The sequence below is a fragment of the Paenibacillus lemnae genome (assembly GCF_012933385.1).
Taxonomy (GTDB): domain Bacteria; phylum Bacillota; class Bacilli; order Paenibacillales; family Paenibacillaceae; genus Paenibacillus_AQ; species Paenibacillus_AQ lemnae.
Genome location: NZ_JABBPN010000002.1, coordinates 115,344 through 173,014 on the forward strand (window position 1 = coordinate 115,344; position 57,671 = coordinate 173,014).

General features: G+C 49.3%; 56 protein-coding genes, 1 tRNA gene and 1 other annotated feature (2 of these 58 cut by a window edge). Of the genes, 16 read left to right on the top strand and 41 right to left on the bottom strand.

Annotated features, from left to right (window positions below; all coding sequences use genetic code 11):
* From coaBC to HII30_RS02525, 7 genes are all read right to left on the bottom strand, one after another.
* Positions 1-449, bottom strand: partial view of a bifunctional phosphopantothenoylcysteine decarboxylase/phosphopantothenate--cysteine ligase CoaBC gene (coaBC, locus tag HII30_RS02495; RefSeq protein ID WP_169503358.1) — the start only. It extends 799 nt beyond the left edge of the window; the window shows 449 of its 1,248 coding nt (coding positions 1-449); the start codon lies at positions 447-449; its stop codon lies off the left edge, out of view.
* 142 nt (positions 450-591) lie between these two features.
* Positions 592-792 (bottom strand): DNA-directed RNA polymerase subunit omega, encoded by a 201-nt coding sequence (rpoZ, locus tag HII30_RS02500; RefSeq protein ID WP_169503359.1) that lies wholly within the window; start codon positions 790-792, stop codon positions 592-594.
* A gap of 47 nt (positions 793-839) precedes the next feature.
* On the bottom strand, positions 840-1,421 hold the full coding sequence (gene gmk, locus HII30_RS02505) for a guanylate kinase (protein WP_169503360.1): 582 nt from the start codon (positions 1,419-1,421) through the stop codon (positions 840-842).
* A 14-nt stretch (positions 1,422-1,435) separates the two neighbouring features.
* Positions 1,436-1,696 carry an extracellular matrix/biofilm regulator RemA gene (gene remA / locus HII30_RS02510; protein WP_006209218.1) on the bottom strand — a complete coding sequence of 87 codons (261 nt, stop codon included), beginning with the start codon at positions 1,694-1,696 and terminating at the stop codon, positions 1,436-1,438.
* 105 nt (positions 1,697-1,801) lie between these two features.
* Positions 1,802-3,670, bottom strand: coding sequence for a bifunctional homocysteine S-methyltransferase/methylenetetrahydrofolate reductase (locus HII30_RS02515; protein ID WP_169503361.1), 1,869 nt, complete (start codon positions 3,668-3,670; stop codon positions 1,802-1,804).
* A 106-nt stretch (positions 3,671-3,776) separates the two neighbouring features.
* A complete protein-coding gene (gene dapF, locus HII30_RS02520) occupies positions 3,777-4,610 on the bottom strand; it encodes a diaminopimelate epimerase (protein WP_169503362.1) in 834 nt (277 codons plus the stop codon).
* Positions 4,611-4,684: 74 nt separating this feature from the next.
* Entirely contained in the window at positions 4,685-7,471 is a 2,787-nt protein-coding gene (locus tag HII30_RS02525; RefSeq protein WP_169503363.1) for a calcium-translocating P-type ATPase, SERCA-type, read from the bottom strand.
* Between the two features lie 182 nt (positions 7,472-7,653).
* Between HII30_RS02525 and HII30_RS02530 the strand changes: the two genes are divergently transcribed.
* Complete coding sequence (locus HII30_RS02530) at positions 7,654-9,426, top strand: Rqc2 family fibronectin-binding protein (protein WP_169503678.1); 1,773 nt, start codon at positions 7,654-7,656, stop codon at positions 9,424-9,426.
* 87 nt (positions 9,427-9,513) lie between these two features.
* Here the strand turns inward: HII30_RS02530 and HII30_RS02535 are convergent, their stop codons facing one another.
* The 7 genes from HII30_RS02535 to HII30_RS02565 all read right to left on the bottom strand — a co-directional run bounded on the left by HII30_RS02535 (position 9,514) and on the right by HII30_RS02565 (position 16,760).
* Complete coding sequence (locus tag HII30_RS02535) at positions 9,514-10,401, bottom strand: PHP domain-containing protein (RefSeq protein ID WP_246245972.1); 888 nt, start codon at positions 10,399-10,401, stop codon at positions 9,514-9,516.
* Between the two features lie 102 nt (positions 10,402-10,503).
* Complete coding sequence (locus HII30_RS02540) at positions 10,504-10,941, bottom strand: hypothetical protein (RefSeq protein ID WP_169503364.1); 438 nt, start codon at positions 10,939-10,941, stop codon at positions 10,504-10,506.
* 175 nt (positions 10,942-11,116) lie between these two features.
* The gene (locus HII30_RS02545) at positions 11,117-11,380 is read right to left on the bottom strand and encodes a YlbG family protein (protein ID WP_169503365.1); all 264 of its coding nucleotides are present in this window, start codon (positions 11,378-11,380) and stop codon (positions 11,117-11,119) included.
* A gap of 36 nt (positions 11,381-11,416) precedes the next feature.
* Positions 11,417-11,854: a YlbF/YmcA family competence regulator gene (locus HII30_RS02550; protein WP_169503366.1), complete on the bottom strand. Its 438-nt coding sequence runs from the start codon at positions 11,852-11,854 to the stop codon at positions 11,417-11,419.
* Positions 11,855-11,963: 109 nt separating this feature from the next.
* On the bottom strand, positions 11,964-13,718 hold the full coding sequence (locus HII30_RS02555) for a helicase-associated domain-containing protein (protein ID WP_169503367.1): 1,755 nt from the start codon (positions 13,716-13,718) through the stop codon (positions 11,964-11,966).
* On the bottom strand, positions 13,719-15,419 hold the full coding sequence (locus HII30_RS02560) for a DNA repair helicase XPB (RefSeq protein WP_169503368.1): 1,701 nt from the start codon (positions 15,417-15,419) through the stop codon (positions 13,719-13,721).
* Positions 15,420-15,563: 144 nt separating this feature from the next.
* Complete coding sequence (locus HII30_RS02565) at positions 15,564-16,760, bottom strand: M20 family metallopeptidase (protein WP_169503369.1); 1,197 nt, start codon at positions 16,758-16,760, stop codon at positions 15,564-15,566.
* Positions 16,761-17,011: 251 nt separating this feature from the next.
* On the opposite strand from HII30_RS02565, the gene HII30_RS02570 reads away from it, so the two are divergent.
* Positions 17,012-17,359 (top strand): YugN family protein, encoded by a 348-nt coding sequence (locus HII30_RS02570; protein WP_169503370.1) that lies wholly within the window; start codon positions 17,012-17,014, stop codon positions 17,357-17,359.
* A gap of 12 nt (positions 17,360-17,371) precedes the next feature.
* Positions 17,372-18,598, top strand: coding sequence for a putative lipid II flippase FtsW (gene ftsW, locus HII30_RS02575; RefSeq protein WP_169503371.1), 1,227 nt, complete (start codon positions 17,372-17,374; stop codon positions 18,596-18,598).
* Positions 18,599-18,649: 51 nt separating this feature from the next.
* Here the strand turns inward: ftsW and HII30_RS02580 are convergent, their stop codons facing one another.
* Entirely contained in the window at positions 18,650-19,036 is a 387-nt protein-coding gene (locus HII30_RS02580; RefSeq protein ID WP_169503372.1) for an Asp23/Gls24 family envelope stress response protein, read from the bottom strand.
* Between the two features lie 156 nt (positions 19,037-19,192).
* On the opposite strand from HII30_RS02580, the gene cax reads away from it, so the two are divergent.
* Positions 19,193-20,260: a calcium/proton exchanger gene (cax, locus tag HII30_RS02585; protein WP_169503373.1), complete on the top strand. Its 1,068-nt coding sequence runs from the start codon at positions 19,193-19,195 to the stop codon at positions 20,258-20,260.
* A gap of 93 nt (positions 20,261-20,353) precedes the next feature.
* On the opposite strand, the gene HII30_RS02590 is transcribed toward cax, so the two are convergent.
* From HII30_RS02590 to HII30_RS02610, 5 genes are all read right to left on the bottom strand, one after another.
* Positions 20,354-20,641 (bottom strand): Fpa/YlaN family protein, encoded by a 288-nt coding sequence (locus HII30_RS02590; protein ID WP_169503374.1) that lies wholly within the window; start codon positions 20,639-20,641, stop codon positions 20,354-20,356.
* A gap of 167 nt (positions 20,642-20,808) precedes the next feature.
* Entirely contained in the window at positions 20,809-21,057 is a 249-nt protein-coding gene (locus HII30_RS02595; RefSeq protein ID WP_169503375.1) for an HPr family phosphocarrier protein, read from the bottom strand.
* Positions 21,058-21,148: 91 nt separating this feature from the next.
* Complete coding sequence (locus tag HII30_RS02600) at positions 21,149-22,264, bottom strand: aminopeptidase (RefSeq protein WP_169503376.1); 1,116 nt, start codon at positions 22,262-22,264, stop codon at positions 21,149-21,151.
* A gap of 119 nt (positions 22,265-22,383) precedes the next feature.
* Positions 22,384-23,211, bottom strand: a complete 828-nt coding sequence (locus HII30_RS02605; RefSeq protein ID WP_169503377.1) for a hypothetical protein — start codon at positions 23,209-23,211, stop codon at positions 22,384-22,386.
* Between the two features lie 149 nt (positions 23,212-23,360).
* Positions 23,361-25,358 carry a sensor domain-containing diguanylate cyclase gene (locus HII30_RS02610; RefSeq protein WP_246245974.1) on the bottom strand — a complete coding sequence of 666 codons (1,998 nt, stop codon included), beginning with the start codon at positions 25,356-25,358 and terminating at the stop codon, positions 23,361-23,363.
* 469 nt (positions 25,359-25,827) lie between these two features.
* On the opposite strand from HII30_RS02610, the gene rpsD reads away from it, so the two are divergent.
* Positions 25,828-26,427 (top strand): 30S ribosomal protein S4, encoded by a 600-nt coding sequence (gene rpsD / locus HII30_RS02615; protein WP_169503378.1) that lies wholly within the window; start codon positions 25,828-25,830, stop codon positions 26,425-26,427.
* A gap of 129 nt (positions 26,428-26,556) precedes the next feature.
* Here the strand turns inward: rpsD and tyrS are convergent, their stop codons facing one another.
* Positions 26,557-27,810, bottom strand: coding sequence for a tyrosine--tRNA ligase (tyrS, locus tag HII30_RS02620; RefSeq protein ID WP_169503379.1), 1,254 nt, complete (start codon positions 27,808-27,810; stop codon positions 26,557-26,559).
* A 53-nt stretch (positions 27,811-27,863) separates the two neighbouring features.
* Positions 27,864-28,118: a binding site (T-box leader), on the bottom strand.
* A gap of 144 nt (positions 28,119-28,262) precedes the next feature.
* On the opposite strand from tyrS, the gene HII30_RS02625 reads away from it, so the two are divergent.
* Entirely contained in the window at positions 28,263-31,409 is a 3,147-nt protein-coding gene (locus HII30_RS02625; RefSeq protein ID WP_169503380.1) for a penicillin-binding protein 1A, read from the top strand.
* A gap of 85 nt (positions 31,410-31,494) precedes the next feature.
* Here the strand turns inward: HII30_RS02625 and acsA are convergent, their stop codons facing one another.
* Positions 31,495-33,219 (bottom strand): acetate--CoA ligase, encoded by a 1,725-nt coding sequence (acsA, locus tag HII30_RS02630; RefSeq protein WP_169503381.1) that lies wholly within the window; start codon positions 33,217-33,219, stop codon positions 31,495-31,497.
* 287 nt (positions 33,220-33,506) lie between these two features.
* Between acsA and HII30_RS02635 the strand changes: the two genes are divergently transcribed.
* A complete protein-coding gene (locus tag HII30_RS02635) occupies positions 33,507-34,139 on the top strand; it encodes a GNAT family N-acetyltransferase (RefSeq protein WP_169503382.1) in 633 nt (210 codons plus the stop codon).
* A 62-nt stretch (positions 34,140-34,201) separates the two neighbouring features.
* On the opposite strand, the gene HII30_RS02640 is transcribed toward HII30_RS02635, so the two are convergent.
* From HII30_RS02640 to HII30_RS02655, 4 genes are all read right to left on the bottom strand, one after another.
* Positions 34,202-34,906, bottom strand: coding sequence for a 5'-methylthioadenosine/adenosylhomocysteine nucleosidase (locus HII30_RS02640; protein ID WP_169503383.1), 705 nt, complete (start codon positions 34,904-34,906; stop codon positions 34,202-34,204).
* A 93-nt stretch (positions 34,907-34,999) separates the two neighbouring features.
* Positions 35,000-36,007, bottom strand: coding sequence for a catabolite control protein A (gene ccpA, locus HII30_RS02645; RefSeq protein WP_169503384.1), 1,008 nt, complete (start codon positions 36,005-36,007; stop codon positions 35,000-35,002).
* 97 nt (positions 36,008-36,104) lie between these two features.
* Positions 36,105-36,452, bottom strand: coding sequence for a bacillithiol system redox-active protein YtxJ (ytxJ, locus tag HII30_RS02650; RefSeq protein WP_169503385.1), 348 nt, complete (start codon positions 36,450-36,452; stop codon positions 36,105-36,107).
* A gap of 95 nt (positions 36,453-36,547) precedes the next feature.
* Positions 36,548-36,979, bottom strand: coding sequence for a hypothetical protein (locus tag HII30_RS02655; RefSeq protein WP_211184393.1), 432 nt, complete (start codon positions 36,977-36,979; stop codon positions 36,548-36,550).
* 295 nt (positions 36,980-37,274) lie between these two features.
* On the opposite strand from HII30_RS02655, the gene HII30_RS02660 reads away from it, so the two are divergent.
* Positions 37,275-37,802, top strand: coding sequence for a type 1 glutamine amidotransferase domain-containing protein (locus HII30_RS02660; protein WP_169503387.1), 528 nt, complete (start codon positions 37,275-37,277; stop codon positions 37,800-37,802).
* Positions 37,803-37,875: 73 nt separating this feature from the next.
* On the opposite strand, the gene ptsP is transcribed toward HII30_RS02660, so the two are convergent.
* The 4 genes from ptsP to aroA all read right to left on the bottom strand — a co-directional run bounded on the left by ptsP (position 37,876) and on the right by aroA (position 43,381).
* Entirely contained in the window at positions 37,876-39,603 is a 1,728-nt protein-coding gene (gene ptsP / locus HII30_RS02665; protein ID WP_169503388.1) for a phosphoenolpyruvate--protein phosphotransferase, read from the bottom strand.
* Positions 39,600-41,483: a glucose PTS transporter subunit IIA gene (locus HII30_RS02670; RefSeq protein WP_169503389.1), complete on the bottom strand. Its 1,884-nt coding sequence runs from the start codon at positions 41,481-41,483 to the stop codon at positions 39,600-39,602. The genes ptsP and HII30_RS02670 overlap by 4 nt, the downstream gene beginning before the upstream one ends.
* A 128-nt stretch (positions 41,484-41,611) precedes the next feature.
* Positions 41,612-42,034: a CoA-binding protein gene (locus tag HII30_RS02675; RefSeq protein WP_169503390.1), complete on the bottom strand. Its 423-nt coding sequence runs from the start codon at positions 42,032-42,034 to the stop codon at positions 41,612-41,614.
* 54 nt (positions 42,035-42,088) lie between these two features.
* Entirely contained in the window at positions 42,089-43,381 is a 1,293-nt protein-coding gene (gene aroA / locus HII30_RS02680; RefSeq protein WP_169503391.1) for a 3-phosphoshikimate 1-carboxyvinyltransferase, read from the bottom strand.
* Positions 43,382-43,496: 115 nt separating this feature from the next.
* Between aroA and HII30_RS02685 the strand changes: the two genes are divergently transcribed.
* Entirely contained in the window at positions 43,497-43,805 is a 309-nt protein-coding gene (locus tag HII30_RS02685; protein ID WP_169503392.1) for a rhodanese-like domain-containing protein, read from the top strand.
* Between the two features lie 86 nt (positions 43,806-43,891).
* On the opposite strand, the gene HII30_RS02690 is transcribed toward HII30_RS02685, so the two are convergent.
* A complete protein-coding gene (locus tag HII30_RS02690) occupies positions 43,892-44,407 on the bottom strand; it encodes a shikimate kinase (protein ID WP_169503393.1) in 516 nt (171 codons plus the stop codon).
* Between the two features lie 168 nt (positions 44,408-44,575).
* Here HII30_RS02690 and HII30_RS02695 point away from each other — a divergent pair, with 168 nt between their 5' ends.
* Positions 44,576-44,887 carry a hypothetical protein gene (locus HII30_RS02695; protein WP_169503394.1) on the top strand — a complete coding sequence of 104 codons (312 nt, stop codon included), beginning with the start codon at positions 44,576-44,578 and terminating at the stop codon, positions 44,885-44,887.
* On the opposite strand, the gene gndA is transcribed toward HII30_RS02695, so the two are convergent.
* Both gndA and HII30_RS02705 read right to left on the bottom strand, forming a co-directional pair.
* Positions 44,871-46,280, bottom strand: coding sequence for an NADP-dependent phosphogluconate dehydrogenase (gndA, locus tag HII30_RS02700; RefSeq protein ID WP_169503395.1), 1,410 nt, complete (start codon positions 46,278-46,280; stop codon positions 44,871-44,873). The genes HII30_RS02695 and gndA overlap by 17 nt on opposite strands.
* 204 nt (positions 46,281-46,484) lie before the next feature.
* Positions 46,485-47,081 carry a hypothetical protein gene (locus tag HII30_RS02705; RefSeq protein ID WP_169503396.1) on the bottom strand — a complete coding sequence of 199 codons (597 nt, stop codon included), beginning with the start codon at positions 47,079-47,081 and terminating at the stop codon, positions 46,485-46,487.
* Positions 47,082-47,253: 172 nt separating this feature from the next.
* On the opposite strand from HII30_RS02705, the gene HII30_RS02710 reads away from it, so the two are divergent.
* Complete coding sequence (locus HII30_RS02710) at positions 47,254-47,877, top strand: YktB family protein (protein ID WP_169503397.1); 624 nt, start codon at positions 47,254-47,256, stop codon at positions 47,875-47,877.
* A gap of 391 nt (positions 47,878-48,268) precedes the next feature.
* Here the strand turns inward: HII30_RS02710 and HII30_RS02715 are convergent, their stop codons facing one another.
* On the bottom strand, positions 48,269-49,549 hold the full coding sequence (locus tag HII30_RS02715) for an MFS transporter (protein WP_169503398.1): 1,281 nt from the start codon (positions 49,547-49,549) through the stop codon (positions 48,269-48,271).
* A gap of 191 nt (positions 49,550-49,740) precedes the next feature.
* On the opposite strand from HII30_RS02715, the gene HII30_RS02720 reads away from it, so the two are divergent.
* Complete coding sequence (locus HII30_RS02720; protein ID WP_169503399.1) at positions 49,741-51,216, top strand: aminotransferase class I/II-fold pyridoxal phosphate-dependent enzyme; 1,476 nt, start codon at positions 49,741-49,743, stop codon at positions 51,214-51,216.
* Positions 51,217-51,296: 80 nt separating this feature from the next.
* Here the strand turns inward: HII30_RS02720 and HII30_RS02725 are convergent, their stop codons facing one another.
* Entirely contained in the window at positions 51,297-51,584 is a 288-nt protein-coding gene (locus tag HII30_RS02725; RefSeq protein ID WP_169503400.1) for a DUF1292 domain-containing protein, read from the bottom strand.
* Positions 51,585-51,697: 113 nt separating this feature from the next.
* On the bottom strand, positions 51,698-52,270 hold the full coding sequence (locus tag HII30_RS02730) for a copper amine oxidase N-terminal domain-containing protein (protein WP_246245976.1): 573 nt from the start codon (positions 52,268-52,270) through the stop codon (positions 51,698-51,700).
* A 176-nt stretch (positions 52,271-52,446) separates the two neighbouring features.
* On the opposite strand from HII30_RS02730, the gene HII30_RS02735 reads away from it, so the two are divergent.
* Both HII30_RS02735 and HII30_RS02740 read left to right on the top strand, forming a co-directional pair.
* Positions 52,447-53,184, top strand: a complete 738-nt coding sequence (locus tag HII30_RS02735; RefSeq protein WP_169503401.1) for an MBL fold metallo-hydrolase — start codon at positions 52,447-52,449, stop codon at positions 53,182-53,184.
* Positions 53,185-53,240: 56 nt separating this feature from the next.
* A complete protein-coding gene (locus tag HII30_RS02740; protein WP_169503402.1) occupies positions 53,241-53,480 on the top strand; it encodes a DUF3892 domain-containing protein in 240 nt (79 codons plus the stop codon).
* A gap of 103 nt (positions 53,481-53,583) precedes the next feature.
* Here HII30_RS02740 and HII30_RS02745 read toward each other — a convergent pair whose 3' ends face one another.
* Positions 53,584-54,027, bottom strand: a complete 444-nt coding sequence (locus HII30_RS02745; RefSeq protein WP_169503403.1) for a GNAT family N-acetyltransferase — start codon at positions 54,025-54,027, stop codon at positions 53,584-53,586.
* 55 nt (positions 54,028-54,082) lie between these two features.
* On the opposite strand from HII30_RS02745, the gene HII30_RS02750 reads away from it, so the two are divergent.
* A complete protein-coding gene (locus tag HII30_RS02750) occupies positions 54,083-54,268 on the top strand; it encodes a hypothetical protein (protein ID WP_169503275.1) in 186 nt (61 codons plus the stop codon).
* Positions 54,269-54,350: 82 nt separating this feature from the next.
* Here HII30_RS02750 and HII30_RS02755 read toward each other — a convergent pair whose 3' ends face one another.
* The gene (locus tag HII30_RS02755; RefSeq protein WP_169503404.1) at positions 54,351-54,614 is read right to left on the bottom strand and encodes a hypothetical protein; all 264 of its coding nucleotides are present in this window, start codon (positions 54,612-54,614) and stop codon (positions 54,351-54,353) included.
* A 445-nt stretch (positions 54,615-55,059) separates the two neighbouring features.
* A tRNA-Val gene (locus HII30_RS02760) sits at positions 55,060-55,131 on the bottom strand.
* 115 nt (positions 55,132-55,246) lie between these two features.
* On the opposite strand from HII30_RS02760, the gene HII30_RS02765 reads away from it, so the two are divergent.
* A complete protein-coding gene (locus tag HII30_RS02765; protein ID WP_169503405.1) occupies positions 55,247-55,801 on the top strand; it encodes a YdhK family protein in 555 nt (184 codons plus the stop codon).
* 66 nt (positions 55,802-55,867) lie between these two features.
* Here HII30_RS02765 and HII30_RS02770 read toward each other — a convergent pair whose 3' ends face one another.
* Entirely contained in the window at positions 55,868-56,845 is a 978-nt protein-coding gene (locus tag HII30_RS02770; RefSeq protein WP_169503406.1) for a family 43 glycosylhydrolase, read from the bottom strand.
* Between the two features lie 33 nt (positions 56,846-56,878).
* Positions 56,879-57,671, bottom strand: partial view of a response regulator gene (locus tag HII30_RS02775; RefSeq protein WP_169503407.1) — the 3' end only. The gene runs 830 nt beyond the window's last position; only the last 793 of its 1,623 coding nucleotides appear in the window; its start codon lies beyond the right edge, outside the window — the gene reads right to left on this strand; it ends in the stop codon at positions 56,879-56,881.

The window sequence follows — 57,671 nt, forward strand, 5'->3', positions numbered from 1 at the left end:
GGCTCGATCATGGACACACCACGGGAAACGAGGGTCTGCATATTCTCAACCACTGCAGGATGCGTGTACATATGTACATTCATTGCAGGAGAGATCATGACGGGCGCCGTGGTAGCCAGCAGCGTTGTTGTCAGCATATCATCGGCCAGACCATGAGCCATCTTCGCTATTGCATTCGCTGTAGCGGGCGCTACCAGCACAAGATCCGCCAGATCCGCCAGATGGATATGGGACACGACAGAAGGGTCTCTTTCGTCAAAAGTGTCGCTGTACACCGGGTTTTTCGTCAGTGACTGCAGGGTCAGCTCTGTAATGAACTGCTTGGCCGAAGATGTCATAATCACGTACACGTCCGCGCCTTTTTGAACAAGCTTGCTGCATAAGGAAGCCGCCTTGTACGCCGCAATACCTCCCGTCACTCCAAGCACAATCACTTTTCCTTTCAACATGACTGGATCCCCCTGTTATTCGTATTGAAAACAGCAAAGAAGCAACCTCTGCCTTCAAAGCTGCTTCTCCTCAAAAAAATAACAACCTTTCGGTTGTCACATTTTTGGAACGGTTTCCTATGAATCTTTTGCAACGAAGAGGTTATTCCTCTCCTTTAATGATCTTGACGTGATCTCCGTAAATCTCTTCAAGTGCCACACCAACATACTTGTGTGACTTGGCATTTACGAGTTCCGTCTGCTTTCCTTCACGCAGCTGGCGGGCACGGCGGGAAGCCGCAACCACGAGCGAATACTTGCTGTCTACTTTGTGCATCATTTCATCAATTGAAGGATACAGCATTCTTCCAACACCCCTTTAATGTGATTATCAATCCTATGCTTGTTGCTCTATCGCTGTGCTCTCACTTTACAGTGTTCGGCAATAATGATAGATTCTATTCTTTTGCAAGCCTGGTTGATTTCATCATTAACAACTGCATAGTCATAATGCTTGATCAAATCCAGCTCGTCCACTGCAACCGACATCCGGTGATCGATGACAGCCTGAGTTTCCGTACCGCGTCCTACGATCCGGTCCTTCAGTTCATCCAGCGACGGCGGTGTCAGGAAAATGAAAATTCCTTCCGGAAATTTCTCTTTCACTTTCAGAGCACCCTGCACTTCAATTTCAAGAATGATATCCTTACCATTAGCAATCGTTTCCTCCACAAAATCGCGGGGAGTGCCGTAGTAGTTGCCTACATACTCGGCATATTCCAGCAGCTGGTCATTCTCAATCATGGAGAGAAATTGATCCCGGCCCTTGAAAAAATAGTTAATGCCATCCACCTCACCGAGACGCGGCTGGCGGGTTGTTGCAGAAACAGAATAAATCAGATCCGGAACACGGCTGCGCAGTGCACTGCATACCGTTCCTTTTCCTACGCCCGACGGACCGGACAATACAATCAATAATCCCTTTGTAGACATAATACTCCCCATCTTTATTCGTCGTTGTCATCATCTTTACTGGATAGCCTGTGGGCAACCGTCTCGGGCTGCACTGCCGACAAGATGACATGATCGCTGTCCGTAATAATGACAGCTCTTGTACGGCGGCCGTATGTAGCATCAATCAGCATGTGGCGGTCTCTGGCTTCCTGAATGATCCGTTTGATCGGAGCAGATTCCGGGCTCACAATAGAAATGATGCGGTTGGCCGAAACGATGTTTCCGAAGCCGATATTAATCAGTTTGATAGCCATATTGCGGTTGCTCCCCCTATACACTTGACTACCCTGGCCGGACAGGCCGGGTAGGTTCATTCTACGTTAGCGGTCAATCCATTGTACCATTGTAATTGATATTTATTAATGAAACAAGGGGGATTCCCTGCGTCCGGACAACTCCCAAACGTACTGCGTTAACTGTACGCTCATCTCATAAAACATAAACGGAGTCATTATATAGATTCCCTTAAAATGCTCTGCTGCCACGTCCAGCAGCTCTTTGCCGATTTGAACACCCATTTTTCGGCCTTCTTCACCTTCCAGGCCAGCCATGCGCTCCCGAACCTCATCCGACAGCTGGATGCCCGGCACCTCATTATGAAGATATTCCGCGTTCCGCCCACTGGCTAACGGCATAATCCCTACAAAAATCGGGATATCCAAATGTTTAGTCGCTTCTTTCATTCTTACTATTAATTCCGAATCATATACCGGCTGGGTCATAATATAATCCGCACCGCTGGCGATTTTTTTCTCCAGCCGCTGTACTGCTTTATCCAGATGCTTCACATTGGGGTTAAAGGCAGCGCCCACCACAAAGTTCGCTTTCTGCTTCAGCGGTTTCCCCGAAAATGCCACACCCTCATTCAGCTGCTTGATCATACGGATGATTTCAAATGAAGTCAGATCGTAAACAGAGCTTGCTCCGGGGAGGTCACCGAACTTCGCCGGATCCCCTGTTACGGCCAGAACATGGTCGATGCCCAAGGCATCGAAGCCCATCATATGCGACTGGGTGCCGATCATATTGCGGTCACGGCACGCAATATGAATCAGGGGACGCAGCCCCACGCGAGACTGAACAAGATGTCCCAGCGCCATATTGCTCATCCGGGTAACCGCAAGTGAATTATCAGCAAGTGTCAAGGCATCAGCACCTGCACGTTTCAGCGCTTCAGCGCCCTTCATAAACTTGGTAATATCCAGATCCCGCGGCGGGTCCAATTCTACGATGACGGTGTGGCGTTCTTTGGCCAGATCCGCCAAGGTCGGCTCGCCCTTCCGCTCTTCCTGCACCGCATCCAGGTGTTCATGAACCACAACCCGATCTGCCGTCATTTCCGGTGAAGGAAGCGGGGCCGGCTTGTAATCAGTCAGAGCAGCCGAGATTTCTGCGATATGCTCCGGCGTCGTTCCGCAGCAACCCCCGATCAATCTGGCTCCCATATCAGCAAACCGGACGGCCATCTGACCAAAATATTCCGGAGTAGCCCCATACCGGTATTCACCGTCCACGTAGTCTGCGATTCCTGCGTTTGGATATACAGATGCCGGAAGGCTCCGCATACCATCCAGCGTCTCCAGCGCTCTTGCCATTCCGTTAGGACCTGTGCGGCAGTTGAACCCGAACACATCGGCCCCGGCCTGGCTGACCATACGGAATGCATCGACCATCGTATACCCGTCGAGCGTGCGGGCAATATCCTCGACCGCAAATTGGGCAATAACCGGCAGATCACTGGCCTGCCTCACGATCGAGAGGGCCATCAGCATCTCTTCTACATCATAAAAGGTTTCCAGCAGCAGGCCGTCTACACCCTCCGTTAAAAGAGCATGAATCTGCTGTTCAAAATGCTGCTTGAGCTCTTCTGAGGAAATGTTGTTGCGTTTCCCGCCGCGGATAGATCCCACCGCACCGACGACATAGCCCTGCTGGCCAGCCGCTTCCCGGGCAATCCGCACCCCCGCCCGGTTAATCTCTTCCACCTTGGCTTCAAGGCCATATTTAGACAGCTTGTCATAATTCGCTGAAAATGTATTACTTTCCAGTACATGAGCGCCTGCCTGAATGTACTGGCGATGCACATCTCCGATAACTTCCGGAGCTGTCAGATTGAGTTCCTCGTAGGATATTCCCACCGGAAATCCTTTTTGATATAGAAAAGTACCCATCGCTCCATCGCCGACCAGTACCCTGCTCTCCCATGCTTTCCGAAGATCCGGTTTCATCATGCTCCCCCTGCCTGACAGTTATTTTCATCTAAATGTAACATACATAACACCAGAAGATAAAGAGACAAAGAGGAGGCCGGTACCCGGCCCCCTCTGCTTATGATTACTTTGTCTTTCCTTCGAATACGAACGCCGCAGGTCCCGTCATATACACGTGGTTGTCATTCTCATCCCACTCTATGAACAGGTCGCCTCCCTTCAGCGAGACAACAGCCGCCCGGTCGCTGAATCCGTTCAGCACGGAAGATACCAGTGTCGCACAGGCTCCTGTTCCGCAGGCGAGTGTCGGCCCTGCTCCCCGTTCCCAGACACGCATGTCGATATAATCCCGCTTCCGGACCGTGGCGAATTCCACATTGATTTTCTTCGGGAACAGCGGATGTTTCTCCAGCAGCGGCCCCCAGGTTCCCAGTTGGAAATTCACCGCGTCATCGACGTAGATCACACAATGGGGATTGCCCATCGATACAGCGGTGAAATGAAATTCCCGGCCTCCGGCTTCCACCGGATGATTCAGCACCGGATTTGCCTCTACAGTAGTTGGCACCTTCAAGCCTTCCAGAACAGGCTCACCCATATCCACTCGAACGCTTGTGACGGCTCCGCCCTCCACCTGAAGTGTCAGTGCCTGTACTCCGGCTCCAAGTGTTTCCACGGTGATCTGCTCACGGGAAATATGTCCTTTATCATACACATATTTAGCTACACAGCGAATGGCGTTTCCACACTGTTCCGCTTCACTGCCGTCTGAGTTCATAATGCGCATTTTGAAATCTGCCCTATCTGAAGGCAATATATATACAAGCCCGTCTGCTCCGATTCCGAAAAACCGATTGCATAATTGTACAGCTCGTTCCGAAGCATCCGCAGGCAGTTCCTGTTCTCCGTATACGACGATAAAATCATTACCTAGTCCATGCATTTTCGTAAATTCCATAACGTTATTCCTTCCCTTCCACGGCTGCTGATGAACCTCAGCATACCGCAGAAGGGCAGGATTTCAAATTTACTTTATGCCGAAAGGTTTGCACTTTTCACCATGCTGCGGCGGTTGCGATGACGACGTCCTCCCCAGACACTCCCTGCTCCCATAAGGAAGGTCGGGATCCCGGCAGCAACCAGGGTAATCGCCCACTCCCTGAGTCCCAGTGGAACGGTCTTAAAGATCGGCTGCAGTGCCTCGATATACATGACACCCAGCATCAGCAGCACAGAGGACAGCACGGCAAGCACGAGATACTTGTTCTGCAGCGGATTCCGGTGAAAGACCGAGCGTGAGCTCCGGCAGTCGAAGACGTGAATCAGCTGCGCCATCACCAAGGTTGCAAATGCGACGGATTGAGCCTTTGCAAGCTGTCCAGGTGCATCCGGAGCATGCTGCAGCGTGAGCCAGAATGCCCCCAGCGTACAGAGACCGATCAGTACGCCGCGGCTAATAATTTTCCAGCCGAGTCTCCGGGCAAAAATGTTCTCCTTCGCTCCGCGCGGCTTGTGCTCCATCAGATCTTTTTCAGGCTGGTCTACACCGAGCGCCATCGCCGGCAGTCCGTCCGTTACGAGGTTGACCCACAGGATCTGAATGGGAACGAGCGGCATCGGCAGTCCCATCATCATCGCGAAAAACATGGTCAGAATCTCACCGACATTGGATGCGAGCAGGTAGCGGATGAACTTCCGAATATTTTCATAAATGCTCCGCCCCTCTTCGATTGCCGCCACGATGGTCGAGAAGTTATCGTCGCTGAGCACAAGCGCCGAAGCCTCTTTCGTTACATCGGTTCCCGTGATGCCCATGGAGATGCCGATATCCGCTGCCTTGATAGCCGGTGCATCATTCACTCCGTCCCCCGTCATGGCCACGACATGCCCCTTGCGCTGCAGCGACTTTACGATCCGAAGCTTATGCTCCGGGGACACTCTTGCATAAACATAAGTCTGGTCCACTTTGGCATCCAGCTCTTTATCATCCAGTCGCGACAACTCTTGACCTGTCATCGACAATCCACCGCGAGGGATAATGCCCAGCTGGGAGGCGATCGCCTCCGCTGTCGTCCGGTGATCTCCCGTAATCATCACCGTCTTGATGCCCGCTCTGCGGCATGTTGCGATGGCATCACGAACCTCGCGGCGCGGAGGATCAATCATGCCGGCAAGCCCGGCAAACACCAGCTGACACTCCGCCTCTTTCTCACTGGCAGGCTTGTCATGCGGACGAAGATCACGATATGCAAGTCCAAGCACACGGAGTGCGCCTGACGCCATCTCTTCATTCGCTGCCAGCACTTTTTGTCTCAGTGTGCCCGTAAGCGGTACGACATTGCCTTCCCAGAGGATGTAAGAGCAGGCATCCAGCAATACATCCGGTGCACCTTTCGTACACAGCAGCCGTCCGCCCTGATGACTGACAATCACAGACATCAGTTTGCGCTCGGAGTCAAAAGGAAACTCTTTGTCCCGTTGATAGGTCGCGGATAATGCAGCAGATGACAAGCCCATCTTGCCCGCTAGCGTAAGCAGGGCACCTTCTGTGGGATCCCCCTTCAGCTCCCAGCTTGAAGCAGGGACTTCTTCCTTGCTCTTTTTCTTTGCTCTTGTCGCATCCGGTTTACTTTCATAAATCTCGGCGTTATTGCACAGACCGCTGATCTGCAGCAGGCGGCGGAGTGACTGGTCACTGCGCAGTTCAACCGGCTTCCCGTCCTTCAGAATATGGCCGGCTGGTTCATAGCCTTGTCCGGTTACTTCCATCATCCGTCCACCGGTCCATACCCGGGTCACCGTCATTTTGTTCTGTGTCAGTGTACCCGTCTTGTCAGAACAAATGACAGAAGCGCATCCCAGCGTTTCTACGGAAGGGAGCTTCCGGACAATCGCTTTGCGCTTGATCATGCGCTGAACTCCGAGTGCCAGGGCAATCGTTACAATGGCTGGCAGACCTTCCGGTATGGCCGCCACCGCCAGACTGACCCCGGCCAGAAACATGCCTGTCGCCGGCTGTCCGTGCAGAATACCGGCCACAACGACCATAATGGTCAAGGCGAGGGACACGCCGATCAAAATTTTCCCAAGCTGTTCCAGACGGTGCTGCAGTGGGGTTTCCTGTGTCTCCGTACTTTGGATCAGGTGCGCGATCTTGCCCATTTCCGTGTTCATGCCTGTATGAACGACAATGCCTTTCGCCGTGCCCCGGGTCACCATGGTGCCCATATACCCGATATTTTTACGGTCGCCAAGGGGCACATCCTTCTCCATGATGGATTCCGCATGCTTGTTCACCGGCAGGGATTCTCCGGTCAGCGCCGATTCCTCCACACTGCAGCTGCTCGTCTCCAGCCACCTGACATCGGCAGGTATACGATCCCCGCTTTCGACGACAATAATATCTCCGGGCACCAGACCTTTTGCCGTAATGTGCACCACTTTGCCGTCTCTCAGTACCTTCGCACCCGGGGCAGAGAGCTGCTTCAGTGCTCGCAGAGAACGTTCTGCACGAAATTCCTGTACGAATCCGAGTACACCGTTGATGAGTATGATCGCTACAATCGTGATCGCGTCCAGATACTCGCCAAGGAGACCTGAAACAAGTGTGGCTCCCAGAAGTACAAGGACCATAAAATCCTTAAACTGGTTCAGGAACAACGTGAACGGTGAGATTTTCACCCCTTCTGACAGCTCATTTAATCCGTTGGTTTTGCGCCTTTGTTCTGCTTCCTCTTCGGTAAGGCCCTGCTTCGGATGTACCTGCATGACCTGCTGCAGCTCAGCGACATCCATCTGGTGCCATTCCTTTTGTTCCATGCTTCCTTTCCCCTCCCGGTCGTTTCGCAAGTTCCGGCGGATGACAGCTTTTCCACCTCTCAACGTAAATGTATTCGGACAGGTTCATAATTATCACAGAGAGGCCCCTTAAGTTTTTATCAGAAGTTATGTATCATAGAGGAGAACGCTATTTAGAGACATAAAGAATGGAGAATATAATTATGGCATTGGACGGCATCGTAACCAGGGCGGTCGTGCATGAGCTTCAAGCTTGTGTGGGCGCCCGGATCAATAAAATATATCAGCCCAGTGACAGGGACATTGTGCTTCACCTGCGTACAAGGAACGGCAACGCAAAGCTTCTGCTTTCTGCAAACCCTACCTATCCCAGAGTCCACCTGACTCAAGAAACATTCGTGAATCCGACGGAAGCACCCATGTTCTGTATGCTCATGCGCAAGCACTGCGAGAATGGAGCTATAGAGGAGATCAGCCAGGTTGGAATGGAGCGTATTATACACATTACCATCCGGCAGCGGGATGAGCTGGGGGATATGTCCATCAAAAAAATCATTATCGAACTGATGGGACGCCACAGCAATATCATTCTGCAGGATCCTTCCAGTCAAACGATACTGGACGGCATTCACCATGTAACACCGGCTATCAGCAGCTTCCGTGTCATCATGCCTGGATTCGGATACACAGAACCGCCCCAGCAGCATAAACTCAATCCGATGGATACCGATTATACAGCGTTTAAGGAATCCTGGCTGTCACGTCCGGAAGACGATCAGACCGTATCCTGGCTGGTGAATACGTTCAGCGGGTTCAGCCCGCTGGCGGCGCAGGAGATCGTACATCGTGCGACGATATCCTCAAGCGGAAATATGCCAGATATACAAGGTCAGGATGAGTACAAAGCGCTATGGGATGCTTACCATGACGTCACGGATCCCATCAGGAAGCACCAATATTCCCCGGTCACCGGAGAGAACCAGAAAGGTAAACCGGTATTCTCCGTCATTCCGCTTACAATGCTGCCGGGAGAACTCCAGCACTATGAAACGATCAGCCTTTGCATGGAGGACTACTACGGCGAAAAAGCCCAGCGCGATACCGTAAAGCAGAAAGTGAGCGACTTACTGAGATTTCTTCAAAATGAGCGGGCCAAAAATGTAAAAAAACTCGATAACCTGCAGCAGGATTTGGAGGAAGCCGGCGATGCCGACCGGTACCGGATTTCCGGGGAGCTGCTGTTTGCCAATCTGCATCAGATCCAGAAAGGCGACAAGGCGGCAGAACTGACCAACTTCTATGACGAGGAACAGAGCACGGTGACCGTGCAGCTGGATCCGCTTCTTTCACCTTCAGACAATGCGCAGCGCTATTTCAAGAAATACAATAAATATAAAAATAGCCTGTCCGTCATTCATGAGCAGCTCGGTAAGACCCGTGAGGAAATCACGTATATGGATAACCTGCTGCAGCAGCTATCACATGCTTCACTCAATGATATTGACGAGATCCGGGACGAATTGGTGCAGCAGGGGTATTTGAGAGACAGGGGACGCAAGACCAAGAAGAAGAAAAAGAACGACAAGCCGACCCTCCATGTATACACTTCTTCAGAGGGAATTGAGCTGTATGTAGGCAAAAACAACCTCCAGAACGAATACGTCACCAATCGTCTGGCATCATCCAATGATACCTGGCTTCACACCAAGGATATTCCCGGCTCCCACGTCGTGATCCGAAGTGACCGGTATGGTGAAGAAACCCTTCAGGAAGCCGCCCAGCTTGCGGCCTATCACAGCCAGGCCAAAGAATCCAGCAGCGTGCCGGTCGATTATACGTTGATCCGGCATGTCCGCAAACCAAACGGTTCTAAACCGGGATTTGTCATCTATGACAATCAGAAAACACTGTTTGTCACGCCGGATGAACAGCTGATCCGCAGTCTCGCAGTTACAGTCAAAAACCAGCGAAACTAGGCTCTAAAAAAGCCGTCTTTCAAGATCTAGATCTTAGATCTTTGAGACGGCTTCTTTTTTTAATTCACATACACACAGCACCTCATATCAATGCAGTCCTGCTGCCTTTGAAAGTGCCCCCAGTACAGAAACCTCCACTGTCCTGGAGCCCAAATCGCCGTGAAAAACCACACCCTGACGCTCCCCATGATAATCCGAGCCGCCTGTCACGATCAGATTCAGCTCCTCTGCCATTGCCATGTACCGCTGCTCGTCAGACGGTCCGTGGTCCGAATGGTACACTTCAATGCCCGCCGGCTTGGCAGATATCAGGATATTCCGCACCAGCTCGTCATCCCCATACAGCCCTGGATGAGCCAGCACAGGTGCACCGCCCGCTTCGCGTATCCAGCTGCAGGCTTCTTCAGGCGAGATGCGAGGCTGGGGCGCGTATGCAGGCTTGCCTTGAGCCAAATAGCGGTCAAAGGCGTCACGCATATCACTCGCAAAGCCTCTGCGGACCAGGGCATCCGCAATATGCGGCCGTCCAATGCTCTCATCCGGAGCGAGCTCCCTGCCCAGTCCCTCGATGACCTCGTCCATCGTCACAGGCATACCCAGCCTGTTCAGATTGGCAATGATGTTGATGTTGCGCTTCTCTCTCGTATCGCGAAGCTGGCTAAGCCGTTGAAGAAATAATTCGTCTTCCGGCTGGATGAAATAACCGAGAATGTGGATGTCTATCCCGCCAGCCATCGTGCTGATTTCCACACCCGGAACGACAGTAATGCCGTACTGTTCGCCAGCCAGCTTTCCTTCTTCAAGGCCTGCAACTGTATCATGATCGGTAATCGCGACTGCGGCAAGGCCTTTTTCCTTCGCCAGACGCACGTTGCCTGCCGGTTTGTTCATTCCGTCCGAAGCTGTTGTATGTGAATGCAGATCACAGCCTGTCCGTTTATTCCCGGCTCCTCTTTTTTGCATATCGCTGTCCATTAGACACACTCCTTTTCCCAAACAAGTGACTGACTCTATTGTACCGAACTTCAAGTTCATCCACAAAAAAAGAGCAGGTGCGCTGATTCACACATCTGCTCTTTATTTGCGTTTACGGCTGTTCTTCATCAAGGTCATTCGCCGGGAATGACGCAGCCAGGAATAATAGGATTTCAGATCACGCAGCTCGATCGTCTCCGACATCCGGCCAAGAAAGGTAACAATGATCATACGGTGCAGCGGATTCCCAATCAGATCCCGCTCATGCTCCAGTTCCGAAAATTCGGCGACGACAACCAGATCATCATCAATCAGATACACATCCTGTTCATTGCGATAATAAGGCACCATCCGGTTCTGTTTCAGACATTCCCACATCCAGGCCCCAATTTCGTCATGAGGCGTGTTATCTCCGTTCAACCGTTCCTCGTATCGCTGACGGGCATGCTTGGTAATGACGATATCGGCAATCTTCTTATCGTTTAGTGTAATATAAAACGGCTCGTAGGTGCTCCAACGCTCTGTGCCTTTGTTGCGCATGGACAATCACTCTCCCACCAAATGGGTCTTTATATCTATGTTTATATCTATGTATATATACCCAACATATTACATCATTCCTCAATTCGGCACAAGTTCATATCTTTTCTAGATATGAATCATTCATGAACAAAAGAAAAAAGCGGCTGCTGAGCCGCTTTTCCACATCTTAATATTAAACTCCATAGAACTGTGTCTTATCCGGAATTTTGCTGCTGTATTCTTTCTTGATCTCGTTACGGTAGGAACGTTCAATCTTCCGTACATAGGACAATCTTCGAATATTCTTGGCTGTTTCCTCAGCGCGGTCTGCGTTGACGTACATGACGACATACTGCATGCGGCGGGAAATATAATGTACACTTCCGTACTTCTCCAAATTTCTTGCAGCCTTGATATCACTCACCCATATAATAAACCCTGTTCGTTCCGCCAACATTCCCGCTCGCCTCGCTCTCTTATCGTTACTGCTGATTCAACCGCACTGACAACCGCCGCCGCTGCCGCAGCCTTTCTTCGGAAGTGGATCATTGCTCGGCACCTTTATGCTCTCTGACACAGAGAAGGCGATCTTCTCGGACATTTGGTGCAGCAATTCATCCAGACTTCGCTCGGCCAGTTTAAAGCGTGTTACTTCCTCAATGGCCTCAAGCCGGGCTTCTACCTCCGCAACCTGCTCCTTCGCTTCATGGTAGTTCGGGTGCAAATGACCGAATCTCTCCGTTTCCTCGAACAGTTCCTTCTTCCCCTGAAGTTCCCTGACCAGTCCCTGGATATCCGGGTTGTTCTCTACAGCCTGCTTCCAATATAGGTAGTCCGCCACTTCGACAGACGCATTAATCATATCGCCTAAATCATAGGCATAGGTGAGCACCTCGGCCATATCGACCGTGTTTAATTCCGATACGCTCATGAACTCATCCCGTTTCTTTAATAGATTTATTGTCCCTTACCAAGGGGCAACTTCCCTTATCATATCATATCGGTATGAGCTTAAGAAGGGGGAAAAGAGGTGAGATCTTTCACAAGCTGCGCGAATTCGGCATGGCAGGCAGCAGGATCCGGAGCTCCTGCCAATCTCCATCCCCCAGTTCGACACGGACCGGAATCTTCTGTTCGAGTTCGTACAGCTCTCCCTCGATGATCCAGGGATCACGCTGAACTGTCAGCGGTATAAACTTTCGATTTTGACCATTCTTCCGGATTTCCAACGCTGCCCGCCAGCCTAACGCAGTTTCTACGATTTGTCTGGAGGTCGAAGCGTGATAACCTCGCAGTTCACTGGTCCAGGATCGCGGAATGAGCTGTATCCCTGGAAAAAGACTTTCCCCGTCAGGAACCTCATCATCCAGCTCCAAGAAACCATACTCTCTCATGCCGCCTATCAAACCGGCACGCGGTAAAAAAGAACCTTCCATACGCTGATGCCCCTTAAAACGCTGCAAGTCACCTTGCAAAACAGAGGGAGCATTAAGCTCTTCAGGTTTAACCACAGTTTTTGAAGGAGCCGACAGCGCCGCTTCCCGCCCCCATAACATGACCGCATCGACCACATGCTCCGGTATACCCGTTACCGCATGACGCCCAAGCAACGTAAGAATCTTTTCAACCCCGAAACCGGCATAAGTGGCAGAAGTGACAGATGTTTTGCTGAGGCGGTAAACCATCATTCGATCACCTGCCACGTAGTCAGCACAACGACACAGTTCCCACAGCACCTGATAAGGCGTTTCCGGAGGCACCAGAATTTCATAGTCCGGCTGAACATATAAACCGCCTTCAAGTGACGAGGGATATTCCTCTTGGAAAGGCATGTTCATCAGACAACAGCCCGACACTCTGAAGCGGACCAGAAGACTGCCATCTCCGGACTGGCCGCAATCTGCCCAGCCTGCACCCGCCAAAAACTGCACCCATGTAGCAGCGGCCTTGTTCACCATGCCCAGCCGTTCCTGCTTCACCATCCCGGCAGATGTCATCTCACGAAGCAGCGCATCCAGATCCAGCCAGGAATGGACCGGAACATCACAACGACACAGCAAAGCACGAAAATGCTGGTGATCGGATTCCTGGTTTCCGTATCGCTGCATCACATGCTGAAACAGCAGTGCATTCATATGGTCTTCCGAAAGATGAAGCCACTCGAGCACGCTGTCCATATTCAGTACAAGTCGGCCGGGAAGCTGAATGACAAGCCCTAAAGCCAGTGTAAGGTCAATCAGCACGGCGACGGCGGGCGTATACACCTCAGCATGTGTATGGTGAAGTCCCAACCCTTGGGCATCCTCGTTTCGGAGTCCCGTGTCCAGGGCTTCCAGCTTGGTGATCTGCCTTTTGTGTACCGTCCCTTTCGTCGTCAAGGTGAGTCCCTCTTGTTGGTGCATGTAGACCAGAACGTGAAAGAGATCCTTTGCAAGCCCAACCCCGGCCTCGCGTTTCAATATCGGAGCATCTATCTGATCCCAATGTGGCGGGAGCCGGAAAAACAGATCCTGCAGCTTTAAGAGAACTTCTTCCGAGATAAAAAACAGCCGCTCATCCCAGTTGTTTTTTACCGTGTGGATCATACACCATGCCCTTAATTCGATAAATGCCGCCATTACCTCCGCACCGCTGAGCGGTGGTATCTTTAACATCACCAGAGCATCCTCATCAAACGGCTGGCCTGCGAAAGCCTTCCAGATCGCCTGCAGCACTGCCCGAGCATTTCCTTCCGGGATATGGATGGTATTCTTATCCGGCATACCTGCATCATCACCGTGCTTCTTCATACTCATCTACGAATCCGCCTGTCCGTAAACATCGGCATGCATACGGTACTCATACCCTTGTTCAATTAAAAAGAGCCGGCGGCGGAGTGCAAAGTCCTCCTCCCGGCTGTCCCGGGTGACTAAAGCATAGAAGCAGGCACGTGTGCCGCCTGTTTTGGGACGCAGGATGCGCCCGAGGCGCTGGGCTTCCTCTTGTCTGGAGCCGAAGCTTCCGGACACCTCGATTGCAACAGACGCATCCGGTAAATCCACCGCAAAATTGGCTACCTTGGATACGACAAGCGCTGAAATTTCACCCTGCCGGAATGCGTCATACAGCCGGTTTCGCTGTTTCTGCGGCATACCGCCATAGATAAGCGGGATATCCAGCTTTTCGGAGATATCCTTCAGCTGTTCAACATATTGTCCGATGACCAGGACCTGCTTATCAGAGTGACGCTGCATCAGCTGCTTGATCAGTTCCAGCTTTAATGGATTTTCCGAAGCCAGCCTGTATTGCTCCCGTTTTCCGGCAAGCCGGTACTTCTCCTTCATAGCATCGGGCATCCATACTTTCATCTCGATACAGTCCACGGATGCAATCCATCCCATCTTCTCAAGGCTTTTCCATGGCATCTCATAACATTTGGGTCCGATCAGGGAGAATACGTCATGCTCCCTTCCATCTTCCCGGACTAAAGTTGCCGTTAACCCCAGCCTGCGGGTAGCCTGTATATCAGCTGTGGCTCTGAAGACTGGTGCTGGAAGCAGATGAACCTCATCGTAAATAATAAGACCCCAGCTGCGTTCATTGAATAACCCCATATGGCATGGGCCATCCTCTTTACTGCGCCGGTGAGTCAGGATCTGATAGGTGGCCACCGTAACCGCTTTGACCTCTTTGCACTGACCGGTATATTCACCGACATCTCCTGCATCCAGTGAAGTTTTGGTACACAACTCGTTAATCCACTGACGGACTGAAGTCGTATTGGATGTCAATATTAACGTTTCACACTGCAGCTTATGAATGGCAGCCATGCCAATTACCGTCTTGCCGGCCCCGCAGGGCAGAACCAGTACCCCGCTCCCGCCTTGGCCGCCATGATTGAGAAATCCATTTACCGCGTCCTGTTGATAATCCCGCAGCTGAAATTTCACCGACGCAGTGCCTTCGGAACTGCCTTCCCCCGCCCAGCCAACATTCAAATATTGTCCGTCCTGGTAGCCGGCTTGATCCAGCACAGGATAACCCAGCCGGGTCAGCTCCTGCTTCAGCATGCCTCTGCATCCTGCCGGCAGTTGTGCCGAGATGCCGGAGATGAAATGCAGACCGAACGGCTTCAATGAGATCTTCTGCTGGAGGTCTTCCATCATCTTGGCCGATTCAGCAACCAGCATGAGTTGCCCCTCCTCCTGTGGATGCTTGATCAAACGCAGCTGTCCGTAACGGGAGACAAGACATTCCACCTCCTGCAGAAGAGATAATGGCACTTCCCATCTGGAAAGAGATTGAAGGCTGCTGCTTATGTTTTCTGAAGTCCAGCCGGCAGACGCCGCATTCCAGAGTGATAACGGAGTCATCCTGTATGTATGAAAAGAGCTTGGACTCTTCACCAGTTCGCTGTATTGCGAAATCTGTCCCCGGGCTTCTTCAAAACGGGTATGATGGACGTCCAGCAGAATACTGCGGTCCCGCTGCACAATGCAAGGTTTGTTGTCATTCATGACAGGCTTAAGCCCCTTCCTGGTTCATCAGATCTTATACAGACCTTTAGTCTCCATAAAAAAAGGGAAGCCCCTTCCCCGCAGCAATGCGGGTGTGAACTTCCCCAGATCCTATGATTTCCAAACCTCACGCTTTCCATGCATTTAGCTGCGGTTGATATGCTCCTGCGCATGTTCATCCTGATAGGCTTCAACCATCTGAACCATCAGATTCAGACCGTTCAGCATGGCATCCTCATCAAAATCAAATTTCGGATGATGATGCGGATACACAGCCCCTTTCGCTTCATTGCCTGCCCCGACAAACATGAAACATCCTGGAATCTCCTGCAAATAGTATGCGAAATCTTCGGCAGGCATGATCTTTGGCGATACCTGAACATGCTCCTCGCCAAATACCGACGGAGCCGTCCGGAAGAACCGCTCTGCTTCCACCGCATCATTCACAACGGCCGGGTACCCGGACAAATAATCAATGACTGCTTGTGTTCCGTAACCTTCCGCGGCTGCCTTCGCCATACTCTCAATCCGTCTGCGAATCAAATCTCTTGTGTCCTCATCAAATGTCCGAACCGTCCCGGTGATCCGGCAGCGGTCAGCCACGACATTCTGAGCCGAACCTCCCTGAATCGTCCCCACGGTCACAACAGCAGGCTGCAGCGGATCCACTGAACGGCTGACAATACTTTGCATCTGGGTCACCAGTGATGCTGCCGCCAGCACCGCATCTGCTGTAACATGCGGCATCCCTCCGTGGCCTCCCCGGCCAATAATATCGATAAAAAACTCATCCGCGGCTGCCATAACCGGACCCGCCGTGCTGGCAGCTGTACCGATAGGCATCGGTGTCCACAAGTGCAGACCGTATATCACGTCCGCCCCTTCCAAAGCGCCGGCCTGAATCATGCCGATCGCACCGCCCGGGCACACTTCCTCTGCAGGCTGAAACATAAACCGGATCTCCCCGCGCACCCGTTCCCGGATGGACATGTAGTAAGCCGCGGCGGCGAGCAGAATGGACGTATGACCATCATGACCGCAGGCATGCATGGCCCCGTCAACGGTTGACTTGTACTCACATTCCTTCTCATCCCGGATCGGCAGCGCATCCATGTCTGCGCGAAGCACCACCGTTTTTCCAGGCATGCTGCCCTTAAGAACGGCCATTACACCATGCCCGCTCATGCCTGTTCTGACCTCATATCCCAAGTCTTCCAGAACAGATGCTACAAATCCAGAGGTTTTCACCTCCTGATAGGAAACCTCAGGATGCATATGTAAATAACGCCGCCATTCTACCATTTGCGGAAACCATAACTCCAGATCAGCTGTTCTGTTCATATTTGCTTCATTCCTTCCCGTGTCCTGATCTTCCTCTCGCTTTCTTCATTTGAAATACATTGTATCAGAAAACAGGAAGGCCTTACACTTTAAAATGAAGGTGAAGGTCACACACCCCCTTGTCGAAACCCGCAAGATATAAGTCCTAAAGTCACTTCAGGCGCTATTCGGCGGGCTTGCACAAGTCAGTGAAACATACTATCATATTTAAAGACCTTTGTAGGGACTAATTAAGGGGGTTTAAAAACGCCATGATTTTTGAAAATACAGGCTTGGACGGCTTAAAGAGTGATTTGGCTTATCTGGATGAGAGCGCCGAGAAGGTAGGCTTCGTCCGCTGGCAGTGGGAATATTACCGTGCTACATATGATTTCAAGATCGAAGACAAGAAAACGGAAGCGGAATATTACCTCCGCATCAATACGCGTGCAATTGAAGGCAAGCTGGAAAAGCCGGATACCGTTCTTCAGATTGAAGCTGTTTATCTGGGCAAGGCTACCTTTCCGCACGGACTGGATTATACGGGTTCTCCTCCGCAGCCTGTTCTGAATATCGCGAACAAAAAACTGCAGGAGCTGAAAACGCTTCTCGAAGCGTAAAGCACTCATTCTATGAAAAATACGAAACCACAGCCGAAGAGAGGGACGCCGGATTTTCAACTGTTGATCCTTACCCTGCTGTTGGTGGGATTCGGTTTAATTATGGTGTTCAGCTCGAGCTCAAGTCTCACCGTCGTCAGTGAAAAGTTCAGCTATGACGCGCTGTATTTTACCAAGCGCCAGCTCATTTTCGCCGCACTTGGCACTTTCGTCATGCTGATTGCCATGAACATCAATTACAAAGTTTATCGCAAGCTTTTTTTTCCTGTGTTTTTTCTTACTCTAATCCTTCTGGTGCTGGTCGTTGTGATTGGCCGGACTACCAATGGTGCAGCAAGCTGGTTTAACCTCGCAAACGGTAAACTAGGCATTCAGCCTACCGAGCTGGCCAAGATTGCCACCATTGGATATCTCGCAGCACTCATTACGAAAAAAGGAGAGCGGATCCGTCAGTGGAAGGGCGGATTTTTTCCGGTCCTGATTATCGTAGGCATTGTAGCCGGATTGATCATGCTGCAGCCGGATTTGGGGTCCACCTTTATCCTTGTGGCCACCTGCGGACTGATCATTTATGCCGGCGGTGCCAGCCTGAAGCATATTACGGTATGTATTTCGCTCGTTGCGCTCGGACTTGCGATGACTATCGGTGTAGGCTCCCTGTTTAGTGTCATCTCCGGTGGAGAATCGCAAGCAGCAGGCAACTACAAGATGGGTCGGATCGAAGCTTTCCTGAATCCGTTCCAGGATCAGTCAGGAACCGGATACAATCTGGTCCAGTCCCTGATTGCTATCGGCCAGGGCGGCGTCGGCGGTGCGGGTTATGGCGAAGGTGTTCAAAAGCTGCATTACCTGCCAAATCCATACAACGACTTTATTTTCGCCGTCATTGGAGAAGAGTTCGGCTTCATCGGAACAGCACTGTTCCTGCTCCTCTACCTGTACTTCATATGGAGGGGGATCATCGTTTCTCTAAGGTGCAGCGATCCTTTTGGAACGCTCACAGGAATAGGTATCATGGGACTGATTGCCATTCAGGCTTTCGTCAATATTGGCGGGGTCACGAATACAATTCCGATCACAGGAGTAACCCTTCCGTTTATCAGCTATGGAGGTTCATCCCTGCTGGTCATGATGCTGTCCATCGGCATCCTGCTGAGCATTTCAAGAGACAGCAACAGGCCGCAGAAGGAAGAACAGGTCAAATCCATCATTAAAAAAGACTACCGGGCAGCCCGGTAGTCTTTTTTCTGATTCCGTGTGGAGCAGTAATGCTGTCATGATCGCTGCTCTTTACTTCGCTCGACTTGAGAAATCTTCAATTTCATCATCTTTAAATGCTACGCCTTCCACCTTAACATTAACTTCAACGACACGCAGGCCTGTCATGCTCTCAACCGCCTCGCGCACGTTTTGCTGAAGCATGCGGCATACTTCATGTATAGGTGTTTCATAGAGGACGATAATGCGAAGGTCGATCGCTGCTTCCAGCTGGCCGACTTCTACCGTTACCCCTTTTTGCACATTCTTTCCGCTAAGTCTCTTGGCCCAGCCCTCGGACAGCCCTCCTGACATTGCAGCAATACCAGGTGTCTCCAAAGCCGCCATGCCGGCAATTTTCGATACGACATCATTCGAAATCCGAATTAATCCATTATCCAGTTGAAGTTGTTCCGCCATGCCAAAATCCCCCTTCACCCTCATTATCCGTATTGTAAATCCTAACAGGCCTAAAAAGCAAATTCCGGCATATGAAAAAAGTTTACTACCTGGATTCTTTTGGGTATATTGAGTTAGTACTTCATTATTTACATATCAATAAGGCAGGTGTGCACCTTGAAAAAATGGATAAGTCCCGCATTACTGATCATCACCTTCCTGCTGAGTGCTTTAGGGCACTTTTTAGGTTGGAACTTTACGCTCCAGTTTATACTGTCGGCTATTTCTGTCATTTTCGTCGCCGGTTTTCTAGGAAAAGCGACCGAAAGTGTAGCCCATTACGCCGGACAGCGCCTTGGCGGGTTTCTGAACGCCACGTTCGGCAATGCAGCGGAGCTGATCATCGCTATCCTGCTTGTCCAGCAGGGGTTGTTTGACATGGTAAAGGCGAGCATCACCGGATCAATTATCGGTAATCTGCTGCTCGTGTTAGGCCTAAGTCTGTTCGCAGGCGGCCTGAAGTTCAAAGTTCAGAAGTATAATGTAAGCCTGGCTGGGCTGAATGGTTCATTAATGGTGCTTGGCATCATCGCATTGTTCATTCCTGCCGTATTTCTGAACACACACTCCATTACAGAGTCAGACACCAAGTTTCTCAGTCTGGTTGTCGCAGGGATTCTGATTTTCGCCTATCTGGCCTGGCTGCTGTTCTCGATGGTTACCCATAAAAACTATCTGGCCGATGTCAGTCATAAAGATGAGGAACTGCCGCATGAACATGGGCCTCAATGGTCCAAAGGACGCTCCATTCTTTATCTGGTAATCGCTACAGTCATGGTAGCACTGGTCAGTGAATGGCTGGTTGGGGTGCTGGAACCTGTCAGCGAAGAGTATGGGCTCAGCGAACTGTTTGTGGGTGCTTTCGTGGTAGCTATTGTCGGTAATGCCGCAGAGCACAGTGCCGCGATCATGCTTGCCATGAAAAACAAAATCGGCGCAGCTGTAGAAATTGCTGTAGGCAGCAGCCTGCAGATTGCTTTATTCGTGGCTCCGGTGCTCGTATTTGTCAGCTACTTCTCCGGCAACACGATGGATATTGTATTTACAACCATCGAGCTTGTCGCGATTGGTGTGGCCGTATTCATTGCCAAGTCGATCACCCAGGATGGCGAGACGAACTGGTACGAGGGCCTGATGCTGCTGGCTGTTTATGTTATACTCGGTGTTTCCTTTTATCTCGTTTGATGCATTCATAAAATGTCCATCCTATCCATTCAAAAAACGCATGCACGGTTAAACCGTGCATGCGCTTCTATGTATCGCCTGTCCATAGACAGGCTACTCTGCTTGGTTCATCGCCTCATACAGAAGGGCCAGATTTCGCTCTAGTTTACTGAGAAGCTGCTTGCCTGTCACTTCCGACAATAGTCCGGCTCTGACCGCAAAATCAACCTCTCTCGAAAATCCGTACATTTGAGTATCCAGCACTTCCTCATAGAGAGGGCAGTAACGGGTTGCCAGATTCTCCATCTGTACTTCTATGAGCTTTTGAATTTTATCCGCATCTTCGTGTAGAAGACTGATCGCTTTAAGATTCAGCTGTTCCTGCAAATCAGATGAAGTCATGATCTTCCCCCCTATGTCAAAATCACAGCACACTACTATCTCTAATATTAGACGAAAAGTCATGTCAATACAAGGACCAGTTCCACCGCTTACAGATGATACGGGGGCGGTACCAAAAAACATCCCCCCTTTAAAAAAGGAAGGATGTTCTTTCGGACCCGCAACGCTTAGTCAGCAATGACGTTCACGTTCAGACCATGTTTACTAAATACCTCAATCATTGCTTTCTTCGCTTCTTCTGCATCAGGGCCGTGAACATGCAGTTCATAGCTCTTGTGACTTACCAATGTCGTGAATAACCCCAGGATGCTTTTGACGTCGATGTACTTGTTCTCTGTCTGCAGTACGATGGATGAAGAAAATTGACCTGCAGTTTGAGCGATTTCGACAACGCTTGCATTGTTGTTATTGGACATAGGAATCCCTCCGTATCTTTAGGTGGAATCAATGGTTTTATTGCTTCTCCATGATACATTGAATCCGTTTTCTTTTGCAACCTATTTCGGATTATTTGAGACTTTCGGGATTCAAGCCCTCCAGCTCCGGAGTGACAAATAAGCCGTCTTTGCGGATCAGAATATCGTCGAAATAGATCTCTCCGCCGCCATATTCCGGACGCTGGATCAGTACCAGATCCCAATGGATAGAAGAACGATTGCCGTTATCTGTAACATCATATGCTTGACCTGGCGTAAAATGAAGGCTTCCTGCTATTTTTTCATCAAACAAAATATCTTTCATAGGATGCAGGATGTAAGGATTAAATCCGATCGCGAACTCTCCGATATAGCGGGCACCTTCATCAGAATCCAGAATTTCGTTCAGCCGTGCGGTATCGCTTCCTGTGGCTTCCACAATCTTTCCGTTTTCAAAACGGAACGTGATGTTCTCGAATGTAACACCGTTATACAGTGTCGGCGTGTTGTAGGAAATTGTGCCGTTCACGGAATCCCGCACTGGAGCCGTATATACTTCACCGTCAGGGATGTTTTTCTGGCCAGAGCATTTTTCTGCCCCAATGCCTTTAATCGAAAAGCTGAGGTCTGTGCCTTCCCCGGTAATGCGGACTTTATCGGTCTTTCTCATCAATTCAGCAAGCGGATCCTGCGCACGGTCCATTTTGGAATAATCCAAATTGCAGACATCAAAGTAGAAGTCTTCAAACGCCTCTGTACTCGTGTTTGCAAGCTGAGCCATACTTGCATTCGGATAGCGCAGAACGACCCATTTCGTACGCTTCACGCGCTCCTCGCTATGTACCGGGTGAGAATATACCGAATTGTACAGCTTCATATTTTGTTCAGGCACATCGGACAGATCATTGACATTCTCACCTGCACGAATACCAATATAACAATCCATCTGCTTCATACGGGCAAGATCCAGCTCGGCCCAGATCGAGAGCTGTTCCTTGGATGCATGCTTCAGCATCGCCCGTTGTACCGTTTTATCCGTTAATTGAACAAAAGGGCGTCCTCCCTTTCTGCCTACCTCTTCCACGATCGCGTTCAGCAAATCACGCTCGGAGCCGATCATTTCGATCAGTACATTTTCACCCGGCTGCATATCGACAGAATACCCCACCAGATTTTCCGCTAATTTTTGAATTCTTGGGTCACGCATGTCTATTCCTCCTCTGGTTGTGTTGAGTTAACCGCTTTATCCCCATTCAATTGAACATCGGTTAATTTTATTCTCATATTGTAGCACGCTGGCCCTGCTTCGTCAGCCGAAGCTTTACCTTATTGTGCATAACGAATAAAGCGTACTTCAGACAACGATCGTTCATCCCTGTTCACGCCAGAGAAGTCATCGTATCTCATACGAATTTCAGAAGTAAGACGCTCTGGCAGAGAACTGGCCTCGTTTATCGTGATATGATACAGGACGGAGATCTTACTCTGCTCCAGCAGCTTCTTCATGGCCTGGTCTTCTTTCTCCCAAATCGCTGTCAATCTTTCTCTGGCCTTTTTGTCCCTGGTATAAAGATCCCCTTCCTGATCCTCAAACCGCTGCCGGAGCTCAGCCATCTGCTCATTGAGCATATTCACAGCTAGTGTTCGGGACGCTTCCTCTTTAAGTTGAACACGCAATATTCTCCTGCCTCTCGGGGCCCCGACTTCTTCCGTCACTGTCTTTTCCATGTTGATCATACTTTCCAGCTGCTGAAGCGGATTAAACCCGCTGACCCAGCCCGCTTCAGCATATCCGTCTGCAAGGGGTGCCCAGCGGCCGTCCTGGTATCTTATTTTAGCCTGAAATCCATTCATGGTGCTCCCTGCTGAGGTATAGAGCTCATGATTGGGCACTCTGTCTCGATGGCTTATTTTCATAGTTAGCAGCCTGTGTTTCTGAAGCTCTCCTTCATATTGAACGGTTCGGTTATAGATTCCGGCAGGATCGCTTCGGATACTGCTCTCTCCCTGAAATGTGAGGTTATCCATACCGGCCAGGCCCGCAACCGATATTTCAAGCAGATGGTCAGGGTCTTTCCCAGAGGACATACAGCCTGATAAGCATAGACACATCATGATCGATATCCATTTGGAAAACCTGAATCTAATCATCACGACAGACCCTCCTTCACCATCATATAGAGATTAGGTTTTCCGGCGCATTCTCATTTATGCAAGACAGTGGAAAAGAAGAAGGAGCTGTACCACAGTAGAAAATTCCACTTTGGCTACAGCTCCTCCTCATTTCATGCAGTTAGGACGGTCTATTCGGACGATGACTCCGCCTGTTCGGTCACAATCCGGTTGCGCCCGCTGTTCTTGGCTTCATATAATGCCATATCTGCGCGATAAAACAATGATTCTACACTAATTCGTTCATGCGTCCAGTTCCATTCTGATACACCGCAGGATACCGTTACAAGAGGGTCTGTTTCCTGTTCTACCCTCTGGCGAATCCGCTCCCCGACTTGAAGAGCCGCCTCTATATTCAAGCCTGGTAAATAAACGGCCAGTTCTTCCCCTCCCCATCTTGCAGCAATATCGGTTTGACGAATGGAGGATTTAACAATGCTGCTGACCTGTTTTAGTATTTTATCCCCGATCTGGTGTCCATACGTGTCGTTAACGCGCTTGAAGTGATCGATATCGACAACAATCAGGGATCCGCAGAAATCCCGGCTCTGACATTGCTGAATGGCTTCATCCAGATAATGACGGGCATACAGCTCGGTCAGCATATCCCGGTTGGCCATCCGCCTCACCTCGGCATGCAGTGACGCATTGCCAACCGCAAGACCGAGATGGCTGGACAGGGTCTGCAGCAGACGGTAGTCATCATAAGAGAAATAATGTTTCTTTCGATGAGTCATTAAAATAACACCACGTGTAATGCCGTTCACGATCAGCGTAGTTGCTATTAGAGAATTGGAGCCTGTTGATTCCATCAGTTTCGACTCCGCCGGGCGTTCTTCGGAATAGTCGGCTAATATAAGCGGCTCTTTGGTCTGAAACACGTATCCGCCTACACCATATTCCTTCGGAAAAACCTCTTTGGCCAGCCAAGGCGCATTGCAAGTGGTAACCTCCAGGGCGCCTAATTCCTCATTCATACTAAGAATGCAGCAGTAATCGGCACGAAGAATCTTCCGCAGCTCCTGGTTGGCAAATTGATAAATATCTGTCAGATTCAAGCTTTTGCTCAAGCTTTGAGTAAGCTCATTGATCATACGAAGCTCATGGATCATGACGTTCGACTGCTCGTACAATTTGGCATTCTCAAACGCAGTACCTCCTGCATCTGCCATCATTTCGAGCAGCTCCAGATCGATCTCCGGCAGGTGTTCACGAGGGATTTTGAGATGAAGCACCCCGTACACCCCTTGTTTTCCGCCTACAGGCACCCCAATCTCGGACTCCGCATCCTTACCTGCTTCGTTGTGAACGATCGTCAATGTCCCTTCCATAAAGGTCCGGACGTAGATCTCTTCCTGCCAGTGGTGCAGCAAAAGCGGTTTAACGAGAGGATGATTGCTCTCATGGTCCTGAGACATGAACAGCTGAACATCTGCGTTCGGATATACACAAAGTACGCTTTCAATGACCTCGTTCAATACGGTATCCACATCAATCCGGGTGTGCATTCGTTTCACATATTGAAATAGAAGAGAACGCCGCCTTGCTTCCTTGGCCGCCTGCTCATAGACTACTTCCAAGTCTGTCACAAAAATCTGCTGGAATCTTCGATAGAAGCTGGATCGGAGTATGATACCCGCAGCCTCGGTCATGAAACGGGCCCGCTCTGTATCCTGGCCTTTCGTTACGCTTACCAGTGCAGCAAAAAAATCGCCGTGCGTTCTGGATAACAAGGGGACTGCACAAACAGTCCTGCCGCCCAGTACATGTTCGCTGCGAACAGCACAAGCACTCCCTGATCCTATGAGATCCGACACAGCGGGATCATCACCTGCAGAAAAATAATCCTGCAGCTGCGGATCTCCCGTAAACCAGGTTCCGTCAGGACGAAGCACAGCCCATTCCCCCGCGATGCTGGATAACAGCCCTGCGCATTCCTCTTTCCAATCTAAGAAGCTCTCTTCTATGATCGGCTGAAGATACGGCAGATCGGAAAGCGTGATGTCCAGCATATGATGCCATCCGCTTCCGGAAACGTAACCCGTGTCCCCCGTCCCAAGGGACGACGCACTCATCAGAGCCGCAGATGTGGAGGAGCTTGCGGATGCTTTCCGTTGTTCTTCTGACATATTGGGCGCTCCTTTGCACCATAATAAGGTCTGTCTAAAGACCCAGATGTAAATAATATGAATTAACGTGTACCCATAAGGCCTAAATGCGCCGCTGACCGCAATCGCAGGTGGATGAATGCTCTAATAATAATCTTATCTTACTCTTTTTTACCTAGATTTGCATTAAGTTTTAAGCATTTTATCCATATTTTTTAGGTCAAAGGTCCTATCGACAAAATAAGACAAAACTTTTCTCTCTTAACCAACTTGACTTTGCATAGTTATTTCATATAATATTTATTGTTGAATAAGAATGCAATGCATTCAATTTTTTTGGGCGGATGATTGTGTCACCCTCACGATATTTGTTGCTGACAGGACAGCGGCTGAACTTTTCTGTCAGATCTTCCGGCACACGGACAGTTTCAAACAAATACGGCGCAAATAGAGCCCTAATGAAACTTAATTACAAAGGAGTCTATATTAAATGGCACGTTACACCGGTCCTAAATTTAAATTGAGCCGTCGTGTGGGTATTTCCCTCAGCGGTACTGGCAAAGAATTGAAACGCCCTTTCCCTCCGGGACAGCATGGTCCTAACCAACGGAGAAAAATGAGCAACTACGGCATGCAGCTTCAGGAAAAACAAAAACTGCGCCACATGTACGGCTTGGGCGAGAAACAATTCCGTACCCTGTTTGATAAAGCACAGAACATGAAAGGTATTGCCGGTGAGAACTTTATGTTCCTGCTGGAAAGCCGTCTGGACAACCTGGTTTATCGTCTGGGCCTGAGCAATTCCCGCGCAGGTGCCCGTCAGCTCGTTGCTCACGGTCATGTTACTGTCAACGGCAAGAAAGTAGACATCGCTTCCTACTCTGTATCTCTGGGAGATGTGATCGGTCTTCGTGAAAGAAGCCGCAGCCTCTCCGCAATCAAGGATGCTTTGGCAAATCGTGTTCATCTTCCAGCTTACGTCGAGTTCGATGAGAACTCCATGGAAGGTAAATTCATTCGTCTGCCAGAACGTTCCGAATTGTCCCAGGATATTGACGAGAAGCAAATCGTCGAATTCTACAACCGTTAAGATTGAAACTGTAATCCTCGGGAGACTCTCCCGGGGATTTTTTAATACATAAAAGCGGATGCACCCAAGTCTTCCTTTCCATGGAAGAAGCTCAGGCGCATCCGCTTTTCTTATTACGTGTTTCTAAACTTAGGACAGCTTTAGTTTGGCAAACTTTCGTTTCCCTACCTGAACAATGTCACCATCCGCAGGTTTAATCTGTCCGTTAATATCGGTCTGTTTCTCTTCGTTCCACTTTACTGCACCCTGCTGAATGCTGCGTTTGGCTTCACCGTTAGAAGCTGCAAAGCCTAATAGGGTCAATAACTTCATCAAACGGATTTCGCCATCCTGGAGCTCTTCAGCCGGAATGACAAATTCTTCGATATCCTCAGGAAGTGCCCGCTGCTGGAACACTGTCACGAAGTGCTGCTGCGCCTGATCTGCAGCTTCTTCTCCATGATACATTCGAACAAAGGTATGCGCCAAACGCATTTTAGCATCTCTGGGGTGTACGCTGCCAGCATCAATGCCTGACTTCAGAGCTTCCAGATCTTCATTACTAATATCGGTAGCCAGACTGTAGTATTTCAACATCAGCTCATCCGGTATGGACATGGACTTTCCGTAAATTTCATTCAGATCTTCATCGATCCCGATGTAGTTACCCAGACTTTTGCTCATTTTTTGTACGCCGTCCAGACCTTCAATCAGCGGCAGCGTAATGGTCACCTGCTGTTCTACACCGTACTCCTTTTGCAGCGTTCTTCCCATGAGCAGGTTGAATTTCTGATCCGTACCGCCCAGCTCCACATCGCTCTTCAGTGCTACGGAGTCCATCCCCTGCATGAGCGGGTAGAAAAACTCATGAATGCTGATCGGCTGTCCGCTCTGGTAACGTTTTTCAAAATCGTCACGCTCCAGCATCCGGGCTACGGTCACTTTGGAGGATAAATGCACCACATCGCCGAATGACATCTTGCCCAGCCACTCTGAATTGAAATACACCTTGGTCTGCTCCGGATGAAGCACTTTAAAAATCTGCTTCTGGTATGTTTCTGCATTGCGCATCACATCTTCTTCTGTCAGCTGTTTCCGGGTTTCCGATTTGCCTGTCGGGTCGCCGACACGGCCAGTGAAATCACCGATGATCAACTGAACCTCATGACCCAGATCCTGGAATTGACGCAGCTTCTGCAGCACCACCGTATGCCCCAGATGCAGATCCGGAGCAGAGGGATCCATCCCGAGCTTAACACGCAGCGGCTCTCCTGAAACAACAGATTTCATAATTTTGTTCTTCATTTCTTCCTCAGGAACGATCTCCACAACACCTCTGGCGAGAACGTCCAGCTGACGCTCCACTTCGTTCTGCTGAGCCCCTGAAAGTTCTTCCCACTTCATTACTTCATGCACATCCTCTCTATAATTGAACGCAAAAAAAGCCCCTACTCATCCCAAGGGACGAGAAGGAGACCTCGCGTTACCACCCTAATTAAAACCCCATTATTTCAGGAGCTTTCACTTCATTGCCATAACGGAAACATATATTCCCGGAACCGGACTACTTGAACGGCTGTAAAAAGCCGACACACGTTCCTCCGGACAGCTCAGGATGGTAATTCAAAGGGGGGATGATTCCGGTTTGCACCAGCCACCGGCTCTCTGTAAACATCGTTTTCCCTTCTACTGGGATCCTTCAACGCTTTTACTGATATGAACTTAGCCATATTTATAGCATAGGCAGTCAGTTAAAGTCAAACTTTTTCATTTTGAAACGACAGGATGCGGGAGCTATGATTCAAAACCTTCAATTTATGCTATAATAGGTGCGTTAAAAGGAGGAATACACATTCATGGTTGAGGAGAAAAAACATAAGCCTGAGAACGAACAGCCTTCCAAGAAGAAGAAGTCCGTTGTACGGAAGATTGGATCAGCCGTCGGCTGGCTTTTTATCTTGGGACTTATGGGAATGTTGTTCGCTGGAGGAGCTATTTTCGGCTATATTACCTCTATTGTTAAAGACGAGCCAGTCCGATCCAGAGCTCAGATTGAACAGCAAATGGGCATTAACGCGATCACCGGCTTTGCTTATTTCGGAGACGGGTCACCGATCGGCCAGCTGCGTACAGAGGAAGACCGGCGGCCGGTAAAGCATGAAGAAATTCCACAGATTATTATCGATGCCGTAGTATCTATAGAAGATAACCGTTTCTTTACCCACGAAGGTGTCGATATGGTGGGCACCACCCGTGCTGTGAAGCAGCGGCTGTTGAATGAACAGGTTCAAACCGGAGGCAGTACACTGACTCAGCAGCTCGCAAGACAGGTTTTTCTGAGCAGAGACCGGACAGCGAATCGGAAAGTGAAAGAAATTCTGCTCGCCCTTCGTTTGGAGCGGTTTATGACCAAGAATGAAATCATTACCGCTTATCTGAACAAAGTTCCTTATGGTAATGGCTCTAATGGCTATAATATCTTTGGAATTAAAGCAGCAGCTAAAGGTATTTTTAATATTAATGACTTGAACAAACTGAATATCGCTCAAGCTGCATATCTCGCAGGTCTCCCCCAGCTTCCTTCCGCATATTCAGCTTTCAGCGGCATAGGGGAATTTGACGAGAAGTCATTTAATCGTGCTTTGAAACGCCAAGCGCTTGTGCTTCAGCGCATGTTGGATGAAGGTGTCATTACAGATGCAGAATACAAGGAAGCCAAAGCTTTTGACATCAAGTCATCACTGGCTCCAAGAATGCAAAAGGCATATGTAACCTATCCTTATCTTATGATGGAGGTTGAACGTCAGGCTTCCAAAATTTTAATGGAACTGAATAACCCCGAAATTGATGTTGAACAACTCAGGGAAGACAGCGAACTGGAGAAAGATGCACAGACACTGCTCAGCACCGGCGGTTATCGGATTTATACGACGATTGACCGTACACTGTACGGCGCCATGCGCAAAATTGCCGAGAACGACGATAATTTCTTTCCTGACAGTGAAGATAAAGGAAAAGAACAGACTGCGGCTATGATGATCGACAACAAAACCGGAGCCATCCTCGGTATGATCGAAGGCCGTGATTACCAGTTTGAAGCCATGAACTATTCCACCCAGATGAAACGTCAGCCAGGCTCTGCCATGAAACCGATCGCGGCGTATCTGCCTGCTCTGGAATCCGGTCAGGTTCAACCCGGCAGCATTGTGGATGATTCACCGATCATTCTGAAGGATGGCGGAAAAGGCTACCATATTCCTAAAAATGTTTACACCGGTTATAAAGGTCTTATGACGGCTAGAGAGGCTTTAAATAATTCCACCAACACCGTTGCACTGAAGCTCTTTAACAACTCCATCGGGATTGACAATGCCTGGGAGTTTGCGAGGAAACTTGGAATCACCACCCTCACAGAGAGAGACAGCGGCGCAGCTACCGGTGTACTGGGCGGCCTGGAGTTTGGCGTAACTGTAGAAGAGCTGACTAATGCGTACAGCTCCATCGGCAATCAGGGTAAATTCGCTGATGCCTTTATGATCAGTAAAATTGTCGACTCGAACGGGAAGATTGTTTATAAGCATGATACGAAACCTGTTCAAGTCTATTCGGAACAGACTGCCTATCTGATGACGGACATGATGCGTACCGTCATCACAGAAGGATCCGGCAGTACGGTCCGCGACAATTACAAACATTTTAATGATATTCCGGTTGTGGGTAAAACCGGCTCCAGCCAAAATTATGGAGACAGCTGGTTTGTCGGTCTGTCGCCGGATGTTACGGTTGGCGTATGGGTCGGATATAAATATTCCGCAAATACGCTGGAACGTCCTCAGCGTACCCATGCACAGAATATTTGGTCCCAGATTATGAATGAAGCGATTGACCTGAGACCGAAATTATTTGAAAATCACGAGTTTGCCAAACCTGAGGACATTGTATCCCAGACGGTCTCTGCTTACAGCGGTAAGCTTCCGTCCGAGTTAACAGACCGCTTTGTCACCGATCTGTTTAATGCCAAGTACGTGCCGACCGAACGGGATGACAGTCAGGGCAAGGCCAAGTATATTACCTATCGGGGAGTTAATTACATCCCGAGAGATGAAACACCGAACGACTTTTTAAAAGAACGTACGGTCATCAAGCGGGAGAAGCCGATTGATGAGCTGATCAAGGAGCTGGAGGCCGCCTTCGCGGGAATGACAGGTGATCACGAACCGCTGTCCTACTATATTCCCCGGGATGCCAACAAGAACATGCCGACCAAAGTTGATCCTCGGATAGACGACGGCCGTGCACCAACACCGCCGAAGAACGTCCGTTACTCATCCCAAAGCGGGAATGCAGTCATCAGCTTTAGTCCCAGCGGATCTCCGGATGTCGTCGGTTACCGGTTATACCGCTCGGTACATGGAGGTTCATTCGTCCACGGAGGCCAAGTTGTTACCAGTGATGGACCGAATTATTTTGTATCATCATCCGGCTCCAATGTTCAGTACTATATCGTGGCAGTAGATGTGGCTGGTAAAACTTCATCACCGAGTGCAGCAGTAGGACCATCAGCTGCTCCTGCACCGACGCCAACACCTTCACCTGCACCAACGCCAAAACCGACACCATCTGAGCCTGATCCTGCAGATAATGGGTCAGACCCAGACGTTACACCAGATGAGACAGTACCTGAGGAGAACCAAGATCAAGAGGTTCCAGTACCTGAAGGCCCATCCGGCATTCCTAAGGAACCGAGACAACCAGCGGTTCGATCCACAGATAGCGGCTTCAAAGTAACATGGAAAGCCAATCCTGCTGAAGATCAGGTGAAGCAGTATAATGTGTATGCCAGCCCGGCCAGTGACGGCGTATTCCAGATGATTGGATCCAGTTCAGGGCCAGAGTTTAATTTCAAAATCAATGATCCGATAAAGGGAACTTTTCGGATCACCGCCGTTAATGAAATAGGAGAATCCTCCGCATCGGCAAGCGTATATTTCGAGAAAGAATAGTCTCATAGCAAGCCAAAACTCAAAAGGACTGACTCCCGTGTCTCATTAGCAGACACAGGGGTCAGTCCTTTTTAAATATATTATATTAATCTTCAATCGTAGACAGGTCACCTGTCGGCAAATCAAGTTCCCATGCTTTCAGTACCCTGCGCATGATTTTGCCTGAGCGGGTCTTTGGCAGTTTATCCTTAAACTCGATCTCGCGCGGTGCTGCATGAGCAGACAGCCCTTCTTTGACGAAACGGTATATATCGTCTTTCAGTTCCTGGGAAGCCTCATAACCTTCACGCAGGGAGATAAAAGCTTTAATGATCTCTCCACGTGTAGCGTCCGGCTTACCGATAACTCCTGCTTCGGCCACCGCCGGATGTTCCACCAGCTTGCTCTCTACTTCAAAAGGTCCGATTCGCTCACCGGAAGAGTTAATCACATCATCAATCCGGCCCTGGAACCAGAAGTAACCGTCTTCGTCCATATAAGCGGAATCACCTGACACATACCAACCGGAAATCCGGAAATATTCTTCATATTTCGCAGGGTTGTTCCAGATTTGTCTCATCATCGAAGGCCATGGTGACTGAATCGCCAGGTTCCCCATCGTGTAAGGCGCTACTTCAACGCCCTGATCATCCAATATGGCTGCTTTGACACCGGGAATCGGGCGTCCCATTGAACCAGGCTTGATCGCCATTCCGGGATAATTACAGATCAGCTGCCCTCCGGTTTCGGTCATCCACCATGTGTCATGAATCCGCTGGCCGTAAGCTTTATGACCCCAGCGTACAACTTCCGGATTCAAAGGCTCTCCAACGGACAGCACATGACGCAAACTGCTGAGATCATGCTGATCGATCATATCAGACCCTGCACCCATCAGCATACGGAATGCAGTAGGCGCACTGTACCACACGGTAACCTTATACTTGGCGAGCGTGCTGTACCAATCCTGGGGGCTGAATCGGCCGCCCCGGATCACGTTCGTTACACCGTTCAGCCAAGGAGCAAATATACCGTAAGAGGTCCCTGTAACCCACCCTGGATCGGCTGTACACCAATACACATCATCTTCTCTGAGATCCAGAACTACCTTGCCTGTATAATAATGCTGAATCATGGCATTCTGCACATGATAGACACCTTTTGGCTTGCCTGTGGAACCGGAAGTGTAGTGCATAATCAGTCCGTCTTCACGGTCCAGCCACTCGATATCCAGCTCGGGAGATGCCATGCTCATCTCCTCATGATAATCCATGAGGCCTTCACCTGTTGGTACATCCTCACCTACCAGAAAGAGATGCTTCAGCAGCGGAAGTTCTTCTCGCTTCACTCGAGGAAGCAGTACCGGCGTTGTAATCAGCGCAATCGCACCGCTATCCTCCAAACGATCTTTAACGGCTGTTTCCATAAACGCCTCAAACAGTGGGCCTACCACAGCCCCTACTTTCAAAATGCCCAGCAAGGCGGCATACAGTTCCGGGCCTCGAGGCATAAATATAAACACACGGTCACCTTTACCGATCCCGTATTTGCGCAATACATTACCAAATTTATCAGATTGTTCTTTCATCTGGGCAAAAGTAACCGACTCTTCCCGGTTAGCGTCACTATACAGAAGGGCTACCTTGTCTCCCCGGCCTTCGGCAACATGACGATCAATCGCCTCATATGCCATGTTCACCTTTCCTGTATCATACCAGGTAAAGTGACTTTCAACTTCTTCCCACGAAAACCGCGCTGCGGCTTGTTCATAATCACTTAAATTAGAATGAGATACTTCACTTGGCAGTACTTCACTATGTGTTTGATTCATGTTGCATCCTCCTCATTGTTAAATCGGTGAACCATCAAATGTGGACAGCGCTTACAAAAAATATGAATGAAGCATTAGAATACACAAGCATGCAGATACTGCGAAGCGCTCTACTAGAGCTGTTATAGTACCTGAATTTCTTTCATTATGACCCGAAAGTCAATACATAATATGTGAAGGTTTTATGTCGAAGAGATTATATCATAGTTGCCGTTTTGATGTCATTGCTTTTCATTTTTTTATTTTTTTGCTATAAGTAGGATATGGAATCGAAAGGAGCGTACCCGATGGAGCATCTCAAGCAGTTCAAGTCCCATCTCTTGTTTCCGGAAGACCGCCGCTTAAGGATTGAGGGTCCTGTCCCGCCAGAAACCCTTCAACATTTGAATATGCACCCTGATCTCGATGCTTTCCGCCGGCCTGGCGACCAGCATGAAGCACTTGTCGAAATTGCCGGTCTCTCTGAAGGCAGGATCATTGCAGCAAGGGACGGAGATACCATTGTGGGTTATGTGACCTTCCACTATCCGGAAGAGCAGGAGCGCTGGTCACAAGGCAGCATGGAAGATTTGATAGAGCTGGGAGCCATAGAGGTAGCCGATGATTACCGTTCTTTGGGGCTGGGTCAGAAAATGATCAAAACAGCCTTTGAAGATGGCCAAATGGAAGGATATATTGTGTTTACCACCGAGTACTACTGGCACTGGGACCTACAAGGCAGCGGCCTTAGCGTGTGGGATTATCGAAAAATGATGGAACGTCTGATGAAGGTCGTCGATATGGAGTGGTATGCAACAGATGATCCCGAGATATGCTCTCACCCTGCCAACTGCTTAATGGTGAGGATCGGGAGCCAGGTTCCATTGTCATCCCAGGAACAATTTGACCGCATTCGCTTTCAACAGCGATTTATGTATTAAATGATAACCCCCCGGGTTCGCTTCTCCTAGAAAGAGAATCGAAGCCGGGGGTTTATATAATTCTATGAAATTCCTTCGAGCATCCTGCTTACGATCACATGGGAACGGCGGGAAGAATCAACCGTGAATTCGGCAAAGTTAACATGAGCTGAGCCGTCCGCTTTATCCGACATGGAGCGAATGACGACATAAGGCACCCCGTTCATATAACAGGCCTGGGCCACCGCCGATCCTTCCATTTCGGCACATACGCCATGCAGTTCTTCGTACAGGACCTTAACAGTTTCCCGGCTGGCAATAAATTGATCTCCGGAAAGCACCCGTCCGACCTTATAGTTAACTTCACCTAATCCATCACAAGCCTTAGCTGCCAGCGACACCAGCTCCTGATCCGCAGGAAAATCCGATACCTTCTGATAAGGAATGACTCCTCTGGCAAAGCCGAGCGGCGAGACATCCATATCATGCTGCATACATGAGGTTGAGATGACGATATCTCCGATTTGAAGTTCCGGATCCAGCGCACCTGCGACCCCTGTAAAAATAACTGAAGTCACGCCGAAAGTGTCAATCAGCACCTGTGTCGTCACCGCTGCATTGACTTTGCCCACTCCAGATTTACAAACAACGACTTCTTTTCCCAGCCAGCTGCCTTTTACGTATGTAATTCCCGATTTTACGATGGTCTCGTTATGTGTCATTTCTCCAAGCAGCAGTTCAATTTCTTCGTCCATGGCCCCGATCAGACCGATTACTCTGTTTGTCATCGACGGTCAAGCCTCCCTTTTGTCCTTACAAGCTCGAAAAAGCCCCAGTTGGGGCTTCTTCAGTGGTTTCTATAAAAGAAACACATATCAATACTATTCGTTAACGCTGACAGAAAGGCGGAGAATAGTCTCATGAGGTAAAATAACCCTTGAATTCTCAACATTCTCTTTCTTCATCAGCTTGGTCAGCAGACGCATAGCAACCGCGCCTAAATCATACATCGGCTGTGCTACTGTAGTCAGCTGAGGGCGAACCATTGACGCCATGCGGATATTATCTACACTGATGATCGAAAAATCGTCAGGGACTTTATATCCTTCATCCTGTATACTGTGGATCGCTCCGATGGCCATCTCATCCGTTGCCGCAAAGATCGCTGTCGGTTTCTTCTTGAGGCCCAGAAAGTATTTCATAGCTTCCACACCGGATTCATAGCGGTAATTGCCGATCCGAACTAAATCCTCCTGGTACTCAATGCCTGCTGCTTCAAGCGCTCTCTTGTACCCCTGAAAACGGGCATAGCCATTAGCAGGATCCTGCAGTGTGCCGCTGATCATCGCGATTTCACGATGTCCGTGACGTATCAGGGTATTTACAGCATCTAATGCAGCCTGTTCATGATCGATATCTACCGAAGGATAAGATCCCTTCTCATCCCGGGTAGCACACAGAACAATCGGCACCGCCGATGTCTGGAAAGCCTGTATATGCTCGTCCGTTACGGTACCGCCCATAAACAGCAATCCATCCACCTGCTTCTCCAACAGGGTATTAATGACACGAATTTCTTTTTCTTTCCGCTTGTCGGCGTTACATAAAATAATATTATAGTGATACATGTTAGCGATGTCCTCGATACCCCGGGCGATCTCTGCGAAAATAGAGTTTGAAATATCGGGAATCACAACGCCGACGGTTGTTGTTTTCTTGCTCGCCAGACCTCTGGCTACCGCATTTGGCCGGTATCCCAAACGTTCTATTGCTTCAAATACCTTCTTCCGGGTCTGTGGCTTCACGTTGGGGTTGTTATTCACTACCCGCGACACCGTGGCCATCGATACGCCTGCTTCACGCGCCACATCATAAATGGTTACCGTCAAATTCCTTCTCTCCATTGCCAATAAATTTTCAAACTAACGCACACTCATAATTAGATTTATGATACGACAAAATACTCCTTTGTGCAATGTCAAGCCCTTACAGAGAGCCTACATTGCCTTCCAGCGACTTCACCGTAATTTGAGAATGGGAAGTATGCCATACCGGCTTCCCGTCACGTACTAAAATAACCTGAGGCGATTCATGCCGGATTTCAAGAGCCTGTGATGCTTCATTGGAAATATCGCGGTCTGCAATGACATCAATCAGCTTGTAATCCGTATCTTCATTTGGCTGGCCTTTCAGGTAAGCCAGAACTTGATCATAAGCCGCGGCGCTAATCGGGCAGCGTGTGCTGTGCTTGAATATCAAAAGTGCTTGATTCGCAGATGATTCCAGTGCGGAGTGGAGTTGATCTCTAGTAGTCATTTTCGTCATAGTCGCCATAGGTTATACATTCCCTTCATGTTATTGAAGTTCCTAATCTATATCCTAACAAAACGGTCGTGAAAAATCCAACAAACTCGACAAAATACGCCATCTTAGCTTGCGTAAATATCTGAATGCTCTTGTATCCGCTTTAAAAAGAGAGTCAGTTTCTCTAAACGCTGTTGAATTTCCTCCATCCAGGTGTAATCCCTGTTATTCTTGGCAAACCGGTATAAATCCAGCAGCATGTTAATCCGTTCATCAAAAGCTTCTTTGCACAATTCCGTCAGCGGGCTGCTGGATGCTTCAGCTTTTCGCAGTACTTTTCGAAGTAACGAGGCCGGTTCACAGATATCAGCAAGAGAAACTTCTAAGGGCGTACCCTTCCTCTCCAGCGACGTTATGTAAGTTACTACATCTTGTTTGATCAATGGCATAAGTTCAAAGGCTGAACAATTCTGACAGGCAAAAACAGGAACATGGCTAATACTCGCCTTCCTGGCGCCTCTGTTATAAACCAGTCTTCTCAAATCCATTTCCATCACATGTCCACAGCTGCATTTCTTAAACAATAGGGCCACCTCTAATCCTATCACTTGATGTCATTCAGTTCTTATTACATAGTACTATTCTACTATCATAACAAAATCCCTTTAATAATCCTTTAATTTTGCGATAATGCTTTAATTACCAAATATGAGATATAACTGTTATATTGAAATTGCGAAAAATGAAATACAGGCCCCTTTTTGTTACAATGTCGTAGACGGAACGCTTATATGTTAAGTCAGCAGCAGGAAACAATCATTCTATTCTGAAGATGAAAGGAGCTTTATACCTATGCGTTTAGAAGGTAAAAAAGTAATAGCTCTCGTGGATGAGGAATTTGAGGATCTGGAGTTATGGTATCCGGTTTACCGGGTCCGCGAGGAAGGTGCGGAGGTACATCTGGCCGGTCTGGAAAAAGGGAAAACATATACAGGTAAATACGGGGTTCCTGCCAAGGCAGACTATTCCTTCGAGGAGCTCGACAGTCAGGATTATGACGGTATCCTTGTACCCGGGGGCTGGGCACCGGATAAGCTTCGCCGTTATGACAAAGTGCTTCAGCTGGTGCGTGAAATGGACGCTGACAAAAAACCAATCGGACAAATATGCCACGCTGGCTGGGTTCTCATCTCTGCGAAAATCCTGAACGATGTTACAGTCACTTCTACCCCGGGGATCCGGGATGATATGGAAAATGCAGGATCCCAGTGGCTGGACGAAGCGGTAGTGACAGACGGACATATTATATCTGCCCGCCGCCCGCCGGATCTTCCTCCATATGGAAAAGCCTTTTGTGACGCATTGGCGTCCCGTTCATAGCAACTCAAACAGGCCGCCCATCGATATCTTAATATCCATGGGCGGCCTGTTTTAATGTGCAAATGAAGAAAGGCTACACCTGCTGGGTTGCCGCAAAGCGGCTCAGACGCTGTTCAATATCCATGCTGGACCGCAGCCGGAAACAGGCCTGCGCCTCTTCTCTCGCTTCTGCCGCACTGGTATTCAAGATCCGGTGCTTGACCCGCAATAAAGAAAGCGGGGACATACTGAGCTGATCCACGCCCAATCCCAGCCACAGCGGGATAGCCCGCTCATCGCCGGCAAGCTCACCGCATACGCTAACCGGTATACCGGCACCTTGCGCCGCATCTACTGTCGTTCTCAGCATGCGCAGCACAGCCGGATGAAACGGCTGATACATCTGTGCGATCTGTTCATTCATGCGATCCACTGCAAGTACATACTGAACCAGATCATTGGTACCGATACTGAAAAAATCACATTCTTCTGCCAGCAGATCAGAGATCATCGCAGCTGCCGGTACTTCAATCATGATGCCTGCCTCAATCTCAGCATCATAGGGTACGCCTCTGCTATCAAGATCCTCCTTGGCCAGCTGCAGCACCTCATTGGCCATCTTCAGCTCGTCCACGGAAGAGATCATCGGATACAGGATCTTAACCTTACCGAAGGTGCTGGCCCTCAAAATGGCCGTCAGCTGGGTCTGAAGCAGCTCGCTCTGGTCCAGTGTAATCCGGATCCCCCGATATCCAAGGACCGGGTTTTCTTCTTCTGCCAGTGGGAAATATTCCAGCTGCTTGTCTCCCCCGATATCCAGCGTACGAATGACGACCGGGGATCCTCCGGTTTTCTCTGCAACCTGGCGATAGACCTCGTACTGTTCATCTTCAGACGGAAATGCACTGCGGTCCATATAAAGAAATTCCGTACGGAACAGACCCACCCCGTCCGCTCCATTTTGCAAAGCGGTATCCAATTCTTTCAGAGAATTCATATTTGCAGCAAGTCGAAATTTCGCACCATCTTTGGTTACAGCATCGACTGACGATAACAGCTGAAGCTGTTCTTTCTTCTTCTGCTGCTGGGAACGAAGATGTTGATATCTCTCAATAACAGGAACTTCCGGGTTGACATAAAGACATCCTTCTTCACCGTCCAGAGCTAGAAAGTCGCCGGTTTGAATCGGTCGGTCCAGTCTGTTCTCCACCCCGGATACGAGCGGGATTCCGATAGCACGCGCCATGATCGCAGAATGCGAGGTTTTTCCTCCAGACATCGTGACAATACCGAGCACATGTGACGGATTCAGATGCGCCAGCTGTGACGGAGACAGCTCTTTGGCTACAAGAATATACGGCTGTGTGTCAGACGGAAGCGTCACTTCCGGTGCACCCAGCAGATGCTTCAGCAGACGGTTGCCGACATCCTTAATATCCATGGCCCGTTCCTTCATGTATTCATCATCCAGCAGGTCAAACATCGATACAAAATGGTCGATCGCTTCCTTCACCGCAACCTCGGCCGCCTTGTATTGACGTTCAATCAATCCCCGAATTTCACTCATGAACACCGGATCTTCCAAAATGGCAAGATGAGCATCGAAGATGTGAGATTCCTCGTCGCCCACCATCTCTCTGAACTCGTTCTTGATATATTCGATTTCATTTTTGGAGGTTCGGATCCCCTCGTAAAGGCGCTCGAACTCTTTAGCCAAATCGACGGCGTCCTTTTCGGATTCAGGCAGATCGAGCTCCCAGTGTGGAAGCACGAATGCCTTACCCAGCGCGACACCCGCTGCAGCGCCAATTCCTTGTATCATTTATCTCTACCCCCAGCATTGCTATCATTTAAAACCACCGACAGAACCGAGGTTTGACCCTTCTTCACGGACTTGAACGGAGCATAACTCCAGGATTTTACTTTGTCCGGGTTCGTAATGACCATTGGTGTTGCCAGTGATGCAGCATGAGTCTTCAGATAATTCAAATCAAATTTCACGAGAAGCTGTCCCGGTTCCACCGTATCACCCTCCTGCACCACGGCCTGAAAAGGACCCTTCAGCTGTGAGGTATCAATCCCGATATGAATCAGAACCTCCAGCCCCTCCGGCGTGGAAATGCCGATGGCATGCATGGTTGGATACACGTGCATCACTGTGCCGAACACCGGTGACACCAGCTCCCCTTTTTCCGGGATAAACGCCACGCCGCTGCCGACCAGCTTTGCGGCGAATATATCATCCGGTACTTCTTCAATTGGCAGCATCCGTCCCTGTACCGGTGCGCTGAACAGCACTCGCGGCAAATCCCGCTGCATGAGTTTATTAATTTCTTCACGGATCAACTCTGAATATGTGCCAAACACAACCTGTACGTTACCGCCGCCCAGCTTGATAATTCCGGCAGATCCCAAAAGCTTCAACGCATTGGTATCGATCTGGCGGTCTTGGTACACCGTGAGCCGGAGCCGGGTCATACAGGATTCTACCTGTACAATATTGTCCTTGCCGCCCAAGGCCTCCAGGATTAACGGTGCCTGGTACGGAATATTGCCAGCCCAGCCTTCAAGTGCTGAACCTTCCTCCCTGCCGGGTGTCGGGATTCCAAAGGTCCGTATCGCCCAGCGGAACAGAAAATAATACACCAGTCCATAACCAATGCCGATCGGAATCAGCATCCATGCATTCTGTGACAGGTGAAAGTTAATCACATAGTCAATAAATCCGGCAGAGTATGAAAATCCGTGATGGATGTTCAGCGTATAAGTCAGCACCATAGCAAAGCCAGCCATCAATGCATGAACCACGTACAAGTAAGGTGAAGCAAATAAAAAAGCAAATTCGATCTGTTCAGATACGCCGGTCAAAAAGCAGACCAGAGCTGAACGCATAAAAGTTTTCTTCACCTTAGGCTTCAGATCTTCCCTTGCCTCCTGAATCATGGCGAACGCTATGGCCGGCAGGGCAAACATCATAATGGGAAACAGTCCTGCCATGAAATCTCCGGCGGTTGGATCCCCTGCAAAAAAACGCGGCAGATCTCCTTGAACGATAGTCCCATCCGGTGTTTCATACGTTCCAAGCTGAAACCAATATACATTGTTCAGCAGGTGATGCAGGCCAAAGGCCGCAAGAACGCGATACAAGATGCCATAGAGAAACAATCCGAAGCCGCCCATATGTATAGTCAATTCATAAAAAGCTTCCATGCCGCCCTGAATCCGGGGTGCAATCCCGGTCATAATCCAAGCAAAAAATGCGGAGAACAGACCCATAATCAGCAGTACAAAACGGGAGCCGCCAAAAAACTGAATCGCTTCCGGCAGCTTGATATGTTTAAACCGGTTATATACGATGCTGGATACCAGCCCAAAAATAATACCGATCAGGGTCGATGGCTGTACACTGCCGTCTGATGCCGCCGCAGTAACCTGATCATAAATAAACATGCCAGCCAGCGCCGCAAGTCCTGCAGGGCCGCCCTGGTTGGACAGCCCCCAGGCTACGCCGATCGCAAACAAATAGGGCATGTAATAAAACACGCCATGCCCAGCGGCCGATGCCACGCTCCCCAATGACTCCATGCCCCAGGCAGCCCAGGGCAAACTTCCGAACGACAGCAGGAGAGCTGCCGCAGGAAGTGCCATGGTCGGGAGCATAACCGCCCGGCCCAGCTGCTGTAAAGAACCTAACCAGTTCAAGGCAAGCCCTCCTTTCTAATCTGATGGTAAGCGCTGATTCCCTTTTTGTCAAAAGAGAACATATATCCCACAAAAAGAAACAGGTCCCTGGCAATCGGGACCTGTTTCTTCATGGCGGTCTCATCGGCTTATCTTCCACCCAGTGTCACGGAATCCTCCACCTTGATGCAGCGGTCCATAATGGCTGTCATCCCGTGCTCACGGGCAATTTCGGCCGCTTCGCTGCTTATGATTCCCTGCTGAAGCCAGAGTACCTTGGCACCGATCTCTGCAGCATCACGGGCAACCTCTGCGCAGTATTCACTGCGCCGAAAGACGTTGACAATATCCACAGGCTCAGGAATATCCTGAAGGGAAGGATAACATGTCTCCCCCAGAATTTCCGCTGCCGCCGGATTGACCGGTATGATGCGGTATCCCCGCTGCTGCATCGCTCTGGATACCATATGCGAAGTCCGGTCACTTTTATCGGATAAACCTACGACGGCAATATTCCCGGCATGTTTCAGAATCTCACCGATTTCTTCACGAGACGGATTTTCGAAGCCCATAATCATTCCACCTTTCTGTCATCCTCATTACAAGAATTCATGGGATATTAATTTCTATTTTACCCATTCGACGTCAGCGCCAAGCGCCTTGAGGTGGTCAAAATATTGAGGGTAGGATTTGGCAACATGATGAGCATCCTTGATCACCAGCGGCTGGCGGGAACGAAGCCCGACAACGGTCAGCGCCATGATGACGCGATGATCATAATGCGCATTGATCTCGACGCCTCCCTCCACGCCTTCCGGACGGCCATGCACGATGATTTCTGCCTGCCGCTCTTCTACTCTGGCGCCTGCCTTGCTCAGTTCTGCCAAATAATCTGTAATCCGGTCACACTCTTTATAGCGCAAATTCTCCACATTGTAGAAACGGGACGTTCCTTCTGCAAATACAGCCGCTGCCACCATAGCCAGCACCGCATCGGTTGCGGTATCTCCGTCAAACTCCAGCGCTTTCAGCTTGCCGTTGCCCTGGACGCGCACATCGCCGTTCTCATGCGTCAGAGGTACCTCCATACTCCGCAGCACATCCAGGATGGCACGCTCGCCCTGCTTGCTGTCCTCGGACAGATTCCGGATCGTAACGTCTGATGAAGTAACCGCCGCAGCCGCAAGAACAGCTGCTGATCCCGGGTAATCTCCCTGAACCGTATACGTCTTCGCCTGATAGACCTGATTGCCGGGAACGCGGAAATGCATGTAATCGCCCGCAGCATGAATGACAATGCCCGCTTGTTCCAAAACTTCCAGCGTCTGACCGATAACCACCTTGGATTTCAGGTCACCAGTGACCGTGATCTCACTGTCCTGCTCCAGCAGCGGTGTCAGAAACAACAAAGCGCTCAAATACTGGGAGCTGACCTCACCGGAAACCATAAGCTTTCCGCCCTGTGGTTTGCCTCCGCGAATCGTAATAGGCAGGCGTCCTTCATTGTGTTCTACCTCCACACCAAGCTGCCCCAATGCTTCGATAAGATCATCATGAGGACGTTTCCCAAGAGAATCGGGATAAGTATTCACAAAATGCACTTCCTCGGACAAGGAAGCAATACCCATCAGAAACCGGAGAACAGCACCGGCATTTCCTACGTTCAATTCCTTGACATTGCGCGGATGTTTACCGAAACCGGTGATTACCGCTTTCTCATCATCCTCCTGAAGCGAAGCACCAAGATCCTGAATGCAGCGCCTCATCGCATCGCTGTCTTCGCTGTGCGCAGGAAAATAAATCGTGCTCTCGCCTTCTGCCAGTGCAGCAACCAGCAGATAACGTGTCGTATAGTTTTTGGAGGACAACGCTCCGATTTCGCCTTTCAATTCCGGTGTAGGTCTGACAATGACATCCATGTTATGTATTCGCTCCTTATATTTTAAAGTCTGTTAAAATTGACAGGGAAAACGACGCTTCGGTATCATTAGAAGGAAGCTGAAATGAAAATATACAGAAAAGAGGTCACAGCGAATGAGCTCCATCTCCCAAATAACGCCTGAACAATTGAAAAACCGCCTGGAAAGCGGAGAATCGGTGTACATGATCGATGTCCGTGAAGATGAAGAAGTCGCACAGGGCATGATTCAAGGCGCAAAGCATATTCCAATGGGTGAAATTCCTGCACGTCTGCAAGAAATTCCGACAGATCAGGAAGTCATCATGATCTGCCGCAGCGGCGGACGCAGTCAGCGGGTATGCGAATATTTAAGCCTGCAGGGCCTGGATAATATGGTCAATATGCAGGGCGGCATGCTGGAATGGAATGACGGCGAAGCTTAATCTGCTGACTGCGCCGCGAACATCCTGAACCATAAAGGCGGGCATGTAACGCTCCTGCCTTTTTGGCATGTCCTTTTCGTCTGTGCCTAGACGCGGTAATGCATTAAAATCTCACGACCTACTTCATGAGCGGACAAGCCGGTTGTATCCACCGTCACTTCCGCAAAGGAATAGCATTCCTTCCGCTCTTCCATAATCCGCCTGACTCTCTCTTCCAGATCACCGCCACTCAGCAGCGGCCTGCTTCTATCTCCACTTACACGCTCTACAATAGCCGGTATTTCAGCTGTCAGCGCGGCTACCCATCCTTTGCGGCTCATCAGTTCGCAATTTTCTTTGCGAAGCACTGCTCCGCCTCCAGTAGCAATCACTAATCCCTTCCGGGAACACATTTGTTCCAGCATGGCAGATTCCAGATCCCTAAACACCGGTTCACCGTCAGACGCAAAAATATCCGCAATCGGCCTCCCGGCGGCCATTTCGATCTCCTGATCCAGATCAACAAACGTATAGTCCAGCTCTTGTGCAATCAGACGGCCCGCCGTGCTTTTTCCGGTGCCCATCATCCCGACAAGAATGATGTTACGGTCACGTTGATCCATAGGCTCCCCCCATCATATCTTCTATCAGTATAAACTTTCAATCATCATACCACAGCGCTAAAAGATTGGACAATCACTGCGCCTGCAGGTAGTCTATCTTTTGCTAAATTGTCATATAACTAGTAATACCTATCAAATGATAAAAGTAGCAGGAGTGATATCAAGCTCATGTCTGAACTCAATTCGATCTCCACCAAACGTCTTCGCCAGATTCTTGATCCTTCGCATCCATTATGCCGTGAGGATATCATCTGGGTGCTTCATTATGTACAAAAAAAAGTGGCTTCGAAAGACCCTGCACTTCAGGATCTTTCCAAACCACAATTACTGCAAAGCTATGCAGGCTACTGCCAGACGGTCATGTCCCTCCTGGGAGGTACACGGCCTGTTCACAGCGGCAGCGACGAAATTCGTGCCTGCCTGCTGGATATCGTAAATGGATTAGGCGGCGTAATTCTTCCGATTAATCCATCCAGTTGAAATGGAACACGCCTTCTTTATCAATACGCTTGAAGGTATGTGCACCAAAGTAGTCACGCTGTGCCTGAAGCAGGTTCGCAGGCAGGTTGGCAGTACGATAGCTGTCGTAGTAGGCCAGGGCACTGGAGAATCCAGGTACTGGAATGCCCAGGGAAACAGCAGAAGACACAACTTTGCGCCATGCAGACTGATAGTTCTCAATGATGTCCTTGAAGAACGGATCCAGCAGCAGATTTTTCAGCTGAGGATCGTTGTTGTAGGCATCCGTAATGTTCTGCAGGAAGCGGGAGCGGATAATGCAGCCGCCGCGCCAGATTTTGGCGAGTTCACCATACTGGAGATCCCAGTTGTATTCATCGGAAGCCGCACGCAGCTGGGCGAAGCCCTGTGCATAGGATACGATTTTGGATGCGAACAGCGCTTTGCGGACATTTTCCACAAACTCGGCTTTGTCACCGGAGAAGCTTTCCGCTTTCGGACCGTTCAGAATGGAACTCGCTTCTACACGCTCTTCCTTCATAGCAGAAAGGAAGCGGGAGAATACGGATTCCGTAATCATGGACAACGGCACTCCCAGATCCAGGGAGCTTTGGCTTGTCCATTTTCCTGTTCCTTTTTGTCCGGCAGTATCCAGAATCAGATCTACCATCGGCTTGCCGGTTTCATCATCATATTTGGAGAAAATATCAGCGGTAATCTCGATCAGATAGCTGTCGAGCTCGCCTTTATTCCATTCTGTGAAAATTTCATGGAGTTCAGGAGCATCCATGCCCAAAACATCTTTCAGCAGTTGATATGCTTCACAGATCAGCTGCATGTCGCCGTATTCAATGCCGTTGTGAACCATCTTCACATAGTGCCCGGCACCGTCTGGGCCAATATATGTACAGCAAGGCTCATCATTCACTTTAGCAGAGATTGCTGTAAGGATCGGTTCTACAAGCTCATACGCACTCTTTTGTCCGCCAGGCATGATCGAAGGTCCTTTAAGCGCTCCTTCTTCCCCGCCGGAAACACCTGCACCGATGTAACGGAAGCCTTTGGCTTCAAGCTCTTTGTTGCGGCGAACGGTATCCGGGAAGTATGCGTTACCCCCGTCGATGATAATATCGCCCTGGTCCAGATGAGGCAGCAGCTGCTCAATCGTAGCATCAGTAGCTTGTCCTGCCTGTACCATAATCAGAATGCGGCGAGGGGTTTCCAGGGATTCTACGAATTCCTCTACCGAGAACGTTCCCTGCAGATTTTTGCCTTCCGCTTCTTTCAGCAAATCTTCCGTTTTCTGCGGCGAGCGGTTATATACGGAAACGGTGAAGCCTCTGCTCTCAATATTGAGAGCCAAGTTTTTGCCCATTACAGCAAGGCCAATGACACCAATCTGTTGTTTTGCCATCTTTAGGTTCTCCATCCTTTACTCCAATTATTTGTAGATCTCCATCCCGGGCAATCATGCTCCGAATGGTTCACAATACTCTTATATTAACGTTTTTCCGCAAAGAAGTGAACCCCTGACTCCTGAAAACCGGCCGCGCGAAAACACCCCGGTGTCCCGGAGGTGTTGATTCGTGCTTGTATCCTTTTATATATTCTTGATTTGCTACCACTCCATACGAAATAATTCAAGCGAAAGCTCCTCAAGTCTTTTTTTGCATGCTGCCGCAGCTTTATCATTCCCCGATTGTACTGCTTCATGCAGTTTCTCGAGCTCATCATCGGTTTCCAGTCTGCAGAGTAAAAGACGCTGTTCACCCTCCTGAGATTCATACAACCGGATCATTTCCTGTTCCGTCATAGGTGTCCCCTTCTGGTAGAGCACACGTTGGCGGTAGCCGGAGATTTCGACCAAACGGATGACCTCGCCGAACAAAATATTTTCAATCAGGATCTGACGATCCTTGAAACGTTTGACCACCGCGTGTCCGCGGGTGTTCTCAATTAATTTCTCCATCCACTCTGCCAGCTTGGGGTCCCGGATCATGTAATCGCCGACCAGCTTGAATCCGCTTCCTGTCCGCTGGAATTTCAGCTTGACGAGTTTTCTCCCTGTCCGGATCGATATAACGAACTGTGCTTCATTTTCACTCCAGTAAAGCGAATACCCCTCCTGAATCAGTTCCTTGATCAGTTCCTGGATATGCCGGCGGTCAAACCGGAGCTCCAGATTGCAGTACTCCACTTCCTCGCTCTTGTTCACGGCACTCCCTCCTCGGTACTCCTGCTCTTTGTCCGGTTGCGGCTGCGGCCATTTCAGTTATAGTCTGCTTTGACGTTGTCTTATCTATATCTTATACTTCATCTTATGTAACGGTAACTTGGTTTATTGACTATTTTTGCGCAGACAGGATATACAGAAAGGCTGTGAATATATGAGTTTTACAGGATTTCAGACAGAGGATTTTGATGTGTTCACCGTCCCGGGGCTCGAAGCCCGCATGGAAGTGCTGATTGAACGGGTGCGGCCTAAACTGGAAACCCTGGGGACAGAGCTGGCTCCGTTTGTTTCGGCCTTGTGCGGGGAGGAAATGTTCGTCCATGTGGCCAAGCATGCAAGACGCACCGTTAACCCGCCGATCGACACCTGGGTAGCCTGGGCGGCGAACAAGCGGGGATATAAGGCACTGCCTCATTTTGAAGTAGGTATGTTTGAGTCCCATCTGTTCGTGATCTTCGCCATTATATACGAGAGTCCGAACAAAATTGTGTTTGCGGATCATCTGGAGCAGAAGCTGGGATCTGTCCGCAAAACGCTGCCTAAGCACTTCTATTGGTCCACAGACCATATGAAACCTGAAGGAACCCCGCACAAGGCGATGAAAGATGAGCAGTTTGCGGAGCTGATTACCAAGCTGAAGCAGGTCAAAAAAGCCGAAGTGATGTGCGGTCTGCGCATTCCGCGGGAAGAAGCTGCGAAGATGAGCGGAGATGAGCTTACGTCGCATATTCAAACCACGTTTGAGGCGCTTCTGCCGCTGTATCGCCTGGCATTTTAATGTGACCGCTCTTCTCAACAAGCCGGCGTGACTTACGCGGATGATCGCTCTCCACAGCGAGCCAGCCTGACTGTTTTCTAGGAAGGCTACCAAAACTCAGGATTTAAGCCTGTTTTTCAAGCTTATTTCTTTAAAATCTGAAGCCATTCTCTCAATAAGCCTGTTTTTCAGGCTTATTTTTTCTATTCATGCCATTTCCCCGTCTTTCGAGTGAATTTTAGCCACTTTAAGATTGATTTTCAGGCTTAAACTTCAACTTCACTGGAAAATGAGAGAAATAAGCTTGAAATTCAAGCTTATTCAGGGTCATCCGGGGTAGCGGACATCCCGCTGGCTCCCTCCTCAGCATGTGCCATCATTAGCCGAACCAATCACAATGATTTAACGCCCCTTACGACCCGCTGCGTGAAAGAAACAGGTGAATCAAAAACAGGGCTCCCATGACCATCCCGCTTGCGGCAAAAGGTGCAACGTGACTCACGCCGTCCCACAGCCATCCGGAAACAATCGGTCCAAACACCATTCCTGAACCCTGCAGCGTCAAGAAAAACCCCCATACCGTTCCCCGCTGCCCCTCCGGCACGAGTCCTGCAACATACGTGTTCCAGGCCGGAAGGATCATGGCATATGCGATCCCGACAAGACACACCATCACATATACCGCGGCAAGTGATCTAAACTGTGTAAACATGGAAAGTGCAAATGCACACAGCAGAAATCCGGCATTCAAAAACCGCGTCGTCCCGAACCGGTCAATCAGTTTTCCCGCAGGAATCAGGGCAAGTACCGTGATTCCTCCGCCGACAACGAGCAGGAGACTATATTGATTCGGTGAAAGTCCAAGCTCATTGACAATATACAGGGTCAGGACCGGACTCAGCAGACCGATGACACAAGACTGTAGAAAAAGTGCGGGATATACGAGCCAGCTGACCTTCAGTGTTCTTCTCACCTCATGCAGGGTAGCCTTGACACTGTCCGCAAGTTTCCTCCAGGGACGAAGCAGGCTTTTGTCATCTGCAGGAATACCTGGCACAGCACGGTTTCCGTCACCATGCTGCATCTCCATCTGCTTCACCCGTCCCGGCAGCAGCAGCGCGGTCATGACCAGAATCACGCCAGCGCACAGCATAATTAAAAAAGTGGTCTGATAATTAGAATCCGAGTGTTCCAACACAAAATTCATCGTGATTGGTCCTGCTCCCGTACCTGCCAGGGCAGCGGTTTCCAGGGCCCCCATCGCTGTGCCGTTGCTGTTATTCGGTCCCGATATGGAAGTGGCACCCGTCATGACACAGGGCCACAGGGGTGCCGTCCCTGTCCCGAGAATCAGGCAGGCAAGCGACAGCCACAGGGCTCCGTCTGTAAAAGTGATGATGAGTACAGCGATGACCACCATCGTCAGCGCGATGGACATGGTGGCTTTATAGCCGAGTCGTTCGGCAATCCAGCCGGCAGGACTGCGAAACAGATTATCGCCCAAGTATTGAAGGGCAAAAGCCACGCCGATGGCCGTGCCGGACACGCCCAAAACATTTTTCATATAAACCGGCAGCACTGTAACGAGCAGTGAACCTTTCACAAACTCCACTAAAAAAAGAATCGCCAAAAGCTCGAAAAAAAACGGCGACATTAATCGTTTTCTTTTCTCAGCTGAAACCGCATATGACATATTCCCACATCCTATCGCTCATACTGTAAATGCCTCTTTGTAGTCTTGCCCATTCCAGGGAAGTCATGCCGTAAAAAGCTTTGCTTGCATTCCCCCCCTATTTTGCTATACTCAATTTTGTTTATAAATAAGTACACATTCTTACACATTTCCACTCAATTTTCACTTACAGAAAGGTTGTGACAGCGTCCATGGACCATAGCCGTACACCGCTCTTCACCGCATTGAAAGAACACGCGGCCAAAAACCCGGTGCAGTTTCACATTCCAGGTCACAAGAAGGGCCTTGGTACCGACAGCGAATTCAGAGCATTCATAGGGGATAATGCCCTTTCCATAGATTTGATTAACATCGCTCCGCTGGACGATCTTCATCAACCGACCGGCGTCATCGAGGATGCCCAGAAGCTGGCGGCCGATGCATTCGGTGCAGATCACACTTTTTTCAGCGTACAGGGGACAAGCGGTGCCATCATGACCATGATTATGACCGTATGTTCACCCGGCGATAAAATCATCGTTCCGCGCAATGTGCATAAATCCGTACTATCTGCGATTATTTTCACCGGGGCTAAGCCGGTCTTCGTCTCCCCTGCCCAGGACAGCGATGTCGGTATCGATCACGGCGTAACCATCAGTTCCATACGCAAAGCGTTAAAGCGGCATCCGGATGCCAAGGCGGTGTTGATTATCAACCCGACTTATTTTGGCGTAAGTGCTAACCTGAAGGAGATTGTGGATCTGGCGCACAGCTATCATGTTCCGGTTCTTGTGGATGAAGCTCATGGCGTCCTCATACATTTCCATGAAGATCTGCCGATGTCTGCGATGCAGGCGGGTGCGGATATGGCTGCCACCAGTGTGCATAAGCTGGGCGGTTCCATGACACAAAGCTCTGTGCTGAATGTGAACACCAAGAACGGATACATCAACCCATTCCGTGTACAGACAATCATCAGTATGCTGACAACAACGTCAACTTCGTACATTTTACTCGCTTCTCTGGACACCTCACGCCGCAATCTCGCGCTGCACGGACGTGAAATGGCAGCCCGGGCGATCGATATGGCGCAGTATGCGAGACGCTCTATTAATGAGATGGACGGCTTGTACTGCTTCGGTAACGATATTCTTGGCGGTGAGGCAACCTACAGCCTCGATCCGACCAAAGTGACCATCCATGTGCGGCACCTCGGCATCACCGGGTACGAAACGGAGAACTGGCTGCGGGAGCATTACAATATTGAAGTTGAGCTCAGTGACATGTACAACATTCTGTGCCTGATTACACCCGGCGATACGCCGGATACAGTAGAAACGCTGCTGACCGCTCTGCGTCAGCTATCCAAGGAGCATTACAACAAGAACAAGATCAATGAGCTGATCGTCAAGATCCCTGAGATTCCGCAGCTCTCGCTGGTTCCCCGTGATGCTTTTTACGGCGATACGGAAGTGGTGCCGTTTAAGGAATCCGCAGGACGGATCATTGCGGAGTTCATCTATGTGTATCCGCCAGGCATCCCGATTCTGCTTCCAGGAGAGGTCATCTCTCAGGACAACATTGATTACATTATCGATCATGTGGATGTCGGACTTCCCGTTAAAGGCCCGGAGGATCGCAGCATTCAGAATGTAAAGGTCATCGTGGAGACCGACGCGATTTTTTAAGCGGCATACGAGCCATCAGGTCAGCAAAAACCCCAGTGCATCCGCACTGGGGTTTTATACATTGAACAAGAATGAAGAACCTATTCCTGGGCAGCTACAAGCTCGTTGTAAGCCTCTTCGACCGCATTCCATTCTTCTTCATCTTCAATATTATAAAGAACCATTTCCTCGTCCTCTTCTTCCATACGCAGAATCACGCCATCCGCTTCCGGATTGTTGCGTTCCAGCAGTAGGGCATACAGCTTCTCGCCCACATCGAACGTTTCCACGAGAACCATTTCCATCTCTTTACCCTGCTCGTCCGTCAAGGTAAGTACGAATTCTTCTTGATCGTGGTTATGCTCATGTTCATGTGTGTGATCGCTCATTGAAATAAAACCTCACTTCAGTTAAATTATTTTACTTCAGATATGGTATCACGGAAGCCAGAGCAGGTCAATTTAACCAGCTCCTCATATATTATCACAACTTCAGTACAGCATTACTTTAAAACGGTGATGACTTTCTCCGCCACTTTTTCAAATCCGGAGCCGGCAGAAGTCTTGATGTAGAACCCTACGGAATACTTGCCAACCGTATCGAAATCATAAGTGAAATCATAGGTACGGAACCAGAAATTATCTTTTCCCTGGATATTGCTCTGGGACTGGATGTCCTTGATGCTGCCTCCCGGATCCTCTATCGCTACCTTTACTGCCTCCACATCATCATGCAGTGTATCCACTTGACTGAAGACATTAAACTTCAGCTTCCCCCGGTTTACGTTACCGAATGCAGTATCTCCTTTAAACAGAAAAATATGCACATTCGGCTTGACGATCCTCAAGGTCCCGCTGCTCTTGTTCCAATTCGTTGCGCCGCTTATATCCCGGACAGGAACATAAATTTTATTATCGATCAAATACGCGCCATCCTTCAGTTCCTGTCCGTTCATCCATACCCGGATCCGGTCCTGAATAGAATCGGCGAACAACAGCGTCCCGCCGCTCATCAACGTCAAGACAAGTGCTGCTGCTGTTATTTTTTTCCACCCTAACTTCAACTTCATAGTCATTAATCCCCTCCATTCATTCTAGCTGCTATATGTGTATACTACAGACTAAAAAGTAAAGTTGCGGCAAACCGCTCATTTTGTGCTTGATTTATTTTGCATTGGTCGGCAGCAGGTCGATTCGTTACAATAGAAGCATGGCAGGTTATACCATTCACATGAGACGGAGGTTGTATGGATTGACACTTAAACTTCAAATGCTCGGAACAGGCGGTGCTTTCTCGCGCAATTACTTTAACAACAATGCATTGATATTTGATGAAGACTTCACACTGCTGGTCGATTGTGGGGTGACCGCACCCATGGCACTGCACCAGATTGATAAATCCTGGGAGTCTATTGATGCCGTGCTGATCACACACACACATGCGGATCATGTCGGCGGTCTGGAAGAGCTGGCTTTTCAGATGAAATTAAAACATAATCGTAAAATGCCGCTGTACCTCGCAGAATCTCTCGTGGAGCCGCTGTGGGAAAACACACTCAAAGGCGGACTGTATCAGGAAGGCACCATCATGTCGCTTGACGATGTATTCACCGTCATTCCCCTGCCGGTGGGAAAGGCTGCGGACATCTCCCCGGGAATATCGCTTGAACTGACTCACACGCGTCATATTCCAGGCAGAGACAGTTATTCACTGTATTTGAACGGACGTATTTTTTACAGTGCAGATATGACCTTTGATCCAGATCTGATTCACCAGCTGGTAAGGGACCGACGCTGTGACGTCATTTTGCACGAGTGTCAGCTGGAAGGTGCAGGACATGTGCATACCACACTGGATGAGCTGCTCACTCTTCCGGAGGAGATCCAGGAAATGATCTATCTGATGCACTATGCGGATAACAAGAACGACTTTGAAGGACGGATAGGCAAAATGAGATTTCTGGAGCAGCAGCAGGTCTACGATTTATAAAGGGATGCATAAACATCCATCACTGGCGGGAGAATAGGCTGGAGGAGGTGATCTCTATGGACAACAGCAATCCGCAGGCCGAGGTGGTCGGCGTACGCAAAAATGGCGATGGTGATATTGTTCAGCTGAAGCTGGATAACGGGCAGGTAGTGGATTATAAAACCGCACAGCAGATGGTACAAAATCAGGAGATCAAGAACCTGAACGTGTTCCGCGGGCGGGATCATGACCTTCATCTCCGTTCCAATGCAGATGGTGACCCCAGCAATAACTTGGACAATCTGCCGGGTTTCTAAAGATCGAAAAAAACATGGCGGTGCCGAGATAACCCTGACACTTCCATGTTTTTTTTGTGTGTAACATAATCTGCATGCTGATAGACTCTACCTCGTTCAGCTTCTAAAGCTCTTTCTTCATACGTACATGCGGAATGCCGGCATCATCAAAAGGCTGCTCTGAGATCGTGACATAACCGAGCTTTTCATAGAACCCTTCCGCCTGGCATTGTGCATCGAGGACCGCATGCTCCAGCTTGAGTTCTCGAGCCTTGGTCTCCATGGCCATCATAAGCACGCGTCCCAGACCTTTGGTCCGGAATGCTTTGAGCACGGCAATCCGCTGCATTTTGGCAGAATCTTTATTGTAGTAGATCACACGGCCGGTTGCCGCGTATTCCCCGTTATATTTTATCAAAATATGATGAGCATCCGAGTCCAGTCTGTCATAATCGTCAATTTCCAGACTCTCAGGGACGTTCTGCTCGTTCACGAATACATCTTTGCGAATATTCAGCGCTGCCTGTAACTCATCTTCTGAATTTACATTAATGATTTCTGCTGCCATGATCTGCACCTCTTTATGTTCACCCTGCTTGCTACGCGGGAGTGGAATAGAATCGATGAATTATTATACAAAATATATGTTTTTCTGTATAGTAAAAGAAAATGCTGATACGAAAGGGGCCGCACACTTCATGGGCATGGGAGGCACTATTTTTTGGGCTGTTATTATTGCGGTAATTTTAATTGTTCCAATGTTCTACACGATTAAAAAAGGCTATTCCCGCAAATGGGATGAAGAATAGAATCGTCGTGTTAAGAAAGGAGCCGCCGGCATAGCCGGCGGCTTTTGCTTCTCTATACACAAAGCTGGGTTGAAAGGACCTATTATTTATCCCGAAGCGGGCTTGGCGGTTCCAGCTCAAGCGTTGGCTCCTGGATCAGTCTCTCAACCCGGCTGCCAGATGAATATACTTCCTCTTGCACAGATCGGTCATAAACGTCTTTGTGCACCGGTGAAGCCGGGCCATCCATCACAGGCAAATGTTCTTCCCCACGGCCGGAAATACTGCACCCGGAGAGCAGCGGAAAGAGCAGCATGGCAGCCGCGATTATGCGTGTTGAAATCCTTTGCTGTTGTTCTGAGCTCACGGTCTGTCGTCCTCCTCTTAGGATAAACCTGTCTTTCGCTAGCTTTGACCAGAATGGTGATTTATATAAGTGACAGACCTCAACACAACAGCCTGCCCATCCTTTAAGCCGTAGATCAAAAACTCATCTTGCGAAAGGGCTCTAACGGACATGGAGTCCGTTAGAGCCCTAAATGCGGCAGTTTTCAGTTTTTAACGGACATGGAGTCCGTTAGAACGAGAATTGGTGCTCAAAAGGAGCTTTCCAAGTGCTCTAACGGACTGAAAGTCCGTTAGATTGGTGAGAAAGCTCAAATTGGCACTCTAACGGACTGAGGGTCCGTTAGAGTGCCAGCTTATATATCAACTGCAACCCATACCAAATTCGTATCAATGCACGCGTTCACTATAAAACAACAGCCCATAAAAAAACAAAAAAACCTTGATTTCTCAAGGTTTGCTTCATATAGGACGGATGGGGATCGAACCCATGACCCCTACCCTGTCAAGATAGTGCTCTCCCTCTGAGCTACCGTCCTTCAACGAAGTTTATAATACCACAGCAGGTATGAAAAGCGCAATACAGAAATTATATATGAGTTTAAATATACCCTAGTATGGTATACTACTTATAATGAAAGGAGATGATCAAGGATGAAAAAACAGATCGCGGTGATCGGAGCCGCACTTATGCTTGCACTAAGCGGATGCGGTGACGATCAAGAAAGTAGTGACAAGCCGGCTTCCAGCCATTCGGACAGCAGTCACGCCGCTATGAATCATTCAAGCTCCGGCGAGGTACCCGTCGGCCTGAAAGAAGCGGATAACCCGGCCTTCGAAGTAGGCAGCACAGCCGTGATCCAGACAGATCATATGCCAGGCATGAAAGGAGCCACCGCGACAATATCCGGTGCCTTCAGCACAACGGTGTACGCCGTCTCCTACACACCGACTACAGGCGGTGAACCGGTCAAGAATCATAAATGGGTGATCCACGAAGAATTAAAGGATGCAGCGGTTGAGCCTTACAAATCCGGGGATGAGGTCACTCTGGAAGCAGACCATATGGCTGGTATGAAGGGTGCCGCCGCCACGATCGACTCCGCACAGGAGACGACCGTGTATATGGTGGATTATACGCCTACTACAGGCGGAGAACCGGTTAAGAATCATAAATGGGTGACAGAAGATGAGATGTCTGTTGAATAGATAATAACTGGACGGAGATTTTAATCTCCGTCTCTTTTTTCACTTTTACTTCCAAGCTTAACATTGCTAATCGCTGTTCGTGTCCGTATGTACAATGACCCTTCCTGTATCCGGATGGATCGTCCACTCGCTTAACCACTCCAGCCTAATCTCTCTGTCACTCACAAATGAAATGGGCAGAAACACATAGGTCGACTCATGATAAGCCGTAGGATTCCACCGGTCACCAACATACAAATATGTCGTCGTCTCGGTTCCTGTGATCGGGAGAATGCAGGTCGGCTGGCTGTCATATGTCGTTGCATCCCCAAATGGGCGTAATGATGACCATCTGCCTTCTATTGAATCGCTGTAAGCATACATCCCTTGATTCGGAAGCCATCCGGTACATCCCGAGCTCACCATGAGATACACACCGTTATGCTTCATCAGCGCAGGGGCTTCCCGGTATTGGCCAGGCCATAATGTTCTGACAAGCTCCTCGATCGACATATAGTCCTCCGATAAACGGTAAATCATGAGATCCGCATTATCACGGGCTGCAGAGATAAAGTAAGCTGTCCCATCATCATCCTGAAACAGCGTGCAGTCTCTTGACATATGACCTATAGGATTAAAGCTGCCATGATAAATATAATGACCATCTACGGTATCACATGAAGCGATAGCACACCGGGCATCTTTATAATTCTGTCCGTTCTCCCAATGCATCCACATCACATATTTTCCGGTTGTTTGATTGAACAATACCTTAGGGCGTTCTATGTTAGCTCCCTTCTCTGTATTCAGCGGATTCATTTCAAGTGACGTTCTATGGTACACCGGCTGCACAGGACTCATTAAATCCAGGACATCATTCCGGAATTCCCACTGCATAAGATCCCTGGAACGGTAACAGGATACTTTACGTCCTCCCAGGCGGTTCTCGCCAAACCAGTAATAATACCCCTTGTCCCATATGATCCCCCCGCCATGTGCATGGATCTTGTCACCCTGTAAGTCCACCCATGGACGGCCATTTATCAAGTAATCTACTTGTTCCAACCTCATTTCCTCCTCTTGATCCAGCCCCAGATATTACAGGTCATAAACATCACGGAATTCCTGAGGCGTGCTTCCATAATATTTTTTAAATACCTTAATAAAATAAGGCACATGCTGATATCCGAGCAGTTCTGCAACCTCATAGATTTTTTTAGGGCTGCTGCGCAGAAGATATGCGGCCCTTTCCATCCGGACCCGGAGTATATAGTCTGTCAGACTTTCGCCTGAAACTGCCTTGAACACTTGAGAAACATAGACCGGATGCAGATAGACATGATCGGCTATTCTTTGAAGCGAAAGACTTTCAGAGAGATGTTCTTCCACAAACTTATGAATTTTTTTAACCGTCCGGGTCTGGGTATTCGAAGCCTCACTCTCCAACTCACTGCGAACGATAGCTGCCGTGCGGAATGTCCAATCCTTCAATTGACTGAGTGTCCGGAAATCATCAAACCGCAAGGGATCTTCCAAGCGGTTCCCCAGCCAGCCGTATAATTCATACCCGCTCTTATGGGCCATAAATGCAAACGCGCCGATAACAGAACAATAGACCTCAAGCGCATGCTCTGCTGAATGGCTGAAGTTCTCCTCCAATTCTTCAAATATGGATTCCAGCTTCTCAGAGAAACAATCCCACCTCCCTGCTTCCAGCAGATCTGTCAGCAATGGCGGCTCATACAGCTGCTGCAAGGTCCGGACCGGCACCGTATGGGGTTCATCCTGCATGGACAGCAGGAATCCGGTTGAACTGCCGATATGCTTTCGAAACGATATTAATCCACTTTCGTAAGCGGTATGCACATGATCAGGGAAGACTCCCCACTTG

Coding starts and splice junctions, on each gene's coding strand:
- rpoZ (WP_169503359.1), bottom strand. CDS start 792: ATGCTGTATCCTTCAATTGATGAAATGATGCACAAAGTAGACAGCAAG.
- gmk (WP_169503360.1), bottom strand. CDS start 1,421: ATGTCTACAAAGGGATTATTGATTGTATTGTCCGGTCCGTCGGGCGTA.
- remA (WP_006209218.1), bottom strand. CDS start 1,696: ATGGCTATCAAACTGATTAATATCGGCTTCGGAAACATCGTTTCGGCC.
- HII30_RS02515 (WP_169503361.1), bottom strand. CDS start 3,670: ATGAAACCGGATCTTCGGAAAGCATGGGAGAGCAGGGTACTGGTCGGC.
- dapF (WP_169503362.1), bottom strand. CDS start 4,610: ATGGAATTTACGAAAATGCATGGACTAGGTAATGATTTTATCGTCGTA.
- HII30_RS02525 (WP_169503363.1), bottom strand. CDS start 7,471: ATGGAACAAAAGGAATGGCACCAGATGGATGTCGCTGAGCTGCAGCAG.
- HII30_RS02530 (WP_169503678.1), top strand. CDS start 7,654: ATGGCATTGGACGGCATCGTAACCAGGGCGGTCGTGCATGAGCTTCAA.
- HII30_RS02535 (WP_246245972.1), bottom strand. CDS start 10,401: ATGGACAGCGATATGCAAAAAAGAGGAGCCGGGAATAAACGGACAGGC.
- HII30_RS02540 (WP_169503364.1), bottom strand. CDS start 10,941: ATGCGCAACAAAGGCACAGAGCGTTGGAGCACCTACGAGCCGTTTTAT.
- HII30_RS02545 (WP_169503365.1), bottom strand. CDS start 11,380: ATGTTGGCGGAACGAACAGGGTTTATTATATGGGTGAGTGATATCAAG.
- HII30_RS02550 (WP_169503366.1), bottom strand. CDS start 11,854: ATGAGCGTATCGGAATTAAACACGGTCGATATGGCCGAGGTGCTCACC.
- HII30_RS02555 (WP_169503367.1), bottom strand. CDS start 13,718: ATGAGTATGAAGAAGCACGGTGATGATGCAGGTATGCCGGATAAGAAT.
- HII30_RS02560 (WP_169503368.1), bottom strand. CDS start 15,419: ATGAATGACAACAAACCTTGCATTGTGCAGCGGGACCGCAGTATTCTG.
- HII30_RS02565 (WP_169503369.1), bottom strand. CDS start 16,760: ATGAACAGAACAGCTGATCTGGAGTTATGGTTTCCGCAAATGGTAGAA.
- HII30_RS02570 (WP_169503370.1), top strand. CDS start 17,012: ATGATTTTTGAAAATACAGGCTTGGACGGCTTAAAGAGTGATTTGGCT.
- ftsW (WP_169503371.1), top strand. CDS start 17,372: ATGAAAAATACGAAACCACAGCCGAAGAGAGGGACGCCGGATTTTCAA.
- HII30_RS02580 (WP_169503372.1), bottom strand. CDS start 19,036: ATGGCGGAACAACTTCAACTGGATAATGGATTAATTCGGATTTCGAAT.
- HII30_RS02590 (WP_169503374.1), bottom strand. CDS start 20,641: ATGACTTCATCTGATTTGCAGGAACAGCTGAATCTTAAAGCGATCAGT.
- HII30_RS02595 (WP_169503375.1), bottom strand. CDS start 21,057: ATGTCCAATAACAACAATGCAAGCGTTGTCGAAATCGCTCAAACTGCA.
- HII30_RS02600 (WP_169503376.1), bottom strand. CDS start 22,264: ATGCGTGACCCAAGAATTCAAAAATTAGCGGAAAATCTGGTGGGGTAT.
- HII30_RS02610 (WP_246245974.1), bottom strand. CDS start 25,358: ATGTCAGAAGAACAACGGAAAGCATCCGCAAGCTCCTCCACATCTGCG.
- rpsD (WP_169503378.1), top strand. CDS start 25,828: ATGGCACGTTACACCGGTCCTAAATTTAAATTGAGCCGTCGTGTGGGT.
- tyrS (WP_169503379.1), bottom strand. CDS start 27,810: ATGAAGTGGGAAGAACTTTCAGGGGCTCAGCAGAACGAAGTGGAGCGT.
- HII30_RS02625 (WP_169503380.1), top strand. CDS start 28,263: ATGGTTGAGGAGAAAAAACATAAGCCTGAGAACGAACAGCCTTCCAAG.
- acsA (WP_169503381.1), bottom strand. CDS start 33,219: ATGAATCAAACACATAGTGAAGTACTGCCAAGTGAAGTATCTCATTCT.
- HII30_RS02635 (WP_169503382.1), top strand. CDS start 33,507: ATGGAGCATCTCAAGCAGTTCAAGTCCCATCTCTTGTTTCCGGAAGAC.
- HII30_RS02640 (WP_169503383.1), bottom strand. CDS start 34,906: ATGACAAACAGAGTAATCGGTCTGATCGGGGCCATGGACGAAGAAATT.
- ytxJ (WP_169503385.1), bottom strand. CDS start 36,452: ATGGCGACTATGACGAAAATGACTACTAGAGATCAACTCCACTCCGCA.
- HII30_RS02660 (WP_169503387.1), top strand. CDS start 37,275: ATGCGTTTAGAAGGTAAAAAAGTAATAGCTCTCGTGGATGAGGAATTT.
- ptsP (WP_169503388.1), bottom strand. CDS start 39,603: ATGATACAAGGAATTGGCGCTGCAGCGGGTGTCGCGCTGGGTAAGGCA.
- HII30_RS02675 (WP_169503390.1), bottom strand. CDS start 42,034: ATGGGCTTCGAAAATCCGTCTCGTGAAGAAATCGGTGAGATTCTGAAA.
- aroA (WP_169503391.1), bottom strand. CDS start 43,381: ATGGATGTCATTGTCAGACCTACACCGGAATTGAAAGGCGAAATCGGA.
- HII30_RS02685 (WP_169503392.1), top strand. CDS start 43,497: ATGAGCTCCATCTCCCAAATAACGCCTGAACAATTGAAAAACCGCCTG.
- HII30_RS02690 (WP_169503393.1), bottom strand. CDS start 44,407: ATGGATCAACGTGACCGTAACATCATTCTTGTCGGGATGATGGGCACC.
- HII30_RS02695 (WP_169503394.1), top strand. CDS start 44,576: ATGTCTGAACTCAATTCGATCTCCACCAAACGTCTTCGCCAGATTCTT.
- gndA (WP_169503395.1), bottom strand. CDS start 46,280: ATGGCAAAACAACAGATTGGTGTCATTGGCCTTGCTGTAATGGGCAAA.
- HII30_RS02710 (WP_169503397.1), top strand. CDS start 47,254: ATGAGTTTTACAGGATTTCAGACAGAGGATTTTGATGTGTTCACCGTC.
- HII30_RS02715 (WP_169503398.1), bottom strand. CDS start 49,549: ATGTCATATGCGGTTTCAGCTGAGAAAAGAAAACGATTAATGTCGCCG.
- HII30_RS02720 (WP_169503399.1), top strand. CDS start 49,741: ATGGACCATAGCCGTACACCGCTCTTCACCGCATTGAAAGAACACGCG.
- HII30_RS02725 (WP_169503400.1), bottom strand. CDS start 51,584: ATGAGCGATCACACACATGAACATGAGCATAACCACGATCAAGAAGAA.
- HII30_RS02730 (WP_246245976.1), bottom strand. CDS start 52,270: ATGACTATGAAGTTGAAGTTAGGGTGGAAAAAAATAACAGCAGCAGCA.
- HII30_RS02740 (WP_169503402.1), top strand. CDS start 53,241: ATGGACAACAGCAATCCGCAGGCCGAGGTGGTCGGCGTACGCAAAAAT.
- HII30_RS02745 (WP_169503403.1), bottom strand. CDS start 54,027: ATGGCAGCAGAAATCATTAATGTAAATTCAGAAGATGAGTTACAGGCA.
- HII30_RS02750 (WP_169503275.1), top strand. CDS start 54,083: ATGAATTATTATACAAAATATATGTTTTTCTGTATAGTAAAAGAAAAT.
- HII30_RS02765 (WP_169503405.1), top strand. CDS start 55,247: ATGAAAAAACAGATCGCGGTGATCGGAGCCGCACTTATGCTTGCACTA.